Source organism: Pseudomonas sp. NBRC 111131 (assembly GCF_001320525.1).
Lineage (GTDB): Bacteria > Pseudomonadota > Gammaproteobacteria > Pseudomonadales > Pseudomonadaceae > Aquipseudomonas > Aquipseudomonas ceruminis.
Genome location: NZ_BCBH01000004.1, coordinates 285,163 through 325,911 on the forward strand (window position 1 = coordinate 285,163; position 40,749 = coordinate 325,911).

The 40,749-nt window shown below is 62.4% G+C and carries 31 protein-coding genes (1 of these 31 only partly in view); 9 read left to right on the forward strand and 22 right to left on the reverse strand.

Annotated features, from left to right (window positions below; genetic code table 11):
* The 4 genes from mdoH to pip form a co-directional block, all read right to left on the reverse strand.
* On the reverse strand, positions 1–2,129 hold the 5' portion of the coding sequence (gene mdoH / locus APH34_RS06465; RefSeq protein WP_054900349.1) for a glucans biosynthesis glucosyltransferase MdoH. It extends 445 nt beyond the left edge of the window; the window shows 2,129 of its 2,574 coding nt (coding positions 1–2,129); it begins with the start codon at positions 2,127–2,129; its stop codon lies off the left edge, out of view.
* Positions 2,122–3,861 (reverse strand): glucan biosynthesis protein G, encoded by a 1,740-nt coding sequence (locus APH34_RS06470; RefSeq protein ID WP_218187068.1) that lies wholly within the window; start codon positions 3,859–3,861, stop codon positions 2,122–2,124. The genes mdoH and APH34_RS06470 overlap by 8 nt, the downstream gene beginning before the upstream one ends.
* A gap of 263 nt (positions 3,862–4,124) precedes the next feature.
* On the reverse strand, positions 4,125–4,562 hold the full coding sequence (gene dtd / locus APH34_RS06475) for a D-aminoacyl-tRNA deacylase (RefSeq protein WP_054900351.1): 438 nt from the start codon (positions 4,560–4,562) through the stop codon (positions 4,125–4,127).
* Positions 4,559–5,530, reverse strand: coding sequence for a prolyl aminopeptidase (pip, locus tag APH34_RS06480; protein WP_054900352.1), 972 nt, complete (start codon positions 5,528–5,530; stop codon positions 4,559–4,561). Before pip ends, dtd begins: the two co-directional genes overlap by 4 nt.
* A 146-nt stretch (positions 5,531–5,676) precedes the next feature.
* On the opposite strand from pip, the gene APH34_RS06485 reads away from it, so the two are divergent.
* Positions 5,677–11,175 (forward strand): dermonecrotic toxin domain-containing protein, encoded by a 5,499-nt coding sequence (locus APH34_RS06485; protein ID WP_054900353.1) that lies wholly within the window; start codon positions 5,677–5,679, stop codon positions 11,173–11,175.
* 3 nt (positions 11,176–11,178) lie between these two features.
* On the opposite strand, the gene hutG is transcribed toward APH34_RS06485, so the two are convergent.
* The 10 genes from hutG to hutC form a co-directional block, all read right to left on the reverse strand.
* Positions 11,179–11,982: an N-formylglutamate deformylase gene (gene hutG / locus APH34_RS06490; RefSeq protein ID WP_054900354.1), complete on the reverse strand. Its 804-nt coding sequence runs from the start codon at positions 11,980–11,982 to the stop codon at positions 11,179–11,181.
* A 10-nt stretch (positions 11,983–11,992) separates the two neighbouring features.
* Positions 11,993–13,198 carry an imidazolonepropionase gene (gene hutI / locus APH34_RS06495; RefSeq protein WP_054900355.1) on the reverse strand — a complete coding sequence of 402 codons (1,206 nt, stop codon included), beginning with the start codon at positions 13,196–13,198 and terminating at the stop codon, positions 11,993–11,995.
* Positions 13,199–13,301: 103 nt separating this feature from the next.
* A complete protein-coding gene (hutH, locus tag APH34_RS06500) occupies positions 13,302–14,834 on the reverse strand; it encodes a histidine ammonia-lyase (RefSeq protein WP_054900356.1) in 1,533 nt (510 codons plus the stop codon).
* A 21-nt stretch (positions 14,835–14,855) separates the two neighbouring features.
* Complete coding sequence (gene hutH, locus APH34_RS06505; RefSeq protein ID WP_054900357.1) at positions 14,856–16,379, reverse strand: histidine ammonia-lyase; 1,524 nt, start codon at positions 16,377–16,379, stop codon at positions 14,856–14,858.
* 8 nt (positions 16,380–16,387) lie between these two features.
* Entirely contained in the window at positions 16,388–17,218 is an 831-nt protein-coding gene (locus APH34_RS06510) for a glycine betaine/L-proline ABC transporter ATP-binding protein (protein WP_054900358.1), read from the reverse strand.
* On the reverse strand, positions 17,215–18,066 hold the full coding sequence (locus APH34_RS06515) for a proline/glycine betaine ABC transporter permease (RefSeq protein WP_054900359.1): 852 nt from the start codon (positions 18,064–18,066) through the stop codon (positions 17,215–17,217). Before APH34_RS06515 ends, APH34_RS06510 begins: the two co-directional genes overlap by 4 nt.
* A 26-nt stretch (positions 18,067–18,092) precedes the next feature.
* Positions 18,093–19,061, reverse strand: a complete 969-nt coding sequence (locus APH34_RS06520) for an ABC transporter substrate-binding protein (RefSeq protein ID WP_054900360.1) — start codon at positions 19,059–19,061, stop codon at positions 18,093–18,095.
* Positions 19,062–19,235: 174 nt separating this feature from the next.
* Entirely contained in the window at positions 19,236–20,915 is a 1,680-nt protein-coding gene (gene hutU / locus APH34_RS06525) for a urocanate hydratase (protein ID WP_054900361.1), read from the reverse strand.
* A gap of 387 nt (positions 20,916–21,302) precedes the next feature.
* Entirely contained in the window at positions 21,303–21,878 is a 576-nt protein-coding gene (locus APH34_RS06530; RefSeq protein WP_054900362.1) for a HutD family protein, read from the reverse strand.
* Positions 21,875–22,585 (reverse strand): histidine utilization repressor, encoded by a 711-nt coding sequence (hutC, locus tag APH34_RS06535; RefSeq protein WP_176512605.1) that lies wholly within the window; start codon positions 22,583–22,585, stop codon positions 21,875–21,877. Before hutC ends, APH34_RS06530 begins: the two co-directional genes overlap by 4 nt.
* 145 nt (positions 22,586–22,730) lie before the next feature.
* On the opposite strand from hutC, the gene APH34_RS06540 reads away from it, so the two are divergent.
* A complete protein-coding gene (locus APH34_RS06540; protein WP_054900364.1) occupies positions 22,731–24,095 on the forward strand; it encodes a formimidoylglutamate deiminase in 1,365 nt (454 codons plus the stop codon).
* Between the two features lie 59 nt (positions 24,096–24,154).
* Here APH34_RS06540 and APH34_RS06545 read toward each other — a convergent pair whose 3' ends face one another.
* The 5 genes from APH34_RS06545 to APH34_RS06565 all read right to left on the reverse strand — a co-directional run bounded on the left by APH34_RS06545 (position 24,155) and on the right by APH34_RS06565 (position 29,449).
* Positions 24,155–24,727 (reverse strand): lipocalin family protein, encoded by a 573-nt coding sequence (locus APH34_RS06545; protein ID WP_054900365.1) that lies wholly within the window; start codon positions 24,725–24,727, stop codon positions 24,155–24,157.
* Positions 24,724–24,978, reverse strand: a complete 255-nt coding sequence (gene bamE, locus APH34_RS06550) for an outer membrane protein assembly factor BamE (RefSeq protein ID WP_054900366.1) — start codon at positions 24,976–24,978, stop codon at positions 24,724–24,726. Before bamE ends, APH34_RS06545 begins: the two co-directional genes overlap by 4 nt.
* A gap of 179 nt (positions 24,979–25,157) precedes the next feature.
* Entirely contained in the window at positions 25,158–25,754 is a 597-nt protein-coding gene (locus APH34_RS06555) for a DUF924 family protein (RefSeq protein WP_054900367.1), read from the reverse strand.
* A gap of 3 nt (positions 25,755–25,757) precedes the next feature.
* Entirely contained in the window at positions 25,758–26,768 is a 1,011-nt protein-coding gene (locus tag APH34_RS06560; RefSeq protein WP_054900368.1) for a class 1 fructose-bisphosphatase, read from the reverse strand.
* A 230-nt stretch (positions 26,769–26,998) separates the two neighbouring features.
* Positions 26,999–29,449: a glycogen/starch/alpha-glucan phosphorylase gene (locus APH34_RS06565; RefSeq protein WP_054900369.1), complete on the reverse strand. Its 2,451-nt coding sequence runs from the start codon at positions 29,447–29,449 to the stop codon at positions 26,999–27,001.
* A gap of 189 nt (positions 29,450–29,638) precedes the next feature.
* Here APH34_RS06565 and APH34_RS06570 point away from each other — a divergent pair, with 189 nt between their 5' ends.
* A complete protein-coding gene (locus APH34_RS06570) occupies positions 29,639–30,043 on the forward strand; it encodes a YkgJ family cysteine cluster protein (protein ID WP_054900370.1) in 405 nt (134 codons plus the stop codon).
* Between the two features lie 378 nt (positions 30,044–30,421).
* Positions 30,422–30,682 carry a DUF3077 domain-containing protein gene (locus APH34_RS06575; RefSeq protein ID WP_054900371.1) on the forward strand — a complete coding sequence of 87 codons (261 nt, stop codon included), beginning with the start codon at positions 30,422–30,424 and terminating at the stop codon, positions 30,680–30,682.
* A 129-nt stretch (positions 30,683–30,811) separates the two neighbouring features.
* Here APH34_RS06575 and typA read toward each other — a convergent pair whose 3' ends face one another.
* Together typA and thiI are read right to left on the reverse strand one after the other, a co-directional pair.
* Entirely contained in the window at positions 30,812–32,632 is a 1,821-nt protein-coding gene (typA, locus tag APH34_RS06580; protein ID WP_027921032.1) for a translational GTPase TypA, read from the reverse strand.
* Between the two features lie 125 nt (positions 32,633–32,757).
* Positions 32,758–34,212, reverse strand: a complete 1,455-nt coding sequence (gene thiI / locus APH34_RS06585) for a tRNA uracil 4-sulfurtransferase ThiI (RefSeq protein ID WP_054900372.1) — start codon at positions 34,210–34,212, stop codon at positions 32,758–32,760.
* A gap of 449 nt (positions 34,213–34,661) precedes the next feature.
* Between thiI and glnA the strand changes: the two genes are divergently transcribed.
* The 4 genes from glnA (at position 34,662) to ntrC (ending at position 39,537) form a co-directional block, all read left to right on the forward strand.
* A complete protein-coding gene (gene glnA / locus APH34_RS06590; RefSeq protein ID WP_054900373.1) occupies positions 34,662–36,068 on the forward strand; it encodes a type I glutamate--ammonia ligase in 1,407 nt (468 codons plus the stop codon).
* Positions 36,069–36,221: 153 nt separating this feature from the next.
* Complete coding sequence (locus APH34_RS06595; RefSeq protein WP_054900374.1) at positions 36,222–36,764, forward strand: chorismate mutase; 543 nt, start codon at positions 36,222–36,224, stop codon at positions 36,762–36,764.
* A 255-nt stretch (positions 36,765–37,019) separates the two neighbouring features.
* Complete coding sequence (gene glnL, locus APH34_RS06600; RefSeq protein ID WP_054900375.1) at positions 37,020–38,114, forward strand: nitrogen regulation protein NR(II); 1,095 nt, start codon at positions 37,020–37,022, stop codon at positions 38,112–38,114.
* Positions 38,101–39,537 (forward strand): nitrogen regulation protein NR(I), encoded by a 1,437-nt coding sequence (gene ntrC / locus APH34_RS06605; protein ID WP_054900376.1) that lies wholly within the window; start codon positions 38,101–38,103, stop codon positions 39,535–39,537. The genes glnL and ntrC overlap by 14 nt, the downstream gene beginning before the upstream one ends.
* Before the next feature lie 302 nt (positions 39,538–39,839).
* Here ntrC and APH34_RS06610 read toward each other — a convergent pair whose 3' ends face one another.
* Positions 39,840–40,277 (reverse strand): hypothetical protein, encoded by a 438-nt coding sequence (locus tag APH34_RS06610; RefSeq protein WP_054900377.1) that lies wholly within the window; start codon positions 40,275–40,277, stop codon positions 39,840–39,842.
* On the opposite strand from APH34_RS06610, the gene trmL reads away from it, so the two are divergent.
* Complete coding sequence (gene trmL / locus APH34_RS06615) at positions 40,276–40,737, forward strand: tRNA (uridine(34)/cytosine(34)/5-carboxymethylaminomethyluridine(34)-2'-O)-methyltransferase TrmL (protein WP_054900378.1); 462 nt, start codon at positions 40,276–40,278, stop codon at positions 40,735–40,737. The two genes, APH34_RS06610 and trmL, sit on opposite strands and share 2 nt — an antisense overlap.
* Positions 40,738–40,749: the final 12 nt, after the last annotated feature.

A 40,749-nucleotide genomic window follows, 5' to 3' on the forward strand; every position in this document is an offset into this window, starting at 1 on the left:
AGGCCCAGGCGCGTGCGGCTGGAAATCACGGACACCGGGATCGACAGCACCAGTGAACCGACGATGGGCGCCAGCCACCACAGGAAGCTTGGGTTCAGCCAGGCCACCAGCGCGGCCCAGGCGAAGCCCAGCAGGGTCTGCGGGCCATGGCGGCGCACCGCTTCGCTCCACGGGGTAGAGTCGTCGTCACGCTGGGGCGAATTCCAGGTCGCCGCCCAGCCGAGGAACGCGGCCAGCACGAAGCGGGTGTGGAAAATCATCCGCACCGGGGCCAGCAACATGGAGAACAGCATCTCCATCAGCATCGACAGGGTGACCTTGATGCGCCCACCGAACTCAACCGCGCCCTTGGCCCAGATCAGGATGATACTGAGCAGCTTGGGCAGGAACAGCAGCACGATGGTGGTGGAGAACAGCGCAACGGCCTTTTCCGGGTGCCACTGCGGCCACAGCGGGTAAAGCTGATACGGCTCGATGAAATACTGCGGTTCCATCAGCGTATTGGTCGCCAGCAGTGCAGTGGACAGTACCAGGAAGAAGAACCACAGCGGCGCCGACAGGTACGACATCACGCCGGTGAGAAACACCGCACGGTGCACCGGGTGCATGCCCTTGACCAGGAACAGGCGGAAGTTCATCAGGTTGCCGTGGCACCAGCGTCGGTCACGCTTGAGTTCATCGAGCAGGTTGGGCGGCAGCTCTTCGTAGCTGCCCGGCAGGTCGTAGGCGATCCACACGCCCCAGCCGGCGCGGCGCATCAGCGCGGCTTCGACGAAGTCGTGGGAAAGGATCGCACCGGCAAACGCGCCCTTGCCCGGCAACGGCGCCAGGGCGCAGTGCTCGATGAACGGCTTCATGCGGATGATCGCGTTATGGCCCCAGTAGTGCGACTCGCCCAACTGCCAGAAGTGCAGGCCGGCGGTGAACAGCGGGCCGTATACACGGGTGGCGAACTGCTGCATGCGTGCATACAGGGTGTCCATGCCCGACGCCTTGGGGGCAGTCTGGATGATGCCGGCGTCCGGGTTGGCCTCCATCAGGCGCACCAGGCTGCTCAAGCACTCGCCGCTCATGACGCTGTCGGCGTCGAGCACGACCATGTACTTGTACTCGCCGCCCCAGCGACGGCAGAAGTCGTCGAGGTTACCGCTCTTGCGCTTGACCCGTCGGCGGCGACGGCGATAGAAGATGCGGCCGAAGCCCTTGGTCTCGCGGCACACGTCCAGCCAGGCCTGTTGCTCGGCCACGGCGATATCGGTGTCATTGGTGTCGCTGAGCACGAAGAAGTCGAAACGGTCGAGGTTGCCGCTTGCAGCGACGGACTCGAAGGTCGCCCGCAGGCCAGCGAACACCCGCGGCACGTCTTCGTTGCAGATCGGCATCACCAGCGCGGTGCGCGCTTCGGGGGCAATCGGCTCACTCCCGGCGCTGCTGCCGGAGATACGATACTTGTCACGCCCGGTGAGCAACTCCAGAAAGCCCATCAGCGCGGTCCAGAAACCCGCCGAAACCCAGCAGAAAAGAATACCGAAGAGGATCAGGATGGACGTTTGCAGGGCATAGGGCCAGACCTGCACCACGGTGTCCCAGAGCGGCTGCCTGACGACTTCGTCGAGGTCGACGAAAGACCAGCCCTGATACGGCAGGATGCCCTTCATGTACCAGCCGGCGACGATGGTCTGGCCGATCATCAAGGCCAGCAGGATGTAGCGGCGGATCGAACCGACCGTGCGCCAGCGCGCCTTGGGTAGCTCGCGCTCCACCGGCTGCGGGGCATTGGTGCGCCCGGTCATGCGCCGCCACATGCGGACCAGCACATTGGTGCGCCATGGCTCGGGCACCACGCGGGTACGCTTGATCGGTGGCGCGATCTTCAGGCACAACCGGCCACTGCCGTCGAGGCCGAGCATCTGGGCCTCTTCCAGCTCGGCGGCGCTGCCCACGGTCAGGCGCGGGCCAACCGAGGCCTGCACGGCCTCGCTGGCGTTGGCGACTGGGTTGGCCGCCAGGCGTTGGTGCAGCTCGCTGAACGACGTGCAGCTGGCGAGTTCAGCGCGCTGCTCGTCGCTCAGTGGGAGGTGGGCCAGGTACTCGCCAAGCGATTCTGGCCTTGCGCTTGAGTTACTCATCGGCAGGCAACTGATAGCTCCAGGTCTCGGTCAGCACTTTCTCGGTGGTGGCCGGGGTCCCGTTGGTGGACGCCGCATCGGCGGCAGGTTGTTCGGCCTTGGCTGGCTCCTGCGCCTTGGCAGTTTTTTCGTGCTTGGCGTGCTTGGCAGCGGGTTTTTCCTGCTTGGCTTCCTGGGCAGGCTTGGCCGCCTCGGCCGGCACGTCACGGACCAGCGCAGCGCGCATTTCGGTAGCCTTGTTGGCTTCCTTGACCTTCAGGCGCAGGGTCAGGCGCCAGCCCTTGGTCTCCGGGTTATAGCGCAGATTGTTCTCGACCACCTCGGCATTGTCGCCGACGCTGATCTGGCTACGCACGGCGGTGTCTTCCGGCAGGGCTGCCAGCGCCGGGCCGGCGAAATCGACCAGGAAGGCCACGCTGCCGTCCGGCTGACGGATCAGGTTGGACTGCTTGACGTCGCCGGTGGACCGCAGGGTCTGCTTGACCCAGCCTAGGTCCGGCGCCTGGAACTGCTGCTCTTCGATGGTCCAGTGCAGGCGGTAGGCGTACTCGAACGGTTTGCCGGGCTCAGGCAGCTTTTCCGGGCTCCAGAAGGCAACGATGTTGTCGTTGGTCTCGTCGGCGGTCGGGATCTCGACGAGGTCGACAGTGCCTTTGCCCCAGTCGCCCTTCGGCTCGATCCAGGCGCTCGGACGCTTCTGGTAGTTGTCGTCAAGGTCTTCGTAATCGCTAAAGGCGCGCTGACGCTGCATCAGGCCGAAACCGCGCGGGTTTTCGACGCTGAAGTTGCTAACGGCCAGGTGTTTCGGGTTGTTCAGCGGGCGCCACAGCCACTCGCCATTACCGGCGTGGATCGACAGGCCTTCGGAGTCATGCAGGGCCGGACGGTAGTTCATGACCTTGGAAGGCTGGTTGGGGCCGAACAGGTACATGCTGGTCAGCGGCGCAATGCCCAGGCGGCTGACGTGATCACGCAGGAACACGCGCGATTGCACATCGACCACGGTATCGTTGCCTGGGCGCAGAATCAGCTTGTAGGCGCCGGTGGAGCGCGGCGAATCGAGCAGGGCATAGATCACCAGGTGCTTGTCGGCCGGCTTGGGTTTTTCGACCCAGAACTCGGTAAAGCGCGGGAACTCTTCGCCCGACGGCAGCGCGGTGTCGATGGCCAGGCCACGGGCCGACAGGCCGTATACGTGCCCCTTGCCGACCACGCGGAAATAGCTGGCGCCCAGCAGGGTCATGATTTCGTCCTGCTTGTCGGCCTTGTTGATCGGGTACAGCACGCGGAAACCGGCGTAGCCCAGGTTCTTGGTGGTGTCCGCATCGTGCGGCACATCACCGAACTCGAAACGGCTCGGGTCGTACTTGATTTCCTCGACCTTGGAAGCGGTGATTTCGTTGATTTTCACCGGCGTGTCGAAATGCATGCCCTGGTGGTAGAAGGACAGCTTGAACGGCGTCTTGTCCTGGGCCCACTCGGCCTTTTCCTGCAGGAAGTGAATCTTCTGGTAATCGGCGAACTTCATGTCGCGGAATACCGCCGGCAGGTTGCTTTTTGGCGCTTCGTACTTCTGGCCGGCCAGATCCTTTGCCTTGGCTGCAACATCGTCAAGATTGAATGCCCACAGCTGGCCAGCGCTCATCAGGCCGACCAGTGCCACACTGGCCATCAGGGCCTTGCGCAGCCGCGTGCCGGGGATTCTTGATGCTTTTTGGGGACTAACAATCACGAGCAACCCTCGCCGAAAACAGATCATGAAACCAACGGCCAGCGACAAATGCCGGGTTGGCGAGCACTGTTCGGACCCCGTAAGGGCGTAATGATTCCCCAAACGGATCCAGACAATGCTCGAGTCAGAGTGAAACGAACCTGCGAACGCAGGCCCACGCAGCGCGCGATTATCCAGCAGGTCGCGTTACAACGCATCAGGCTGGACCAACTATTTATCGTACAAAACCCCTTGTTTTCCTAGAAACAAGGGGTTTTTTTACCTCAGATTTGTAACATAAATGTCACAGGGCCATCATTGACCAGGTGCACCTGCATGTCTGCACCAAAACGCCCGCTCGCCACCTCGGCGTGCTGGGCCTGGGCTTGCTGCAACAAATAGTCAAACAACTCGGCTCCCAGCGCCGGTGGCGCGGCCGTCGAAAAGCTCGGCCGCATGCCGTTGCGCGTATCCGCCGCCAAGGTGAACTGCGACACCAGCAGCAAACCACCGCCCTTGTCCTTGAGCGACAGGTTCATCTTGCCCTGCTCGTCACTGAACACCCGATAGTTGAGGAGTTTGTGCAACAACTTATCGGCATGATCCCGCGTATCTTCAGGCTCGACCGCCACCAGCACCAGTAGCCCCTGATCAATGGCACCGACAATTTCGCCTGCCACTTCAACCCGCGCGCCTCGCACGCGCTGCAGCAGCCCCTTCATGCTTCTTCCAGGGGCAGATCGAGCAGACGCCGCGCCATCTGGTCGGCGGCACGTACCAGGGCATCGGTGATGCCCGGTTCGGACGCGGCATGGCCTGCGTCACGGATAACCTTGAGCTCGCTGTTCGGCCAAGCCTGATGCAATGCCCAGGCGTTGTCCAGCGGGCAGATCACGTCGTAGCGACCATGCACGATCACGGCCGGCAGGTGGGCGATCTTGGGCATGTCACGGATCAGTTGGTCGGGCTCCAGAAACGCATTGTTCATGAAATAGTGGCATTCGATACGGGCGATCGACAACGCTCGCTGCGGCTCGGAGAAACGATCGACCACCAGCGGATTGGGGCGCAGCGTGGCCGTACGGCCCTCCCAGGTCGACCACGCCTTGGCGGCATGCATCTGGGCAATCTGGTCGTTGCCGGTGAGGCGCTTGTGGAATGCCTTGACCAGGTCACCCCGCTCGTCCGCCGGGATGGGCGCGATGTAGTCCTGCCAGTAGTCGGGGAACAGGCGGCTGGCGCCCTCCTGGTAGAACCATTGGATCTCTTGCGGCCGGCACAGGAAGATGCCGCGCAGAATCAGACCATGCACCCGCTCGGGGTGGGTCTGGGCATAGGCCAGGGCCAGGGTCGAGCCCCAGGAGCCGCCGAACAGAACCCACTTGTCGATACCCAGGTGCTCGCGGATGCGCTCCAGGTCCTCGACCAAGTGCCAAGTGGTGTTGTTCTCCAGGCTTGCGTGCGGGGTGGAGCGGCCACAGCCACGCTGGTCGAAGGTGATGATGCGGTACAGGTTGGGGTCGAAGTAGCAACGGCTCTGGGCATCGCAACCCGCGCCCGGGCCGCCGTGGATGAACACCACCGGCAAACCTTCAGGCGAGCCGCTTTCATCGACATACAGCACATGCGGCGCTTCCACGGCCAGATCGTGCCGGGCGTAGGGTTTGATCTGCGGGTAGAGGGTCTGCATTGCGCACTCCGTGTGAGGATTAAGTCTGCCGTTGGGCATCATAAACCTGAATTGCGCTTTGAGCATGTGTCAGTGGTAGATCATGTTATGCACGTGCCCGGTAGCCCTTTTCATAGCATCGCAGCTCCATCAAGCGAGCGCTGCCCATGAATGACTTTTCGATCCCGCCGTCCCCAGACCATGAGGCCCACCCGCACCACCTGATTGCCGGCAAGGCGCCGGCCTGGATGCGCAATTTGCCCCCTGACACCTATCGCCACCTGCGCACGGCGGCGCGTCCCCGCGCACCGTGGTTCGAGCAGGCCTGCCTGGAGCGGCCAGCGGCCGCTCGGGCACTGGTGGCGGAATACGGCAGCTACCGACGCGCGCAGGAGCAGGCGCACACCTTGCTCGCGTCCTTGCCACCGCTGCAAGGGTTTGCCTGCGAGCAACTGACCCAGGCCATCGAACAACGCTTCGGCCTGCGCCTGGACGTGACCCGGACCTACCTGATCAATGCCAGCAAAGCCGTGGCCTATAAACGCTCTCTCACTGGCGATCCATTGGTTGACAGTCAGCGTGCGCTGAAGCTGGCCACCCAGTCGCTGTTGCACTGCGCACTGCAGAACTTCGAAGCAGCCGAGACCCACGCCGAGGGGCTGGACGTTGACACACTCACCTCCAGAGTGGTCGACAGCAACACCTTTTTGGCACTGCAACCCCTCGGCCGCCCCATTGCCATGGCCGCACCGGCATTCGCAGCACTGGTGCGGGAACTGGACATCGGCGGGCAATACCAGACGATGATCGATGCCGTCTACGCACCTTCGACCACGCCCCCAGCGCCGTCCGATGCCTGGCAGGCCTTCAGCGACACGGAACGCTCGGCCTTTCGCCTGCAGGTACATATGGCCTTTCTGACCAACGCCATCGACGAATCCCTTTGTCAGGCGCTGCTGAAGCTTGCCGACGATGGCCAGGCCGACTACCTGGGCAGCCCGATACGCTGTGCGTTCCTCGAGGTGTTCGGCGTAACCCTGACCGGCGCGATGGCCATAGGTGTTGTCCCTTCACCCGAGCGATTGCTGGCCTACGACGTGACGCTGCTGCCCTATAAAGAGGTGCTGATCACTTACTTGCCAGGCGCACCTGCGCCTTTGATGGTGCACACGACCAGCCATCAAGTGCAGGCCCACGTGAGCCAACAGATTTCCACCCTCCCTGTGGCTGAACTGCGGGCACTGGTGCCTGAGCGTCATCAGCACGATTTCCTAGAAAAGGCCAGGCAGGAGGCTGCGCACTGGGTCGCAGTAACCTTGCAGCCGCTGCGCCGGCCCTTTGTCGACGCCCTGGTGCACCAGAAGTACCAGCGGCTCAAGGACGACGCTCGCTTCCACGCCGTCCCCACCGCACTCGAAGACCAGAAGACGACCCAGAAGCGCATCAGTTACTTTTCGCAGCTGGCGTTCAACGCCATCAACGTAGGCGCGTTTTTCGTACCCGGCCTGGGCCAGTTGATGATGGGCCTGTCCGTCATCCAGCTGAGTTACGAAGTATTCGAAGGGTTCGAGAGCTGGGCCGATGGCGATCGCGATAAAGCCTTGGACGATCTTCTGGATGTGCTGGAGAACCTTGCGCTTACCGCCGCCCTGGGTACCGCAGGCCGTGCAGCAGGCACACCGGCCAATGAAAAGATCCCGGTCGAAAGGCCGTCGTTCATCACAGAACTCAAACCCGTCGAGCTGCCCGATGGCCAAACACGCCTATGGCTCCCCGACCTGCGCCCGTTCGCCCATGACATCGTGCTGCCTGCCGACCTGCAGCCGGACGAATTCGGCGTGTACCAGCACCAGGGCAAAATGTGGCTGGCACTGGAAGACCAGACCTATTCGATCCGCCAGCATCCCCAGACCAACGACTATCACCTTGAGCACCCACGCGGGCCTGAGCGTTACCAACCTCGCATGCTCCACAACGGTGCGGGTGCCTGGTTGCAGGAAGATGAACGGCCGCGCGAATGGCAAGGCTTGAAACTGTTCCGCCGCCTGGGGCATCTGACAGCCGCATTCGACGACCAGGCCGCACGGCAGATCATGCAGGTCAGCGGTACCTCGGAGGATGTGCTGCGCCGGGTGCTTGCAGAGCGCGAACCCTTACCGGCGTTGCTGCAGGACACCTTATTGCGCTTCAAGCTGGACCACGAACTGGAGCGGTCCCACCCAGAGGCGCCACCGCACACACGCGCTACCCTGTTCGAGCAGCGCTATGCAGCCAGCTTGACAGCACAGGGGCCGCGAGCCGAGCTGGTTCGCAGGGTCTACCCCACGCTCCCCAGGCCTGTGCTGGAAACACTGCTGCCCAGTGCGGACGAGGCCGAACTGCAGGCCCTGGATCACGGGAAGATTCCCGGACGGCTGGGCGAGGAAATCCGCTGTTTCCAACACCATATCCGCCTCGCTCGCGCCTACGAAGGCCTGTACCTGCGCGCGCCACGCAACTGGGACAGTGAGCGCCTCATCCTGCACACCCTGGCACAGCTTCCCGGCTGGCGCGCAGACCTCCGGGTCGTGCTGGAGCAACGCCGGTTTTCGCCAGGCCAGGTCGACAGCATAGGCCCACGACAAGCGGCACTGCAGCGGTCGATCATCTGTGCCAGGGCTGGCTACATCGTTGGGGACGCCGTCGACCTGGACCAGGAGCCGGTGATTCACGACACCTTGTATGACGCTCTCTACGAGGCGCTCACCCCTTCGCTGCGACAGGCGCTGGCCCTCGACCACGGCACGGCGCTCCGACAGAAAATCCAAGCCGCCCCCCTGCTTGCGCGTCAAACCCTCAGGGAAGTGCTGGGCATGCGGCTTGCACGGCCAGGTTATACCTCACCCATGCGCCTGGCCGACGGCCGTCTGGGCTACCCGCTTAGCGGCATGCGCGCCCGCAGTGGGAGCGTTTCGCGCCACAGCCTGCTCAATGTGGTGCGCCAGCTCGGCCAGACCGTGGCCTCGCCCCGCGCCGCCGAACTCATCCTTTCGGCAATGGAAAACAGCGGCATGAGCCGAAGCGCCATCCAGGCCCGGTTGCAGCAATTGAGAGCGCAGAATGCCGAGCTGCAGGACCGCTTGAACGACTGGCACCAGGCGAACCCGACCAGCCCCCCACAGCGCCAGACGGTGCTGGATGAGGTACGTCAGGCAATACTGCAGTATTGGTACGACACAGCCTTCGCGCCCGCTATGGGCAATGCCCCGACATTGCGCCTGCAAGGCGTATCGCTGCACGAGATACCAACCCGGTTGCCTGATTTTTTTACCACAAGCGTGCGCAGTCTCGAACTGGTCGATACAGAGCCCGGAGGGTTCTTGAACTGGCGGCAACACGAGACCGGTCTGAGCGACCTGCTCCGGCAGTTTTCAGGGTTACGCGCGTTGACCATCCAGCGCGGCTACACGCCGGACAGCCCGCCTTCTGCCTTTGCGCTCAGCCTGCCGCTGATCGCCGAGCATCTGCGCGAGCTCGAATCGCTGAGCCTGCTGAACCAGAACATCGCCATTTCCGCATACGATGTGACGCAACTGGCCCAACTGCCACGCCTGCGAAGGCTGGACTTGAGTGGCAACCGCCTTGCCGACCGCAACCCACCCGATTTCAGCGAGCTCGAGCTCGACTACCTTGGCCTGGAGCGCTCGCTGCTGGATCACTGGCCGATGGGCTTGAATCAGGCGGCGATGACTCGCATCCGTGAAATTTCGCTGCGCGACAACAGTATCCGCACGTTACCGGCGTTGCTGCTGGAGGAGTATCACGGCTCGCCCGACCAGGCCCACGTCTCCCTCCAGGGCAACACCCTCATCGACGAGCATGTGTTGCGTGTGCTGCTGAGTGAAGATGGCCACGCAGAGCGCCTGAGCTTGAGTGTCACGCCCAACGTTCAGGAAAGCCTCACCCATCACCTGGCTCAACGGCGCCACTTGCGTGAAGTGATCGATCAGTGGGCCAACGCCTCCGGCTCCAGCGCAGCGCCAAATCAGGCCGTGCTTGCCAGCCGGAACAGCATCGCTACGGCGCTTAACGCGTTCTGGCACGCCCAGGAACAGGGCCGGACACAAACTACGCTGCGCCTGGACAACATTGCCCTGCACCTTTTCCCCACCGAGCTGCCCGGTTTCTTCACCGAACGCGTTCGCAGCCTGGCGCTGGCACACGTCAGCGGCACCACCGCCCAACTGGAACGGGTACTCAGGCTCTTTCCTCAGTTGAGCCGCCTGACCTTAGACGACTACCTCGAGGCGCAACGTTCACTACCCTTGGCCATCACGCACCTGACCCAGTTAACCGACCTGACGATGCGCAACATGGGCTTTGTGATCGACCAGCAGGCGCTCGACAGTATCGGGCGGCTTACCCACCTGGTTTCCCTGGACCTCAGCGGTAACCGCCTCGGCGCCATCAGCGAGGCGCCAGCGACATTGCAGGGCCTGCGCAGGCTGGACCTGAACAGCACAGGGCTGACCCAGTGGCCCGACTGGGTGAACAGCTTGCTGCCCTTGGACCTGCTGGAGCTGAGCGATAACCGCTTGACCGAGCTGCCGCCGTTCATCGTTGAAAATGCTGAAAACGACTTCCCCATTTCGTCGATTTCGCTGTACGGCAACCCACTGACCAACGACTTGATCAACCGCGCGCGGACCTCCTCGACCAGCAGCTATACCTTTGCCCTGGACCTCCCGGACCACCTCCTGCCCACGGACTCCTCCGATGAAGGCTCCATCGGCAGCCACCTGCACATCCCTGTGCTGGACACCAGCGAAGATGCGCCCAACGTCGAGGACTGGCTGCACGGCACCGCTGATGAGAACCAGGCGCTCAAAGACACCTGGCAACAGCTTGACGCGGCAGGAGACGCCCAGAACCTGCTCGCCCTGGTGGGTCGCCTGCGCCGCGCCGCGCCGTATCGCAATGGGCAGAGTCGTCAGACGTTCAGCCAGCGGGTTCGCATGGTTCTGGTCAAAGCGCTCGTCAGCCCGGATAACCGCGCACTGTTCAATGCCGTGGCCCAGGAGGCACTGGTGCAGCCTGATACCGGTAACCAGACCTGCCACGATGGTGCGCTGCTGGTATTTCAGAACCTTGAACTGCTGATCGCCAACCAGGAGCTGGTGATCGAGGCCGCTGACTCGGAGGAAAACCTTTACCGCGAGCTGCGCCGCTTGTACCGCCTGCACGAGCTCGACACCATCGCGCGCCGCAGGGCTGCAGGCAGGGACGAAGCGGAGGTTCGGCTGGCCTATCGGTACCGCCTGAGCAGCGAGCTGGATCTAGGCGTGCCGCTGGATCGCATGCTCTACGAGGCAAGCGCTGATGTACACCGCAGCGAACTGGACAACGCGATCACGCAGGTGCAGAACGGCGAGCGGGGGGAGGCGTTTCTGAGCTTTGCCGCCGACAACGCGCGCTGGGTCGAGCACTTGCGTCAAGCCCATGTCGACCGCTTCGCGGCGATAGAACAGGCCTATCAGGCTGAAGTGACAGACCTGCCCGACCGGTTTCCCGGCAGCACGCTGGAAGCGCTCGAAGGCGAGTTCGAGGCGCTGGCCCGCAACAAACTGATGAAAGAACGCAACCTGATCCGCGAGCTGACCATACGGGCAGCCCCGGATCGCACGTGAACCCTACCGGCCAAACCTGAGCTGGCCCCACTCCAGGACCGTACGCAGTAATTGCTGCAGCACGGCCTGGGTGGGGACGGCTCGGTCTTCGCGGTAACTGAAGGGTTCTTGTTCATCCATGTAGGTACTCTGGGCCAGCTCCAGTTGCACCGCGTGAACACGGTTGGCCGGGTCACCATAATGGCGGGTGATATGGCCGCCCTTGAAGCGCCCATTCAGTACATGGCTGTAGCCCTGGGCCTGGGCACATACGCCCTGTAGCTGCTCAGCCAGCTCGGGGTCGCAACTGGCGCCGTTGAAGGTACCCAGGTTGAAGTCCGGCAGCTTGCCGTCGAACAGGTGCGGGATCTGCGAGCGGATCGAGTGAGCATCCCAGAGCAACGCATAGCCAAACTCATCACGCAGGCGCGCCAGCTCAGCCTGAAGCGTCTCGTGATAGGGCCGCCAGATTGCATCGAGGTAGGTTTTACGCGCTTCGGCAGACGGCACCTTGCCGTCCTTGAACAGTGGCTGCCCGTCGAACAGAGTGGACGGGAACAGCCCTGTGGTGGCGCCCGCGTAAAGCGGTTTGTCGTCATCCGGGCGGTTGAGGTCGATGACGAAACGCGAGTACTCGGCGGCCAGCACGCTGGCACCCAGTTCGCGGGCGAAGTCATACAGGCGCGGGATGTGCCAGTCCGTATCAGGCAGGCTGCGCGCCTGATCGACCAGGCCATCCTGCACGCTCGAAGTTAGCTTCAGGCCCGCATGGGGCATGCTGATCAGCAGAGGCAACCGGCCCTTGTGGAAATTCAATACCTTGTCCATCTCGCCTCGCTCAGTTGGAAATTTCGTGGCCCCGGCGCACCACGCGCTTGGGCAGGTCGCCACCGAGCCAATAGGCCAGGTCGGCGGGGCGTTCGATTTGCCAGGCGACGAAGTCCGCCACCTTGCCGGCCTCCAGCGAGCCGTGGCTCTCACCCAGGCCCAGGGCCGTGGCGGCATGCACCGTCACACCGGCCAGCGCTTCTTCCGGGGTCATGCGGAACAACGTGCAGCCCATGTTGAGCATCAGGCGCAGCGACAGTCCTGGCGAGGTTCCCGGGTTGAGATCACTGGCCAGGGCGATCTTCACCCCATGGCGGCGCAGGGCGTCCATCGGCGGCAACTGTGTTTCACGCAGAAAGTAGAACGCGCCCGGCAGCAGCACGGCGACGGTGCCAGCCGCTGCCATGGCGACAGCGTCTTGCTCGGTCATGAACTCCAGATGGTCGGCCGACAACGCCTGGTAACGCGCCGCCAGGCTTGAGCCATGCAGCGACGACAATTGCTCGGCGTGCAGCTTCACCGGCAGGCCCAGCTCGCGGGCCTTGATGAACACCCGCTCGACTTGCGCCGGGGAGAATGCCAGGTGCTCGCAGAACGCATCCACCGCATCCACTAACCCTTCTTCCGCCAGGGCCGGCAGCATCGCGTTGCAGATGTGTGCAATGTAGTCATCTGCCCGCCCCGCATATTCCGGTGGCAACGCGTGGGCGGCCAGGCAGGTGGTGCGAACAGACAGCGGCAGTTCATCCGCCAGGCGCCGGGCCACGCGCAACATCTTGCGCTCGTTGGCCAAGTCCAGGCCATAGCCCGACTTGACCTCCAGCGTGGTCACGCCATCGCGCATCAACGCCTGAACGCGCTGGCGAGCGCTGGCGAAGAGTTCGTCTTCGCTGGCTGCACGGGTGGCCCGCACGGTACTGGCAATGCCACCGCCTTGTGCGGCGATCTCGGCATAGCTGACGCCCTGCAGGCGCTGTTCGAATTCACCGCTGCGATTGCCACCGAACACCGCATGGGTGTGGCAATCGATCAGCCCCGGGGTCACCCAGGCGCCGCCCAGGTCGACACGGCGGGCGATCTCCAACGGCGGGACATCGCTACGTGGGCCGACCCATTCGATCAACCCGGCATTGCTGATGATGGCCGCATCCTCGATGATCGAGTAGCTGCCCTGGGCCATGGTTGCCGCATGGCAGTGCTGCCAGAGGGTTCTCATTCACTGTCTCCGTAACTGGCGAAGGCGCCGCGGTGTCGGGGACGGCACCGGGCACTTCGAAAATCAACAACCTGTGGGCGATGGTGGTGCGGCCCTGCCGGCATTACAGGCTTGGCAGCACGCCGGCGGGCAACAACCCTGTCAGTTTCCCTTCGGCCAACAACGCGCTGGCTACCTCGATATCGGGGGAGAAGAACCGGTCGCGGTCATAGTGCGGCACTTCGCGGCGCAGCACCTGGCGCGCCTGCTCAAGCTTGGCCGAGGTTTTCAGCCCCTCGCGCAGGTCCAGGCCCTGGCACGCGCCCAGCCACTCGATGGCCAATACACCACGGGTGTTCTCGGCCATCTCCCACAGACGCTTGCCCGCGGCGGGTGCCATGGACACATGGTCTTCCTGGTTGGCCGAGGTCGGCAGGCTGTCGACACTGTGTGGATGCGACAGCGCCTTGTTCTCGCTGGCCAGGGCCGCCGCCGTGACCTGGGCGATCATGAAGCCGGAGTTGACCCCGCCGTTTTCCACCAGGAACGGCGGTAACTGCGACATGTGCTTGTCCATCATCAGGGAGATACGGCGCTCGCTCAGCGCGCCGATTTCAGCGATGGCCAAGGCCAGGTTGTCGGCCGCCATGGCGACGGGCTCGGCATGGAAGTTACCGCCCGAAACCACATCGCCTTCGTCGGCGAACACCAGAGGGTTGTCCGACACCGCGTTGGCCTCGATCGCCAGCACGTCAGCGGCCTGGCGCAGCTGGGTCAGGCATGCGCCCATGACCTGAGGCTGGCACCGCAGCGAGTACGGGTCCTGAACCTTGCCGCAGTGCTTGTGCGACAGCGATACTTCGCTGGTGTCGCCCAGCAGGTCGCGGAAGCAGGCGGCCGTGTCGATCTGCCCAAGCTGGCCACGCGCGGCATGGATGCGCGGGTCGAACGGCGAACGCGACCCCAGCACCGCCTCGACGGTCAGGCCGCCGCAGGCGATGGCCGCGGCGAACAGGTCTTCGGCCTGGAACAGGCCGCGCAGGGCATACGCGGTGGACGCCTGGGTGCCGTTGAGCAGCGCCAGGCCCTCCTTCGCGGCCAGGGTCAGCGGCTCGAGGCCCGCCACCGCCAGGGCCTCGCTGGCCGACAGCCATTCACCCTTGTAGCGGGCCTTGCCCTCACCCAACAACACCAGCGACATGTGCGCCAGCGGCGCCAGGTCGCCGGACGCACCGACCGAGCCCTTGAGCGGAATATGCGGGTAGACCTCAGCATTGACCAAGGCGATCAGCGCATCGATGACCTTGCGGCGAATGCCGGAGAAACCACGGCTGAGGCTGTTGATCTTGAGCACCATGATCAAGCGCACCATGGCGTCGTCCAGCGGCGCACCGATGCCAGCGGCGTGGGACAGCACCAGTGAACGCTGCAGGTTTTCAAGGTCATGGCTGGCGATACGGGTCGAGGCCAGCAGGCCGAAGCCGGTGTTGATCCCATAGGCGGTGCGATCCTCGGCGATGATCCGCTCGACAACGGCAACGCTGGCATCGATGGCCGCACCTGCACTGGCATCCAGGCTCAGACGCAGCGGTGCCTGGTGAATGCGGCGCAGCTGGGCCAGGGTCAGGCGGCCAGGAATGAGGTTCAGGGCTTCCATGGGCTTACTCCTTGTGATTGTTCAATGCAGTGTCGACAGCACCGGCTGCGGCCCTTGCGATGCTTTCAACAGCGCAGCGGCCTGGGCGATGTCCGGCGCCAGCCAGCGGTCCTGCAGGTAAGGCGGTACCTGCTCACGGAGCAGGCGCCAGGCGGCGCCGGTACCGACACCGAAGCGCTGCTCCTTGAGGAACTCGAAAGCCTGAGCTGCCAGCAGGTACTCGATCGCCAGTATCTGGGTGCAGTTCTCCAGCACCTGGTGAAGCTTGAGCGCGGCGTTGGTGCCCAGGCTCAGGTGGTCTTCCTGCAGGCCCGAGGTGACATAGTTGTCGAGCACTGCCGGTTGCGCCAGCTGGCGGTTCTGCGCGCACAACGAGGCGGCGACGTATTGGGCGATCATCATGCCGGAGTTGACCCCCGGTTCACTCACCAGGAACGCCGGCAGGCCACTGACGTGCGGGTTGACCAGGCGATCCAGGCGGCGCTCGGCAATCGAGCCGATCTCGGCCATGGCGATGGCCAGCAGATCGGCAGCCATGGCCACCGACTGGCCGTGGGGGTTGGCCTGGGACACGACACGGAAATCTTCCGGGGTACCCAACAGCATCGGGTTGTCGCTGACCCCGTTGAGCTCGGCCTCGATCTGCCGCACGGCATGGGCCAACTGGTCGCGAGCGGCACCGTGCACTTGCGGAATCGAACGAATGCTCAATGCATCCTGAGTGCGGATGCCTTTGCTGGAGGCGATCACTTCGCTGTCAGCAAGCAGGGCGCGCAGGTTTTCACCCACCTGCTGCATGCCCGGGTGCGGTTTGAGCGCGATGATCTCGGGGTCGAAGGCTGCGATCTGGCCACGCTGGGCCTCGAAGCTCATGGCACCGATCACGTCGGCCCATTGCAGCAAGCGGCTGGCGTCTTCCAGGGCCAGGCTGGCCAAGCCGGTCATGCACGGCGTGCCATTGACCAGGCACAAGCCGTCCTTGGCCCCCAGCTGCACCGGTGCCAGCCCTTCGGCGGCCAGGGCCTGAGCCGCCTCGACGACCTGCCCTCGGTAACTGACCTTGCCGATGCCCAGCAGGCATACGCCGATATGGGCCATGTGGGTCAGGTAGCCGACGGAGCCCTGAGATGGAACCTGCGGCGTAATACCGTGGTTGAGCAGGGCCAGCAGCGCTTCGACCACCGCGCGCTGGATACCGGACTTGCCTTTGCTGTAGTTGGCAATGGCGGCACAGATGATGGCCCGGGTTTGCTCGTCAGGCAGCACTGGGCCCACACCACAGGCGTGGCTGAGCAGGGTGTTGCGCGACAGTTGGCTGAGCTGCTCACCCTGTAACGACACGTTGCACAGCGCGCCCAGGCCGGTATTCACACCGTAGGCCCGCTCACCGCTTTCAACGATATGGCGCACGATCGCCTGGGCATTGTCGATCCCCGCCCACACCGCCGCAGCCAGCTCCAGGCGTGCGCCATGTCGGGCCACGGCGGCGATGTCCTGCCAGCGCAGTGGGGCGGTAGTGATGACTACAGTTTCAGCTTGTGACATGGTGCTCCTCATACCGCGACCGCGCGGCGCTGGACGAAACGGTCGACATATTCGTCGGCCGGGTTGTGGAGGATCTGTTGGGGGGTGCCTACCTGGATCAGACGGCCGTCCTTGAGGATGGCGATGCGGTTGCCGATGCGCACGGCTTCGTCGAGGTCATGGGTGATGAAAACGATGGTTTTGTGCAGGGTCTTCTGCAGTTCCAGCAACTGGTCCTGCATTTCGGCACGGATCAGCGGGTCCAGGGCACTGAAGGCCTCGTCCATCAGGATGATGTCGGTGTCAGCCGCCAACGCCCGGGCCAGGCCGACGCGCTGGCGCATGCCGCCAGACAGCTGGTGCGGGTACTTCTTCTCGTAGCCTTTGAGGCCCACCGTCTCGATCCACTGCTGGGCACGCTCGGCACACAACTGCTTGCTCTCGCCACGCACCTTCAGGCCATAGGCGACGTTGTCCAGCACGTTGCGGTGCGGCAGCAGGCCGAAGCTCTGGAACACCATGCTGATCTTGCGCCGGCGGAATTCGCGCAGGGCCTCCATGTCGTACTGCAGGATGTCCTCGCCATCCACCAGGATCTGCCCACTGGTGGGGTCGATCAGGCGGTTGAAGTGGCGCACCAGGGTCGACTTGCCCGACCCGGAAAGGCCCATGATGACGAAGATTTCGCCGCTGCCGATGGACAGCGACAAGTCGTTGACCCCGACCACGCAGCCAGTCTGCGCCAGCACCTGCTCCTTGCCCTGCTGGTTGCGGATAAGCTGCAGAGCCTCTTCGGCGCGATCGCCGAAGATCTTGAAGACGTTCTTCACTTCGATCTTGCTGATCGGCTGCGTGCTCATTTGCTCACCTCATGGCGTGGCCGGCCATAGGCCTGGGTAATGCGGTCGATCACCACCGCGAGAATAACGATGGCCAGGCCCGCTTCGAGACCACGGCCGACGTTGAGGGTCTGGATGCCCACCAGCACGTCCTCGCCCAGGCCACGGGCACCGATCATCGAGGCGATCACCACCATCGACAGGGCCATCATGGTGGTCTGGTTGATACCCGCCATGATGCTGGGCAGGGCCAGGGGCAGTTGCACGCCGAACAACTGCTGCCAGCGGTTGGCGCCAAAGGCGTTGATCGCCTCCATCACCTCGCCGTCTACCTGGCGAATGCCCAGGTCGGTCAGGCGGATCAGCGGCGGCGCGGCATAGATCACGGTGGCGAAGATCGCCGGCACCTTGCCCAGGCCGAACAGCATCAGCACCGGGATCAGATAAACGAAGCTGGGCATCGTCTGCATGATGTCCAGCAACGGCATCAGCACCGCGCGCAGGCGGTTGCTGCGCGCCGACAGGATGCCCAGGGGGATGCCCACCAGCACCGAGATCAGCGTGGCTACCAGCATCAGTGCCAGGGTCTGCATCAGTTTGTCCCACAGGCCCACGGCGCCGACCAGGAACAACAGGCCAGTGATTACCAGGGTCGGCAGGAGGCGTCGTGTCGCGTGCCAGGCGATCAGCGCTACCACACCGAGCATCAGCCACCACGGGGTGGCGCGCAACAGCCCTTCGAGGCTGACGATAGCCCACAACAGGGTGTCGGAGATGTGCCGGAACACATCGCCGTAATTGGTCACCAGCGCATCGACCCAACCGTTGACCCAGTCGGCGATGGAGAATGTCAGGTTGTCAGGAAACATAGGTCCCACTCATCAGCTGAGGACGCTTAAAGCGCCGCGTTGATTTTCTTGGCAGCCTCTTCGCTGACCCAGGCCTGCCAGACTTCAGGATGTTCCTTGAGGAACAGCTTGGCCAGTGCCGGCGATTCGATTCTTTCCTTGGTCATGCGCGCCAGGTTCTGGTTCAGCAGGTCGATAGGCAGGTTGACCTTCTCCAGCACCGCGACCAGTTCAGGGGCTTGCTCGTGGAAGGCCCTGGACAGGCCAACCTTGATCGAGACGGTCTTGTCCACACCGTCTTTTTCCTGCAGCTTGACCAGGTCGACCTGGCCCATCAGCGGGGTTGGGGTCCAGTAGTAGAACAGGATCGGTTCGCCGCGCTTGTAGCTCGACAGTACTGCAGCATCCAGCGCCGGGCCGGTGCCGGGGCGGAAGTTGGTGTAGCTGCTTTCCAGGCCGTATTCCTTGAGCATCTTGGTGTTGTCCAGCTCGCAGGTCCACCCGGCCGGGCAGTTGTAGAAGCGCCCCTTGCTGGGCTCTTCCTGGTCTTTGAACACACTGGCGTACTTGCTCAGGTCTGCCACGCTCTTGAGCTCAGGCGCCTTGGCCTCGAGCTTGCGCTTGGCATCGCCCTCGATCACGTAGCGGGGCACGTACCAGCCCTCCTGCGCGCCCACGACCGGGGCGCCGACGCCGACCACCTTGCCGGCGGCTTCGGCCTTCTTCCATACCTCGCTGCGGCCGACCCACTCTTCGGCGAAAACTTGAATGTCATTGGTGCCCAGGGCGTTCTCCATGGTGATGGAGTTGCCGGGCAGGCTATCGGTGGTGCAGCCGTAGCCATTCTTCAGCACAAATTGCATCACATCGGTCAGCAGCATGCCGCTTTCCCAGTTCAGTCCGGCGAACTTCACCGGTTTGCCAGACTCGCACCAGCCAGCCGCCTGGCTGCTGCCGGCAAAGCCGAGCAGGCCAAGGGTGAACAGCGAGGCAAGCAAGGTCTTATTGGTTTTCATTGCGTGACGCTCCCAAACTTGAAAGTGGAAATCGGCAGTCCTTGCAAGGAAAAGGGCCGATCAGGGGGCGCTTCGCGGCCCTATCGCTGGCAAGCCAGCGCCCACATGTACCGCGTTGAACCCTGTGGGCGCCGGCTTGCCGGCGATAGGGCTGCGCCGCAGCCCCAGGGCCTATCAGCCAGTAATCATCGGCAGATTCAACCCCTGCTCTTTGGCGCAATCAATCGCAATCTGATAACCCGCATCGGCATGACGCATCACCCCGGTGGCCGGGTCGTTGGTCAGCACCCGGGCGATACGCTCGGCCGCTTCATCGGTGCCGTCGCACACGATCACCATGCCAGAATGCTGCGAGAAGCCCATGCCGACGCCGCCGCCATGGTGCAAGGACACCCAGGTAGCACCGCTGGCGGTGTTGAGCAGGGCGTTGAGCAGTGGCCAGTCGGACACGGCATCCGAACCGTCCTGCATGGCTTCGGTTTCACGGTTGGGGCTGGACACTGAACCGGAGTCCAGGTGGTCGCGGCCGATCACGATCGGTGCCGACAGCTCACCGCTGCGCACCATCTCGTTGAACGCCAGGCCCAGCTTGGCACGCAGGCCCAGGCCAACCCAGCAGATACGTGCCGGCAGCCCCTGGAAGCTGATGCGCTCGCGGGCCATGTCCAGCCAGCGGTGCAGGTGAGCGTCGTCAGGGATCAATTCCTTGACCTTCGCGTCGGTCTTGTAGATGTCTTCGGCGTTGCCCGACAGCGCAGCCCAGCGGAACGGGCCGATGCCGCGGCAGAACAGCGGGCGGATGTAGGCTGGGACAAAGCCTGGGAAGTCGAAGGCATTGGCCACGCCTTCTTCCTTGGCCATCTGCCGGATGTTGTTGCCGTAGTCGAAAGTCGGCACACCTTGTTTCTGGAAGTCCAGCATGGCCTGCACGTGCACGGCCATGGACTGCTTGGCCGCCTTGACCACGGCAGCCGGCTCGGTCTGGGCGCGGTCACGGTACTGCTCCCAGCTCCAGCCAGCCGGCAGGTAGCCGTTGAGCGGGTCGTGGGCGCTGGTCTGGTCGGTGACCATGTCGGGGCGCACGCCACGCTTGACCAGCTCGGGGAGGATTTCGGCGGCGTTGCCGTGCAGGGCGATGGAGATGGCCTTGCCTTCGGCGGTGTACTTGGCAATGCGCGCCAGGGCGTCGTCGAGGTCGGTGGCTTGCTCGTCGACATAACGGGTTTCAAGACGGAAGTCGATGCGGCTCTGCTGGCATTCGATGTTCAGCGAGCAGGCACCGGCCAAGGTCGCGGCCAGTGGCTGGGCTCCCCCCATGCCACCGAGGCCGGCAGTCAGTACCCACTTGCCTTTCAGGCTACCACCGTAGTGCTGGCGCCCAGCCTCCACGAAGGTTTCGTAGGTGCCCTGGACGATGCCCTGGCTGCCGATGTAGATCCAGCTGCCGGCGGTCATCTGGCCGTACATGGCCAGCCCCTTGGCGTCCAGCTCGTTGAAGTGTTCCCAGTTGGCCCAGTGCGGCACCAGGTTGGAGTTGGCGATCAGCACACGCGGGGCGTTGGCGTGGGTCTTGAACACGCCGACCGGCTTGCCCGACTGCACCAGCAGGGTTTCATCGTCATTGAGCTGGGTGAGCGATTCAACGATCTTGTCGTAGCAGGCCCAGTTGCGCGCAGCCCGGCCGATACCGCCATACACCACCAGCTCTTTTGGGTTCTCGGCAACCTGCGGGTCGAGGTTGTTCATCAGCATGCGCAGTGGCGCTTCGGTCAGCCAGCTTTTGGCCGTCAGCTTGTTGCCACGCGGGGCGCGGATCTCGACGTCACGGAATTTGTTCAGCTTGTTGTCAGTCACGAAAAGTGCTCCTCGAGCGATCTATCCAAACCCGACGCGATCGGCGGGCCAGTGGTGCGGTCTCTACAGCGCGAAAGGGACGGCCTATCCACTTTCACGCACTTGGCTTTACTTGTACATACAAGCATATGCAATTGAATTGCCAAGTCGCCATCCAGGCTGCAACCCGCGCCAGGCGGAGGCCTTGCAGACCACGCAAAACAAGGGATAGAGGAGGAGGAAAAAAATTGCGGAGCGCTTAGCGCGGCGAATGACAGGCGGGACAGCATTGCGCCATCTTGGGGCATTCGGTAACAGGGTGCTCCATCAGGAAGCGTTACCGGGTAACTCTCATGGCGGCTTTAGCGGCCCGTTCAGGGGTAAACCGCAAACGGGCCGGTAGCACCATCAGCAAAGCTGAGACAGTTCAATGACGCAGCAGCGGCCCAGCACATCCACTTCCAGCAAACGGTCGTTACCGCCCACCTGCAAGCAGTCATACAGCCCAAGCGCCGGCTGCACCAGGCCATCTATACGCACCTGCAGCTCGGCCTGGGCACTGAACACCAGCACGCTACTGGCAGCAGTGAACAACCGGCTACCGCCGTTGAACCACTGCAACCGCGCCCGGTAACGCGCGGGCGCATAGATCAGGTTGAAATCGCGGATCGCGCCACCGAGCAAGGTGCAGCTCACCTGGCTTTCGCCACTGAACGCATAGGCGTCGAACGGCAGCAGCGGCCGGCTGGGTTCACCGTCCACTGTCAGGCGCATGCCATCCCCCTGCAACACGGTAATGATGCGTTGGTAACCGGCAAAGCTAGAGAAGCCACCCGACGCTTCAATATCGGCAATCGACAGGCGCCAGCCAAAACCCTCCAGCCCATCGCCGGCGTCACGGGTGATTTCTTCGGTGAAACCACCGCCGTTCTTCCACGGCATGCGTGGGTAGTCTTTGGCGCGCAACCACTGCAACTGGCTCATTTGCTGAAACGTCCTTCCAGGCGATGACGGGAACCGGGGTGAATCAACCGCGCAGCGGTAACAGGTTGGCGACCGGACCAGGTGCGACGGCGGATCAACAGGCACGGTTCGCCACCCTCGATCTGCAGCAATTGGCACTCATCGGCCTCGGCCAGAATCGCTTCGACCACATGCTCACCCTCGGTCAGCGGTGCCACCTGGGACAGGTAGGCATAGGGCGTTTGCCGGGTGAAATCCTGCTTGAGGTAGTCCGGGGCGATCTGTGCGTTGACATAGCGGTCTTCAATCTGCACCGGGAGGCCGTTTTCGTAGTGCACAATCAACGAATGGAACACCCGCTGGCCTTCGCGCATATCCAGGGCCAGGGCACGTTCAGACCCGGCCGCTTCCTCGGCGAGGGTGATGACCTTGCAACTATGCTGATGGCCACGGGCGGCAATCTCGTCGGCAATGTTATTCACCTCGAACAGCGCCGAACGCGTCTTGGGTTCGGCCACGAACGTACCGACGCCCTGCATGCGCACCAGCAACCCTTCGGCAGTAAGCTCGCGCAATGCGCGGTTGATGGTCATGCGGCTGAAGCCCAGCTCGCTGACCAGTTCGCTTTCCGAAGGCACCCGGTGGTGTGGCGGCCAGCTGCCGTTTTCGATCTGCTGGATGATCATCTGCTTGACCCGGGCATACAACGGCGCCGGGCCCTCGCCCATCTGGGCTACCAGCGCGGAGACAGGAGGTGTCGGCACGGCGTTTGGTCCTTGTGCGAATTGATTGAGCGGTAGCTTGCCGGAGTTTACCCGGCAGGCAAACGGCTGTATATGTATATACAAGTTGAACACTAACAGGATAGCGCAAATGCCCGCCTATTTCGCCGAACGTGCCCTGCTACCCAGCGGTTGGGCCGACCATGTCCGCTTTGAGGTAGCCGCCGATGGCCACCTGACCGCCATTGACGCCGGTGCCAGCGCAGAGGGCGCCGAGCGCCTCCAAGGGCCCGTGCTGCCTGGCATGCCCAACCTGCATTCGCATGCGTTTCAACGCGCCATGGCAGGCCTGGCGGAAGTGGCGGGCAACCCAAATGACAGCTTCTGGACCTGGCGGGAGCTGATGTATCGGCTGGTGGGCAAGATCAGCCCCGAGCAGCTGCAAGTCATTGCCCGGCAGCTGTACATCGAGATGCTCAAGGCAGGCTACACCTCGGTGGCCGAATTCCACTATGTACACCATGACCAGGCGGGCAAGCCCTACGCCGACCCTGCCGAGCTGTCACGCCGCATCAGCGCTGCGGCAGCCAGCAGCGGCATTGGCCTGACACTCCTGCCAGTGCTGTACAGCCACGCAGGTTTTGGCGGCCAGGCCCCCAACGAAGGGCAACGCCGTTTCATCAACTCCACCGAGCGGTACCTGAGTCTGCAAGCGCAACTTGCCCCCCTGCTGGCTGCACAACCGGCACAGCAACTGGGCCTGTGCTTCCACTCCCTGCGGGCGGTCACGCCGGGGCAGATTGCCGAGGTACTGGCAGCGGGCAACCCACAATGCCCGATCCACATCCATATCGCCGAACAGCAGAAGGAAGTCGACGACTGCCTCGCCTGGAGCGGCCTGCGCCCTCTGCAATGGCTGTATGAGCATGTGCCGGTAGATTCGCGCTGGTGCCTGGTGCATGCCACCCACGCGCAGCCCGACGAGGTCGCGGCCATGGCCCGCAGCGGCGCCGTGGCCGGGCTGTGCCTGACCACGGAGGCCAACCTGGGCGACGGTATTTTCCCGGCCGTGGATTACCTGACCCAGGGCGGGCGCATGGGTATCGGTTCAGACAGCCATGTTTCGCTGAGCGTGGTCGAGGAGCTGCGCTGGCTGGAATACGGGCAGCGTCTGCGTGACCAACGGCGCAACCGGCTCTACCGTGAAGACCAGCCGATGGTCGGACGCACGTTGTATGACGCAGCCTTGGTGGGCGGCGCTCAGGCGCTTGGACAACCGGTTGGTGAACTGGCGGTGGGCAAACGTGCCGATTGGCTGGTGCTCGATGGGCAGGACCCGTATATCGCCATGGCGACCGGGGATGCGATTCTCAACCGCTGGCTGTTCGCCGGTGGCGATCGCCAGGTGCGCGATGTGATGGTCAACGGGCAGTGGGTAGTGCGCCAGGGGCGGCATGCGCAGGAAGAGGAAAGCGGGCTGGCGTTTATCCAGGTGCTGCGGCAGTTGCTCGGCTGACGGATTGCTTTGTCACTGCCCTGTCGCCGGCACGCCGGCGCGGGCAGTGACAAACGGCCTCAATGCATCTGGACGATCTGCTTGTCCGCCGCCCGCCAGATCAGCCGACTGGTGTCATAGCCCTGCTGCCGCGCCTTGGACAGCAAACTCTCGCGCTCCCAAGCCGGCAGGCTCGGCGTACGCGACAGGATCCACAGGTACTTACGATCCGGGCTGCCGACCACTGCGGTGCGATAGCGCTCATCCACGTAGAGAATCCAGTATTCCCCTTTGGTCAAACCGGGCACCAGGCGGGTGAACCAGTTGTCGAACTCTACCCACAACTTGTCGGTATGCCCCGCCTCCTGAATGTTGGCATGGCCTTCTGCACGCAGCCACTCATCGCCCAGGGTGCGGCAGCGGTTGAGCACACCGTACGAACCGTCGGGCTTGAGGTTGTAATGGGCCTCGGACTGGGCGCAATCGCTCTGGTAAGGCATCGGCAGGCGCGCCAGCTCGAACCATTTGCCCTGATAGCGCTTGAGGTCGACATTGCCCGCCGTCTTCGGTGCCAGCGGGTCGTTGGCCGAGGTGGCGCAGCCACCTAACAGCATCACCAGGCACAACCCCAACAGCAGCTGCAGACGCCTCATTTGAGGCCCTGCCCTGAGTACATCAGTACCTTGTCTGCTGCGTATTGCACGCTGATGAAGCGCTTCTCGTCCCCCCAGGTGCAACTGCTCATGCCCAGCGCGCCGGAGCATTCGGTAGGCGTGCCGAGCAGTTGCTCGACTTCGGCCTTGTTCATCCCGGCCTTGAGCTTGGAGTAGTTTTCCTGATTGATCTTGCTGCACGCAGTCAGGACGACGCACAAGGACAACAGGGCGAGGGAACGCAACGACATGAAGGGACACTCCTGGAAGGTGGACACAGGCGAGTGGCCTGCAGGGACCTTCGACGGGAAAAACGGTCCCTGGTTCCCTCACACACCCCCTTTCGTTCTACACCGTTGGTCGGCAGGCAGGAGGCGGCAGGTTTTTTGCGAGTAAAGCAAAGGGGGCCGCATTGCGGCCCCCTCGTCTTTCAGAATCTGGACCCTGGTTCAAGCAGGAAGTCCATCTCTTCACTGGTGCTAGGCCGCTCCAGCAGCAGGTTGCGATGCGGGAAGCGGCCGAATCGGGCGATCACCCGCTGGTGCTGCTGGGCATAGTCGAGGAACCCCTCGAACAGCCGACGATTGGCCTCCGGTTGCTCATCGAGCAGCACCTGATAACGCTCGACGCACAGGTTCTGCCAGTCCAGCACCTCAGCATGCTCCAGCACCAGCAGCACGAATACCCGCTGGATCGGCAGCAGTTGGTAATCCCAGCCTTTTTGCAGGCCCTGCATGGCCACCACCTGGGCACGCCGGTCACCCTCGAAAGCGCGCGGCGTGTCGCGGTAGATCATGCGTGGCAGCTGGTCGAGCAAGAGCAGCAGGCCGAGCCAGCCCTGCGGGCTCTGCTGCCATTCGTCCAGCCCACCCGCCAGGGCATGCTCGACCAGGTCGCCGAACAGCGCCTGGGCGTCAGCATCGTGATGCTTGCCGAACCACAGCGTGCTCTTCTCGTCAGCCACGGCCTGGGGACTGGCTCCCCAACCGAACCACCATTCCAGCAACGGCTGCCAAGGTGCGAGCATGACTTACTCCTTGTGGTAGGCGGTAACGCGCTCGACCTCTTCCTTCGAGCCGAGAATGACCGACACACGCTGGTGCAGGCTTTCTGGCTGGATGTCGAGGATGCGATCGTAACCGTTGGTGGACGCGCCGCCGGCCTGTTCGATGATGAACGACATCGGGTTGGCTTCGTACATCAGGCGCAGTTTGCCCGGCTTGCTCGGTTCACGAGCGTCGCGCGGGTACATGAACAGACCGCCACGGGTCAGGATACGGTGCACGTCGGCCACCATCGAGGCGATCCAGCGCATGTTGTAGTTCTTCTTCAGCGGGCCGGTCTCACCAGCCAGCAATTCGCCCACGTAGCGCTGTACCGGGGCTTCCCAGTGACGCTGGTTGGACATGTTGATGGCGAACTCAGCAGTGGTTTCCGGTACGCGAATGTTTTCGTGGGTAAGTACGAAGCTGCCCAGTTCGCGGTCGAGGGTGAAACCCTTGACGCCATTACCCAGGGTCAGGATCAGCATGGTCTGCGGGCCGTAGATGGCATAACCGGCGGCAACTTGCTGAGTACCTGGCTGCAGGAAGGCGTTTTCGTTGAGGGTTTCGTTCTGGCTCAGGTATTCGTTAGGGCAACGCAGTACCGAGAAGATGGTACCGACCGAGACGTTGACGTCGATGTTCGACGAGCCATCCAGCGGGTCGAAGACCAACAGGTAAGCACCTTTCGGGTATTTGCCCGGGATCTGGTAGGCGTTGTCCATTTCTTCGGACGCCATGCCGGCCAGGTGGCCGCCCCACTCGTTGGCTTCAAGCAGAATGTCGTTGGAAATCACGTCCAGCTTCTTCTGCACTTCGCCCTGCACGTTTTCGGTGCCCATGCTGCCCAGCACGCCGCCAAGGGCGCCCTTGGACACGTGGTGGCTGATTTCCTTGCACGCACGCGCCACCACTTCGATCAGGAAGCGCAGATCGGCAGGGGTATTGTTGCTGCGGGTCTGCTCAATCAGATAGCGACTCAGGGTAACGCGGGACATGTATGGCTCCGAACGGATTGGGGGAGAAAAACCCCCGCAGTTTACAGTGAGAGTTGAATGCTAGCGAGCAAAGAGACTCGCTGGGCAGTCAGACGGCACATTATGTCGGTAGTTCAGCGTTGGCTGCTTTTGCAGTCCATTCGCGGGTCAAGCCCGCTCCCACACAAGGTAACGGAGATCCTGTGGGAGCGGGCTTGACCCGCGAATGGGCCGCCACGCGGCCCCAGCACTCACTCCAGCGCCTTCCAGATATCGGTCGCGTACTCGCGAATGGTCCGGTCCGAAGAGAACCAGCCCATCCGTGCCGTGTTCAGCACTGCAACGCGCCACCACTCCTGCGGTGTATGCCACAGCTCCTCGACGCGCCGCTGGGCATCCCAGTAGGCATCAAAATCGGCGCAGACCAGGAAGCGGTCGTAGGCCACCAGCCCGTCAATCAGCCCGACATAGCGCCCAGGATCATCCGGCGAGAACACACCACTGCGGATCGCCTGCAGTACATCGTTCAAGCGGTTGGAGGCGGCTATCGCGGCACTGGCACCAAAGTCGCCGGCACGCTTGCGCGCCTCGACCTGCTGCGCAGTCAAACCGAAGATGAACATGTTGTCGGCGCCCACCTGCTCGCACATCTCCACATTGGCACCGTCCAGGGTACCGATGGTCAAGGCGCCATTGAGCCCGAACTTCATGTTGCTGGTGCCGGACGCCTCGTAACCGGCCGTGGAAATCTGCTCTGACAGGTCCGCGGCCGGGATGATGCTTTCCGCCAGGCTGACGTTGTAGTTGGGCAGGAACACCACCTTGAGCAGGCCGCGCACGGTAGGGTCATTGTTGACCACACGGGCGATATCGTTGGCCAACTTGATGATCAGCTTGGCCTGGTGGTAGCTGGCAGCAGCCTTGCCGGCGAAGATCTTCACCCTTGGCACCCAGTTGGTACCCGGGTCGTTACGGATGGCCTGGTACAGCGCCACGGTGTGCAGCAGGTTGAGCAACTGGCGCTTGTACTCGTGGATGCGCTTTACCTGCACATCGAACATCGCCTCTGGGTCGACCGTAACCCCCAGGCGGTCCTGGATGATGCTGGCCAGGGCGCGCTTGCTGTGCAGGCGCTGGGCGGCGAACTGCTTACGGAAACTGGCCTTGTCGGCGAAGGGCACCAGGTTGGCCAGCAGCCCCTCGGGGTCGTCCAGCAGCTCCGGCCCCAGGGCCTCGACCAGCATCGTCGTCAACTGTGGGTTGGACTGGTAGAGCCAGCGGCGGAAGGTAATGCCGTTGGTCTTGTTGTTGATGCGCTGGGGGTAAAGCTTGTGCAGCTCGGCGAACACCGTGCTCTTCATCAGTTTGCTGTGCAGCGCCGACACCCCGTTGACGCTGTGGGAGCCAAGAAACGCCAGGTTGCCCATGCGCACCCGGCGGCCGTTGTCCTCCTCGATCAGCGACACCGCCCGCAGCACGTCGAAGTCGTGCAGGCCTTTGGCGCGCAGTGCGTCGATATGGTACGCGTTGATCAGGTAGATGATCTGCATGTGCCGCGGCAGCATGCGCTCCATCAGTGCCACGGGCCAGGTTTCCAGAGCCTCGGGCAGTAAGGTGTGGTTGGTGTAGGCCAAGGTACCGACGGTCAGCTCCCAGGCTTTGTCCCATGGAATTTCATGTTGGTCGACCAACAGCCGCATGAGTTCGGCCACGGCAATCGACGGGTGGGTATCGTTGAGCTGGATAGCTGCCGCATCCGGCAGGTTGAGCAGGTCTTTATGCATGTTCAGGTGGCGGCGCAGCAAGTCTTGCAGCGAAGCGGAGACAAAGAAGTATTCCTGGCGCAGGCGCAACTCCTGCCCGGCCTCGGTGCTGTCGGCCGGGTAAAGCACCCGCGAGATGCTTTCAGCCCGCGCCACTTCCGCCACCGCACCCAGATGATCACCGGCATTGAAGCGCTCCAGGTGCAGCTCCTCCAGAGCTCGCGCACGCCAAAGGCGCAAGGTGTTGACACTGGCACCGCGCCAACCGACCACCGGCGTGTCGTAGGCGACCGCCCGCACGGTTTCGCCCGGCCACCAGACCTGGCGCTGTTGGCCATGGACGTCGAGCACCGTTTCGACGCTGCCGCCGAAACTGATCGGGTAGATCACCTCGGCACGCTCGAACTCCCAGGGGTTACCGAAGTCCAGCCAATTCTCGGTCTGTTCCTGCTGCCAGCCATCGACCATGGCCTGGCGGAACAGCCCGTGTTCATAACGGATGCCATAACCATGGGCAGCAATCCCCAGGGTCGACATGCTCTCCATGAAGCAGGCCGCCAGACGGCCAAGACCGCCATTGCCCAAGGCTGCATCAGGCTCGAGCAGGCGGATGCGCTCGAGGTCCACGTCCAGCCCTTCCAGCGCATCGCGGGCGATGTCCAGCAGGCCGAGGTTGCTCAGGCTGTCATAGAGCAGGCGCCCGATGAGAAACTCCAGGGAGAGGTAATACACACGCTTCTGGCTGCGCCGGTACGACTGACGGGTGTGATCCATCCAGTGATCGACCATGTGATCACGGGCGGCCAGGGCAATGGCTTCGAACCAGTCGTGGTCGAAGGCGTGCTCCGGGTCCTTACCGACCGCATAGGTCAGTTTATCCAGTACAGCGGCGCGAAATTCGGCCACCTCGGCGTCACGTGCTTTAGGTTCCTGGGACATGCGGCATCCTCGGGCAAGTTGACGAAAGCGCAGGGAGAGTGTTGAGACTAGACCCTTCGACAGGGAGTGACAGCCACGGTTCGCAGTTTTCATGCCCGCTTTGCCAATCCGGCAAAAGGTTGTTCACAAATTGAGCAACTCCGGTATGATCGCGCGCCCCAAGACCGTGATCCAGCCCCCTATATAACGATGAAAACGACCCTGATTGCCGCGGCCGAAGTCGACCGCCTGGAAACTTGGCAGCGCTATGCCAGCCACATGTGCGGTGGCTGCCATTCGACCTGTTGCACGCTGCCCGTTGAAGTGAAGATCAAAGACCTGATCCGCATTGGCGTGGTGGACGAGTTCGAGAAGGACGAACCCCCGAAGAACATCGCCAAACGCCTGCAGAAAGACGGCATCATCGAGCGCTTCAACCAGAAGTCGGGGATCTTCACCCTGACCCGCATGAGCAATGACGATTGCCTCTATCTGGATCGTAAGAGCCGGCTGTGCACCATTTATGACAAGCGCCCGGATACCTGCCGGAACCATCCGAAGGTCGGGCCGCGGCCGGGGTATTGTGCCTACAAACCGAAGGCTACCGTTCGCTGATTCAAGTGCCCTTGAGCTCTTACAGGCACTCGCCCCTCTCAGGATCGGTGCAGGACCTGTAGGAGCTGACTTGCCAGCGATGAGGAGCTTGGGTGACCGGTTTTTCCACCCTGCGTACAGTTGCCGCCTCTACGTGTGGAAACGTTGGTGGCAGTTCCTTAGATCTCACCTACGCCATTGGCAATAACCTCGTTCCCCTGGACCAGGTTGTGGTCAACATCACCCATTACCTGACGATCCATTGATGTTCGACGCTTCGCGGGGCAAGCCCGCTCCCACAAGGACGGCACAGCTTGCGAACCCCTGTGGGAGCGGGCTTGTCCCGCGAACACCGGCGCAGCCGGTGCCATCCATCGCAGTAGTCAGGGAAATGGACCGATGACAGAAAACGATAAAACAACGCCAGGCAAAACCTTTTTCTACCAAGGCGAAGCCCATGACCAGCCGCTGTTCCAGATAGCCGCCGGCATCCCGTGCCAGAACGCCCGTGAACAAGCCTCTGAACTGATGGGCTATGTACGCGACATGACGCTTACCGGCGTGATGGAAAACGACCAGCAACTGATCTGGGCTTCGCACTACCTGAGTGCATTGGCCAAGGCGCTGTTGGACGATGCCGAGTTGGGCATGATGCGCTGAGCCCGCCTCTGGACCGGTGATTAGGTGCAGCCGCGAAACACAGCCGCTTCCTACAGCCACTTTTCACAAAGCAAACAAAAACGCCCCCGGCCTTTCGACCGGGGGCGTTTTCATTCAGCCTGAGCTAACTCAGTTCTTGGCTTTCTTGGCAGCGCGGGTACGCTCGCCTTCGTCCAGGATCTTCTTGCGCAGACGGATCGACTTCGGCGTGACTTCGCACAGCTCGTCGTCCTGGATGAACTCCAGGGCCTGCTCGAGGGTGTGGCGAACTGGCGGTACCAGGGCGATGACTTCGTCTTTGCCCGAAGCACGCATGTTGTCGAGCTTCTTGCCTTTGGTCGGGTTCACGCCCAGGTCGTTGTCGCGGCTGTTCAGGCCGATGATCTGACCGTTGTAGATCTCCTGGCCGTGTTCAACGAACAGCTTGCCACGTGCCTGCAGGGTTTCCAGCGAGTAGGTCAGTGCCTTGCCGGTCTCGACCGAAACCAGTACGCCGTTGAGGCGGCCGGACATCTGGCCCGACTTCATGGTGTCGTAGCGATCGAAGATCGAGGTCAGGATGCCTGCACCGTTGGTCAGGGTCAGGAACTGGTTACGGAAACCGATCAGGCCACGGGCTGGAATGTTGTACTCCAGGCGAACACGGCCCTTGCCATCCGGAACCATGTTGGTCAGGTCGCCCTTACGCAGGCCCATCTCTTCCATGACCTTGCCCTGGGATTCTTCAGGGATGTCGATAGTGACGTTCTCGAACGGTTCCTGCTTCACGCCGTCGACTTCACGGATGATCACTTCAGGACGGCCTACGGCCATCTCGAAGCCTTCACGGCGCATGGTTTCGATCAGAACAGACAGGTGCAGCTCACCACGGCCCGATACCTTGAACTTGTCAGGGGAGTCGGTTTCCTGAACGCGCAGGGCCACGTTGTACAGCAGCTCCTTGTCCAGGCGATCCTTGATGTTACGGCTGGTGACGAACTTGCCTTCCTTACCGCAGAACGGCGAGTCGTTGACCTGGAAGGTCATCGAAACGGTCGGCTCGTCAACGGTCAGCGGCTTCATCGCTTCTACCGCGTCCGGGGCGCACAGGGTGTCGGAGATGAACAGCTCGTCGAAACCGCTGATGCAGACGATGTCGCCAGCCTGGGCTTCTTCGACGTCGACGCGGTGCAGGCCGTGGTGGCCCATCAGCTTCAGGATACGACCGTTACGCTTCTTGCCATTGGTGTCGATGGCGACAACCGGGGTGTTCGGCTTGACGCGGCCACGGGCGATACGGCCAACGCCGATAACGCCGAGGAAGCTGTTGTAGTCCAGCGCGGAGATCTGCATCTGGAACGAACCGTCACGGTCAACGTCCGGCGCCGGTACGTTGTCGACGATCGACTGGTACAGGGCGGTCATGTCTTCGCCCATGGCGGTGTGGTCCAGACCGGCAATACCGTTCAGCGCCGAGGCGTAGACGACTTTGAAGTCCAGCTGTTCGTCGGTGGCACCGAGGTTGTCGAACAGGTCGAAGATCTGGTCCAGAACCCAGTCAGGACGCGCGCCCGGACGGTCGACCTTGTTGATCACGACGATCGGCTTCAGGCCGGCTTCGAAAGCCTTCTTGGTCACGAAGCGGGTTTGCGGCATCGGGCCGTCCTGGGCGTCGACCAGCAGCAGCACGGAGTCGACCATCGACATTACACGTTCAACCTCGCCACCGAAGTCGGCGTGGCCGGGGGTGTCGACGATGTTGATGTGGTAGCCGTTCCAGTTGATGGCGGTGTTCTTCGCCAGAATGGTAATGCCGCGCTCTTTTTCCTGGTCGTTGGAGTCCATCACGCGCTCGTCGTTGAGCTCGTTACGCTCCAGGGTGCCGGACTGGCGCAGGAGTTTGTCGACCAGGGTGGTTTTACCATGGTCAACGTGGGCGATGATGGCGATGTTACGCAGATTTTCGATCACAACTGTATCTCGATCAGAGGATTCGGTTGCCGCCAGTCTAGGCGGCCAATATGAAGTTAAAAGCTCAGCGGGCCCGGCGGTCGGGAGGGCGATGGCGGATGCTGCCGCCATACAGCCCTGGCGTCTTATGTCGGACGATAAACACGCACATTGGCATGTCCCTCACTGAGCAGGTGGTGTGCGTGCAAACGGCTCATCACACCTTTGTCGCAATACAGCAGGTACTGGCGAGTTTCATCCAGCTGCTTGAACTTGCTGTTGATCGCATAGAACGGCATGACCTGGACCTCAACGCCCTCGATCACCAGGGGCTCGTCCTCCTGGGCATCGGGGTGACGGATGTCGATGACGATCTGCCCAGGCAGGGCTTCGTGCACTTCCTCGATTTCCACGTCCTTGCCCAACTCGTCGATCACATGGTCGATCGAAATGAACTTGGCACGCTCCAGGGCACGCTCCAGCACGGCCATGTCGAACTGTTTCTCTTCATGCTCCATGCGGTGGCGCTTGGCGTGGGTGGTCGGGTTAACCGAGATCACGCCACAGTACTCAGGCATGTGCTTGGCGAAGTCGGCCGTGCCGATTTCGGTTGCCTGGTCGATGATGTCCTGCTTGTGGGTGGCCAGCAGCGGGCGCAGCACCAGCTTTTCAGTCGCCGAATCGATGATCGACAGGTTCGGCAGGGTCTGGCTGGAAACCTGGGAAATAGCCTCGCCGGTGACCAGCGCGTCGATCTGCAGGCGGTCGGCCATGCGTGCAGCCGCGCGCAGCATCATGCGCTTGAGCGTAACGCCCATGTAACTGTTGTCGACTTTGTTGAGAATCTCGCCGACCACTTCTTCGAACGGCACGCTGATGAACAGCACGCGCTGGCTGCTGCCGTACTTTTTCCACAGGTAGTGCGCCACTTCCATCACTCCCAACTCGTGGGCGCGGCCACCGAGATTGAAGAAGCAGAAGTGGGTCATCAGGCCACGACGCATCATCTGATAGGCCGCCACGGTGGAGTCAAAGCCGCCAGACATCAGTACCAGGGTCTGCTCGAGCGCGCCCAGCGGATAGCCGCCGATACCCTGATGCTGATTGTGGATCACGTACAGGCGCTGATCGCGGATCTCGATGCGCACCAGGATCTCTGGGGTCTTCAGGTCGATACCGGCGGCGCCGCACTGCTGGCGCAACTGGCTGCCGACGTAGCGGTCGACATCCATCGAGGTGAAGTCATGGTGCCCACCCCGCTTGCAACGCACGGCAAAGCGCTTGCCGGCCAGCAAGTGGCCGAAGTGGTGTTTGCACTTGGCGACGATATCGTCGAAATCACCCAGCGGGTATTGCTCGACCTGCAGGAAATGGGTGATACCCGGGGTGCAGGTGAGGCGCTCGATCATTTCACGCTGGACCTTCTCGTCCTCGACGCGGGTGACCACTTCGAGATTGTCCCAGACACCATCAACCACGAGCTCCGGATCGAGGTCCTTGAGCACGTTGCGGATGTTCTTGCCGAGCTGGCGAATGAAGCGCTTGCGCACCGGCCGGCTTTTGATGGTGATCTCTGGGAAGACTTTGACGATAAGTTTCATTGGTTTAACAGCGCGCGCAGGGCCTGCCGAAAATGAGGGGCGCGAATTATATCGGAAATTGCTCAGGATTTGACCAACTTTTGTACAGAAGGTTGGATTTATATTGGCCGCACCGGCCCATCGCCGGTAAGTCGGCGCCCGCAAGGCAACCCAGCGGTGCGGGACCGGCAGGCAGACGGCAAGGCCCTTAAAGGAAGCACAGATCCTTCACGACGCACCTTTATGGTGCAGATGACTTTGATGCCGCCTCTAAAGGGTGCACTTTTGCCCAGTGACCCTAACGCAAACACCCGCAAACGCCCCCTTTTACCCCGCCCTCGCCATTTTCGGGCACTGGCATGCAAATTGCTCCCTTGTGAGGCAGGTAAGCTTGGCCGACTATCCGCGCCCGGCGACACCCTTTTTCCAGGGCAGCGGCCAACTGCGCCCTCGACCATCCGGAGGACAACATGTCGAAGTCGGTTCAACTCATCAAAGATCATGACGTCAAGTGGATTGATCTGCGTTTCACGGACACCAAAGGCATTCAGCATCACGTGACCATGCCAGCGCGTGATGCTCTGGACGAAGACTTCTTCGAAGTCGGCAAGATGTTCGACGGCTCCTCCATCGCTGGCTGGAAAGGTATCGAAGCCTCCGACATGATCCTGATGCCGGTCGACGAAACTGCCGTCCTGGACCCGTTCACCGAAGAACCGACCCTGATCCTCACCTGCGACATCGTCGACCCGTCGAGCATGCAAGGCTACGATCGTGACCCACGCGGGATCGCCAAGCGCGCCGAAGAGTACCTGAAGAGCACCGGCATCGGTGACACCGTATTCGCTGGCCCAGAGCCAGAATTCTTCATCTTCGACGAAGTGAAGTTCCAGTCGGACATTTCCGGCTCGATGTTCAAGATCTTCTCCGAGCAAGGCTCGTGGATGACCGGCGCTGACGTGGAAGGCGGCAACAAAGGCCACCGTCCTGGCGTGAAAGGCGGCTACTTCCCAGTTCCGCCGTTCGACCACGACCACGAAATCCGTACTGCCATGTGCAACGCTCTGGAAGAGATGGGCCAGACCGTTGAAGTTCACCACCACGAGGTGGCGACTGCCGGTCAGAACGAAATCGGCGTCAAGTTCAACACCCTGGTGAAGAAAGCGGACGAAGTACAGGCCCTGAAATACGTCGTGCACAACGTTGCCGACGCTTACGGCCGTACCGCCACCTTCATGCCGAAGCCACTCTACGGCGACAACGGCTCGGGCATGCACGTGCACATGTCGATCTGGAAAGACGGCAAGAACACCTTCGCAGGCGAAGGCTACGCCGGCCTGTCCGACACCGCCCTGTACTTCATCGGCGGTATCATCAAGCACGGCAAGGCCCTGAACGGCTTCACCAACCCGTCGACCAACTCCTACAAGCGTCTGGTCCCAGGCTTCGAAGCCCCGGTAATGCTGGCCTACTCGGCTCGCAACCGTTCCGCCTCGATCCGCATTCCTTACGTCGGCAGCCCGAAGGCCCGCCGTATCGAAGCGCGTTTCCCGGACCCATCGGCCAACCCATACCTGGCCTTCGCGGCCCTGTTGATGGCTGGCCTGGACGGCATCCAGAACAAGATCCACCCAGGCGATGCTGCCGACAAGAACCTGTATGACTTGCCGCCTGAAGAGGCCAAAGACATCCCGCAAGTTTGCGGCAGCCTGAAAGAAGCTCTGGAAGAGCTGGATAAAGGCCGTGCGTTCCTGACCAAGGGCGGCGTGTTCTCCGACGACTTCATCGATGCCTTCATCGAACTGAAGAGCGAAGAAGAGATCAAGGTCCGCACCTTCGTGCACCCACTGGAATACGAGCTGTACTACAGCTGCTGATCTGATCGGCGCCTCGCGCCGATTGCATCACCCCAAACGGCCTTCTTCGGAAGGCCGTTTTTGTTTTTACGCACGTTCAATTCAGACGTCGCCTACAACCAGAGCCTGCTCCCCTGCCCAACAATCGGATCTCCTCGCATCAAGGAGATCACCATGCGCCTCGCCCCAGTTACCCTCGCGCTCACGCTCGGCCTGCTCGGCTGCCAGAATGCCTCACCACCACAAACTGAGTTCGCCCCCTTACTGTCGCGCATCGAGCAGCGACTGGACCTCGCCAGCGCCGTCGCGGGCCACAAGTGGGACCACCAACTCCCTGTACAAGCGACCGATCGTGAACACCAGGTATTGGCTCAGGTCCGCGAAGCCGCACCCCACTTCGGCCTCAGCCCTGGCCGCGCCACTGCTTTTTTCGATGACCAGATCGAAGCCAGCAAACTCATCCAGTACAGCCTGCTGAACCGTTGGGCCGCCCGGGGCAAACGCCCCGCCACTACAGCGCTGGACCTTGCCGACGACATTCGCCCGCGCCTTGACGAGCTCCAGGCCACACTGCTTTTCGAACTGGCTCGTTTCGACCAACAACCGCTGGCACAGTGCCGGAAAAAACTCGCGCAGGCCCTGGCAAGGCGTAGCGACGAACCTGTACGCCATCAGGCACTGGTTCGCGCCACAGCAAACCTGTGCGCGGCACGCTAAGCATGCCAATGCTCTATATTGGTGCGTAATAAACCCCCGCGACCCGCAAAGAGGCCCAAAACAGGTCACGTGAAACGGTAAAGCCGAATATTCTGGCCCGTTTGAGCGCAATTTCAGGTCTTTATCAAGGAATCCCGCTTCTTTTCGGAGCCTTGGTTTGTTTCTTGCATTTTCCTGGCATCAGCGGATCCATAGCGCGCTCGCCCTTGGTTCGACCAAGGGCATGCCAGCGCCAAAAGAGGTCAACGACGCCTTATGACCATCAGCGATGCACAGCACCGTCTGCTTCTGGACAACCTGACCACGGCCACGCTTCTGCTCAACGCAGAACTGCGCCTTGAATACATGAACCCGGCAGCAGAAATGCTTCTGGCCGTCAGCGGGCAGCGCAGCCATGGGCAGTTCATCAGCGAGCTGTTCACCGAATCGACCGAGGCGCTCAATTCCCTGCGTCAGGCCGTCGAACAGGCGCACCCGTTCACCAAGCGTGAAGCCCAGCTGACCTCGCTGACCGGGCAAACCATCACCGTCGACTACGCCGTGACGCCGATCCTGCACCAGGGCGACACCTTACTGCTGCTGGAGGTGCACCCCCGTGACCGCCTGCTGCGCATCACTAAGGAAGAGGCCCAGCTGAGCAAGCAGGAAACCACCAAGATGTTGGTGCGCGGCCTGGCCCACGAAATAAAGAACCCGCTCGGCGGCATTCGTGGCGCGGCGCAGCTGCTGGCCCGCGAGTTGCCCGAAGACGGCCTGCGCGACTACACCAACGTGATCATCGAAGAGGCCGACCGCCTGCGTAACCTGGTCGACCGGATGCTCGGCTCCAACAAGCTGCCCTCCCTGGCCATGACCAACATCCACGAGGTGCTGGAGCGGGTCTGCAGCCTGGTCGAGGCAGAAAGCCAGGGCTGCATCACCTTGGTGCGCGATTACGACCCGAGCCTGCCGGATGTACTGATCGACCGCGAGCAGATGATCCAGGCCGTGCTGAACATCGTGCGCAACGCCATGCAGGCGATCAGCTCGCAGAACGAACTGCGCCTTGGCCGCATCACCCTGCGCAGCCGCGCGATGCGCCAGTTCACCATTGGCCATGTGCGCCACCGCCTGGTGGCCCGTGTCGAGATCATCGACAACGGCCCGGGCATTCCCAGTGAACTGCAGGACACCCTCTTCTATCCCATGGTCAGCGGCCGCCCGGACGGTACCGGGCTAGGTCTGGCCATCACCCAGAACATCATCAGCCAGCACCAGGGCCTGATCGAGTGTGAAAGCCACGCAGGGCACACCGCCTTCTCGATCTTCCTGCCTCTGGAACAAGGAGCCACCCCTCATGAGCCGAAGTGAAACCGTATGGATCGTCGACGATGATCGCTCCATCCGCTGGGTCCTGGAAAAAGCCCTGCAACAGGAAGGCATGACCACCCAGAGCTTCGACAGCGCCGATGGCGTGATGGGTCGTCTGGCTCGACAGCAGCCGGATGTGATCATTTCCGACATTCGCATGCCCGGCGCCAGCGGCCTGGACCTGTTGGCACAGATCCGCGAACAGCACCCGCGCCTGCCAGTCATCATCATGACGGCCCATTCCGACCTGGACAGTGCCGTAGCCTCCTACCAGGGGGGCGCCTTCGAGTACCTGCCCAAACCATTCGACGTGGACGAAGCGGTATCGCTGGTCAAGCGGGCCAACCAGCACGCCCAGGAGCAACAAGGCCTCGATGTGCCTCAGGTCCTGGCCCGCACACCGGAAATCATCGGCGAAGCGCCGGCGATGCAGGAGGTGTTCCGCGCCATCGGTCGCCTCAGCCACTCCAACATCACGGTGTTGATCAACGGTGAATCGGGTACCGGTAAAGAGTTGGTCGCCCACGCCCTGCACCGCCACAGCCCGCGCGCGGCTTCGCCGTTCATTGCCCTGAACATGGCGGCCATTCCCAAGGACTTGATGGAGTCCGAACTGTTCGGGCATGAGAAAGGCGCTTTCACCGGTGCGGCGAACCTGCGGCGCGGGCGCTTCGAACAGGCTGACGGCGGCACACTGTTCCTCGACGAAATCGGCGACATGCCAGCGGACACTCAGACCCGCTTACTGCGCGTGCTCGCCGATGGTGAGTTCTATCGGGTGGGCGGCCATGTGCCAGTAAAAGTCGATGTGCGCATCATCGCCGCGACTCACCAGAATCTCGAATCACTCGTACAGGCGGGCAAGTTCCGCGAAGACTTGTTCCACCGCCTGAATGTAATCCGTATCCATATCCCACGCCTGGCGGATCGTCGCGAAGATATCCCCGCCCTGGCCCGGCACTTCCTGGGCCGTGCTGCACAGGAGCTGGCCGTCGAGCCAAAGCTGCTGAAGCCGGAAACCGAAGAGTTCATCCGCAACCTGCCCTGGCCCGGCAATGTGCGTCAGCTGGAGAACACCTGCCGCTGGATTACCGTGATGGCCTCCAGCCGCGAAGTGCTGATCGGCGATTTGCCGCCCGAGCTGCTCAACCTGCCGCACGATACCGTGCCCGTGACCAATTGGGAGCAGGCCCTGCGCCAATGGGCCGATCAGGCGCTGGCACGCGGGCAGTCTAACTTGCTCGACAGCGCCGTACCCAGCTTTGAACGGATCATGATCGAGACGGCGCTCAAGCATACCGCCGGGCGGCGTCGCGATGCAGCGGTGCTGCTCGGCTGGGGGCGCAATACCCTGACCCGCAAGATCAAGGAGCTGGGGATGAATGTGGATGGCGGGGATGATGATGAAGGTGAAGACCACTGACACTCACGTGAACCCGTAAGACGTTTGGGGCTGCTTTGCAGCCCTCTTCATTTCAGCTTCATGCACCGAAGCTGTGCCCGCCGCACCGCCCCAAGGCACAACCCCCCCTCGAAACACAGCCAGATAGCCCTGCCCCCCCCTGTTTCCGGGCATTTTCAAAACTGGCACGCCACCTGCAATAAGCACTGTATCTCCAGTTTCGGGGGCCTCGGTACATGCAGGCCGGGTGAACCCCTCTTTTATTCGCAGCCACTCCCGCTTTTGGGGGACCTCGGTACAGGCAGGCCGGGACATCCCCTCTTTTATTCGTGCAGCCTCACCTGCACCCGCCAGCGCCCAGCGTCCTCTGCACCGGTCCACTCGCCGTGCAGGGGGCGCGCAGCGATCACGGTCAGCAACAAGCCTTCCTCGCTTTTCTGCAAGCGCCAACCCACGGGCTTGCCTTGCAGGCTCAGTTGCCCGCGCTGGGCCTTGCCCTCGGCCTCGAACAGTAACGCTACCGTTCCTTCAACGTTCTCGCCATGCAGCCTGGGCTCGTCGCTGAACCACAGGTCCAACCCATCCTGCACCACCTCCACCTGCTCTAGCACACGCTCTTCGGGCGCGGTCAAGCGGCCGATCATCAGGCCGACCATAAGCCCGACGATGGCCAGTGAAAGTAACACCCGCGGGAAGGCCTTCGAACGCAAGTCGGGTTCGGGGGTAGAATGCCCGTCATCTTCATGCCTGGAGCCGTGCATGTTTCACGTCATCCTTTTTCAACCTGAAATTCCGCCGAATACCGGCAACATCATTCGCCTCTGCGCCAACAGCGGTTGCGACCTGCACCTGATCGAGCCGATCAGCTTCGAGCTGGACGACAAACGGCTGCGCCGCGCAGGGCTGGACTACCATGAGTATGCCACGCTCAAGCGCCACGAAAGCCTGGCCGGATGCCTGGACAGCCTCGGCAACCCGCGGTTGTTCGCCTTTACCACCAAAGGTTCGCACCCCTTCCATGAGGTGGCCTACCAACCGGGCGATGCTTTCCTGTTCGGCCCGGAGAGCCGTGGCCTGCCAGCCGACGTGCTCGACAGCCTGCCGGCCGAACAGCGCCTGCGCCTGCCAATGCGACCGGGCTGCCGCAGCCTGAACCTGTCCAATACCGTGGCGGTGACGGTGTATGAAGCGTGGCGCCAGCAGGGGTTTGCCGGTAGCTGATGCAGACAACCA

Coding starts and splice junctions, on each gene's coding strand:
- glnL (WP_054900375.1), top strand. CDS start 37,020: ATGACCATCAGCGATGCACAGCACCGTCTGCTTCTGGACAACCTGACC.
- APH34_RS06520 (WP_054900360.1), bottom strand. CDS start 19,061: ATGAAAACCAATAAGACCTTGCTTGCCTCGCTGTTCACCCTTGGCCTG.
- ntrC (WP_054900376.1), top strand. CDS start 38,101: ATGAGCCGAAGTGAAACCGTATGGATCGTCGACGATGATCGCTCCATC.
- APH34_RS06510 (WP_054900358.1), bottom strand. CDS start 17,218: ATGAGCACGCAGCCGATCAGCAAGATCGAAGTGAAGAACGTCTTCAAG.
- hutG (WP_054900354.1), bottom strand. CDS start 11,982: ATGGACAAGGTATTGAATTTCCACAAGGGCCGGTTGCCTCTGCTGATC.
- APH34_RS06540 (WP_054900364.1), top strand. CDS start 22,731: ATGCCCGCCTATTTCGCCGAACGTGCCCTGCTACCCAGCGGTTGGGCC.
- APH34_RS06570 (WP_054900370.1), top strand. CDS start 29,639: ATGAAAACGACCCTGATTGCCGCGGCCGAAGTCGACCGCCTGGAAACT.
- hutH (WP_054900357.1), bottom strand. CDS start 16,379: ATGTCACAAGCTGAAACTGTAGTCATCACTACCGCCCCACTGCGCTGG.
- APH34_RS06485 (WP_054900353.1), top strand. CDS start 5,677: ATGAATGACTTTTCGATCCCGCCGTCCCCAGACCATGAGGCCCACCCG.
- hutC (WP_176512605.1), bottom strand. CDS start 22,585: ATGGGCGAGGGCCCGGCGCCGTTGTATGCCCGGGTCAAGCAGATGATC.
- APH34_RS06545 (WP_054900365.1), bottom strand. CDS start 24,727: ATGAGGCGTCTGCAGCTGCTGTTGGGGTTGTGCCTGGTGATGCTGTTA.
- APH34_RS06515 (WP_054900359.1), bottom strand. CDS start 18,066: ATGTTTCCTGACAACCTGACATTCTCCATCGCCGACTGGGTCAACGGT.
- bamE (WP_054900366.1), bottom strand. CDS start 24,978: ATGTCGTTGCGTTCCCTCGCCCTGTTGTCCTTGTGCGTCGTCCTGACT.
- hutI (WP_054900355.1), bottom strand. CDS start 13,198: ATGAGAACCCTCTGGCAGCACTGCCATGCGGCAACCATGGCCCAGGGC.
- APH34_RS06610 (WP_054900377.1), bottom strand. CDS start 40,277: ATGCACGGCTCCAGGCATGAAGATGACGGGCATTCTACCCCCGAACCC.
- APH34_RS06555 (WP_054900367.1), bottom strand. CDS start 25,754: ATGCTCGCACCTTGGCAGCCGTTGCTGGAATGGTGGTTCGGTTGGGGA.
- thiI (WP_054900372.1), bottom strand. CDS start 34,212: ATGAAACTTATCGTCAAAGTCTTCCCAGAGATCACCATCAAAAGCCGG.
- pip (WP_054900352.1), bottom strand. CDS start 5,530: ATGCAGACCCTCTACCCGCAGATCAAACCCTACGCCCGGCACGATCTG.
- APH34_RS06560 (WP_054900368.1), bottom strand. CDS start 26,768: ATGTCCCGCGTTACCCTGAGTCGCTATCTGATTGAGCAGACCCGCAGC.
- APH34_RS06575 (WP_054900371.1), top strand. CDS start 30,422: ATGACAGAAAACGATAAAACAACGCCAGGCAAAACCTTTTTCTACCAA.
- hutH (WP_054900356.1), bottom strand. CDS start 14,834: ATGGAAGCCCTGAACCTCATTCCTGGCCGCCTGACCCTGGCCCAGCTG.
- APH34_RS06595 (WP_054900374.1), top strand. CDS start 36,222: ATGCGCCTCGCCCCAGTTACCCTCGCGCTCACGCTCGGCCTGCTCGGC.
- APH34_RS06530 (WP_054900362.1), bottom strand. CDS start 21,878: ATGAGCCAGTTGCAGTGGTTGCGCGCCAAAGACTACCCACGCATGCCG.
- trmL (WP_054900378.1), top strand. CDS start 40,276: ATGTTTCACGTCATCCTTTTTCAACCTGAAATTCCGCCGAATACCGGC.
- glnA (WP_054900373.1), top strand. CDS start 34,662: ATGTCGAAGTCGGTTCAACTCATCAAAGATCATGACGTCAAGTGGATT.
- dtd (WP_054900351.1), bottom strand. CDS start 4,562: ATGAAGGGGCTGCTGCAGCGCGTGCGAGGCGCGCGGGTTGAAGTGGCA.
- APH34_RS06565 (WP_054900369.1), bottom strand. CDS start 29,449: ATGTCCCAGGAACCTAAAGCACGTGACGCCGAGGTGGCCGAATTTCGC.